At 65.2% G+C, this 55,446-nt stretch carries 55 protein-coding genes (2 of these 55 running past the window's edge); 13 read left to right on the plus strand and 42 right to left on the minus strand.

What is annotated here, in order from left to right; all coding sequences use genetic code 11:
- The 6 genes in view from mads7 to mads1 are tightly spaced (at most 28 nt apart) and all read right to left on the minus strand, a layout consistent with a single transcriptional unit that may run on beyond the window.
- Nucleotides 1–721 carry the start of a methylation-associated defense system protein MAD7 gene (gene mads7, locus Z164_RS0104820; RefSeq protein ID WP_201769569.1) on the minus strand. Its footprint begins 968 nt before the window's first position, so the window shows 721 of its 1,689 coding nt (coding positions 1–721); its start codon is at nt 719–721; its stop codon lies off the left edge, out of view.
- Nucleotides 660–4,817 carry a methylation-associated defense system protein kinase MAD6 gene (mads6, locus tag Z164_RS0104825; protein ID WP_024889605.1) on the minus strand — a complete coding sequence of 1,386 codons (4,158 nt, stop codon included), beginning with the start codon at nt 4,815–4,817 and terminating at the stop codon, nt 660–662. Before mads6 ends, mads7 begins: the two co-directional genes overlap by 62 nt.
- A complete protein-coding gene (gene mads5, locus Z164_RS21750) occupies nt 4,817–6,211 on the minus strand; it encodes a methylation-associated defense system restriction endonuclease subunit S MAD5 (protein WP_081770069.1) in 1,395 nt (464 codons plus the stop codon). The genes mads6 and mads5 overlap by 1 nt, the downstream gene beginning before the upstream one ends.
- Nucleotides 6,208–8,226, minus strand: a complete 2,019-nt coding sequence (gene mads2, locus Z164_RS0104835; protein ID WP_024889606.1) for a methylation-associated defense system DNA methyltransferase MAD2 — start codon at nt 8,224–8,226, stop codon at nt 6,208–6,210. The genes mads5 and mads2 (Z164_RS0104835) overlap by 4 nt, the downstream gene beginning before the upstream one ends.
- Nucleotides 8,223–10,226 (minus strand): methylation-associated defense system DNA methyltransferase MAD2, encoded by a 2,004-nt coding sequence (gene mads2 / locus Z164_RS0104840; protein WP_024889607.1) that lies wholly within the window; start codon nt 10,224–10,226, stop codon nt 8,223–8,225. The genes mads2 (Z164_RS0104835) and mads2 (Z164_RS0104840) overlap by 4 nt, the downstream gene beginning before the upstream one ends.
- 28 nt (nt 10,227–10,254) lie before the next feature.
- Nucleotides 10,255–10,506 (minus strand): methylation-associated defense system helix-turn-helix domain-containing protein MAD1, encoded by a 252-nt coding sequence (mads1, locus tag Z164_RS0104845; protein WP_223819789.1) that lies wholly within the window; start codon nt 10,504–10,506, stop codon nt 10,255–10,257.
- Between the two features lie 111 nt (nt 10,507–10,617).
- Here mads1 and Z164_RS0104850 point away from each other — a divergent pair, with 111 nt between their 5' ends.
- From Z164_RS0104850 to Z164_RS0104860, 3 genes are all read left to right on the plus strand, one after another.
- On the plus strand, nt 10,618–10,968 hold the full coding sequence (locus Z164_RS0104850; protein WP_024889609.1) for a helix-turn-helix domain-containing protein: 351 nt from the start codon (nt 10,618–10,620) through the stop codon (nt 10,966–10,968).
- A 93-nt stretch (nt 10,969–11,061) separates the two neighbouring features.
- Nucleotides 11,062–12,795 carry an ATP-dependent nuclease gene (locus Z164_RS0104855; RefSeq protein WP_024889610.1) on the plus strand — a complete coding sequence of 578 codons (1,734 nt, stop codon included), beginning with the start codon at nt 11,062–11,064 and terminating at the stop codon, nt 12,793–12,795.
- Complete coding sequence (locus Z164_RS0104860; RefSeq protein ID WP_024889611.1) at nt 12,782–14,200, plus strand: UvrD-helicase domain-containing protein; 1,419 nt, start codon at nt 12,782–12,784, stop codon at nt 14,198–14,200. Before Z164_RS0104855 ends, Z164_RS0104860 begins: the two co-directional genes overlap by 14 nt.
- Here Z164_RS0104860 and Z164_RS0104865 read toward each other — a convergent pair.
- From Z164_RS0104865 to Z164_RS0104900, 8 genes are all read right to left on the minus strand, one after another.
- Complete coding sequence (locus tag Z164_RS0104865; protein WP_024889612.1) at nt 14,197–14,946, minus strand: TIGR03747 family integrating conjugative element membrane protein; 750 nt, start codon at nt 14,944–14,946, stop codon at nt 14,197–14,199. The genes Z164_RS0104860 and Z164_RS0104865 overlap by 4 nt on opposite strands.
- Complete coding sequence (gene traD / locus Z164_RS0104870; protein WP_024889613.1) at nt 14,943–17,099, minus strand: type IV conjugative transfer system coupling protein TraD; 2,157 nt, start codon at nt 17,097–17,099, stop codon at nt 14,943–14,945. The genes Z164_RS0104865 and traD overlap by 4 nt, the downstream gene beginning before the upstream one ends.
- A 10-nt stretch (nt 17,100–17,109) precedes the next feature.
- A complete protein-coding gene (locus Z164_RS0104875; protein ID WP_024889614.1) occupies nt 17,110–17,661 on the minus strand; it encodes an integrating conjugative element protein in 552 nt (183 codons plus the stop codon).
- Nucleotides 17,658–18,236 (minus strand): lysozyme family protein, encoded by a 579-nt coding sequence (locus tag Z164_RS0104880; protein WP_024889615.1) that lies wholly within the window; start codon nt 18,234–18,236, stop codon nt 17,658–17,660. Before Z164_RS0104880 ends, Z164_RS0104875 begins: the two co-directional genes overlap by 4 nt.
- Complete coding sequence (locus tag Z164_RS0104885; protein WP_024889616.1) at nt 18,221–18,967, minus strand: TIGR03759 family integrating conjugative element protein; 747 nt, start codon at nt 18,965–18,967, stop codon at nt 18,221–18,223. Before Z164_RS0104885 ends, Z164_RS0104880 begins: the two co-directional genes overlap by 16 nt.
- 14 nt (nt 18,968–18,981) lie before the next feature.
- Nucleotides 18,982–19,629: a hypothetical protein gene (locus Z164_RS0104890; RefSeq protein ID WP_024889617.1), complete on the minus strand. Its 648-nt coding sequence runs from the start codon at nt 19,627–19,629 to the stop codon at nt 18,982–18,984.
- Nucleotides 19,626–20,210 carry a PFGI-1 class ICE element type IV pilus protein PilL2 gene (gene pilL2 / locus Z164_RS20005; RefSeq protein WP_024889618.1) on the minus strand — a complete coding sequence of 195 codons (585 nt, stop codon included), beginning with the start codon at nt 20,208–20,210 and terminating at the stop codon, nt 19,626–19,628. The genes Z164_RS0104890 and pilL2 overlap by 4 nt, the downstream gene beginning before the upstream one ends.
- Nucleotides 20,211–20,389: 179 nt before the next feature.
- Nucleotides 20,390–20,986, minus strand: a complete 597-nt coding sequence (locus tag Z164_RS0104900; RefSeq protein WP_024889619.1) for a helix-turn-helix domain-containing protein — start codon at nt 20,984–20,986, stop codon at nt 20,390–20,392.
- Nucleotides 20,987–21,097: 111 nt separating this feature from the next.
- Between Z164_RS0104900 and panE the strand changes: the two genes are divergently transcribed.
- Complete coding sequence (gene panE / locus Z164_RS0104905; RefSeq protein WP_024889620.1) at nt 21,098–22,024, plus strand: 2-dehydropantoate 2-reductase; 927 nt, start codon at nt 21,098–21,100, stop codon at nt 22,022–22,024.
- Nucleotides 22,025–22,117: 93 nt separating this feature from the next.
- Here the strand turns inward: panE and Z164_RS0104910 are convergent, their stop codons facing one another.
- From Z164_RS0104910 to Z164_RS0105020, 24 genes are all read right to left on the minus strand, one after another.
- Nucleotides 22,118–24,388: a helicase-related protein gene (locus Z164_RS0104910; protein ID WP_024889621.1), complete on the minus strand. Its 2,271-nt coding sequence runs from the start codon at nt 24,386–24,388 to the stop codon at nt 22,118–22,120.
- Nucleotides 24,389–24,487: 99 nt separating this feature from the next.
- On the minus strand, nt 24,488–24,793 hold the full coding sequence (locus Z164_RS0104915; protein WP_024889622.1) for a hypothetical protein: 306 nt from the start codon (nt 24,791–24,793) through the stop codon (nt 24,488–24,490).
- A 101-nt stretch (nt 24,794–24,894) separates the two neighbouring features.
- Nucleotides 24,895–26,004 (minus strand): DUF6094 domain-containing protein, encoded by a 1,110-nt coding sequence (locus tag Z164_RS0104920; RefSeq protein ID WP_024889623.1) that lies wholly within the window; start codon nt 26,002–26,004, stop codon nt 24,895–24,897.
- Nucleotides 26,005–26,069: 65 nt separating this feature from the next.
- Complete coding sequence (locus Z164_RS0104925) at nt 26,070–26,720, minus strand: hypothetical protein (RefSeq protein ID WP_024889624.1); 651 nt, start codon at nt 26,718–26,720, stop codon at nt 26,070–26,072.
- A gap of 84 nt (nt 26,721–26,804) precedes the next feature.
- The gene (locus Z164_RS0104930; RefSeq protein WP_013982123.1) at nt 26,805–27,170 is read right to left on the minus strand and encodes a hypothetical protein; all 366 of its coding nucleotides are present in this window, start codon (nt 27,168–27,170) and stop codon (nt 26,805–26,807) included.
- Between the two features lie 89 nt (nt 27,171–27,259).
- On the minus strand, nt 27,260–27,871 hold the full coding sequence (locus tag Z164_RS0104935) for a DUF3275 family protein (protein ID WP_003141033.1): 612 nt from the start codon (nt 27,869–27,871) through the stop codon (nt 27,260–27,262).
- 55 nt (nt 27,872–27,926) lie between these two features.
- Nucleotides 27,927–28,478: an STY4534 family ICE replication protein gene (locus Z164_RS0104940; RefSeq protein ID WP_003141036.1), complete on the minus strand. Its 552-nt coding sequence runs from the start codon at nt 28,476–28,478 to the stop codon at nt 27,927–27,929.
- A 344-nt stretch (nt 28,479–28,822) separates the two neighbouring features.
- Nucleotides 28,823–29,188, minus strand: a complete 366-nt coding sequence (locus Z164_RS0104945; RefSeq protein ID WP_024889625.1) for a DUF3085 domain-containing protein — start codon at nt 29,186–29,188, stop codon at nt 28,823–28,825.
- A gap of 66 nt (nt 29,189–29,254) precedes the next feature.
- Complete coding sequence (locus tag Z164_RS0104950) at nt 29,255–30,052, minus strand: hypothetical protein (protein ID WP_024889626.1); 798 nt, start codon at nt 30,050–30,052, stop codon at nt 29,255–29,257.
- Between the two features lie 290 nt (nt 30,053–30,342).
- Nucleotides 30,343–31,113, minus strand: a complete 771-nt coding sequence (locus Z164_RS0104955; RefSeq protein WP_024889627.1) for a DUF5983 family protein — start codon at nt 31,111–31,113, stop codon at nt 30,343–30,345.
- A 250-nt stretch (nt 31,114–31,363) separates the two neighbouring features.
- Nucleotides 31,364–31,756, minus strand: a complete 393-nt coding sequence (locus Z164_RS0104960) for a hypothetical protein (protein WP_003141051.1) — start codon at nt 31,754–31,756, stop codon at nt 31,364–31,366.
- 25 nt (nt 31,757–31,781) lie between these two features.
- A complete protein-coding gene (locus Z164_RS21755) occupies nt 31,782–32,018 on the minus strand; it encodes a hypothetical protein (RefSeq protein ID WP_010792170.1) in 237 nt (78 codons plus the stop codon).
- A gap of 781 nt (nt 32,019–32,799) precedes the next feature.
- Nucleotides 32,800–34,815 carry a DNA topoisomerase III gene (locus Z164_RS0104965; protein ID WP_024889628.1) on the minus strand — a complete coding sequence of 672 codons (2,016 nt, stop codon included), beginning with the start codon at nt 34,813–34,815 and terminating at the stop codon, nt 32,800–32,802.
- Between the two features lie 294 nt (nt 34,816–35,109).
- On the minus strand, nt 35,110–35,493 hold the full coding sequence (locus tag Z164_RS0104970; protein WP_003141056.1) for a single-stranded DNA-binding protein: 384 nt from the start codon (nt 35,491–35,493) through the stop codon (nt 35,110–35,112).
- Nucleotides 35,490–36,038: a DUF3158 family protein gene (locus Z164_RS0104975; protein WP_024889629.1), complete on the minus strand. Its 549-nt coding sequence runs from the start codon at nt 36,036–36,038 to the stop codon at nt 35,490–35,492. The genes Z164_RS0104970 and Z164_RS0104975 overlap by 4 nt, the downstream gene beginning before the upstream one ends.
- The gene (locus Z164_RS0104980) at nt 36,035–36,823 is read right to left on the minus strand and encodes a PFL_4669 family integrating conjugative element protein (RefSeq protein ID WP_024889630.1); all 789 of its coding nucleotides are present in this window, start codon (nt 36,821–36,823) and stop codon (nt 36,035–36,037) included. Before Z164_RS0104980 ends, Z164_RS0104975 begins: the two co-directional genes overlap by 4 nt.
- 188 nt (nt 36,824–37,011) lie before the next feature.
- On the minus strand, nt 37,012–37,764 hold the full coding sequence (locus Z164_RS0104985; protein WP_024889631.1) for an OST-HTH/LOTUS domain-containing protein: 753 nt from the start codon (nt 37,762–37,764) through the stop codon (nt 37,012–37,014).
- Nucleotides 37,765–37,996: 232 nt separating this feature from the next.
- A complete protein-coding gene (locus tag Z164_RS0104990; RefSeq protein WP_024889632.1) occupies nt 37,997–39,196 on the minus strand; it encodes an STY4528 family pathogenicity island replication protein in 1,200 nt (399 codons plus the stop codon).
- Nucleotides 39,197–39,199: 3 nt separating this feature from the next.
- Entirely contained in the window at nt 39,200–39,760 is a 561-nt protein-coding gene (locus tag Z164_RS0104995) for a DUF2857 domain-containing protein (RefSeq protein WP_010792177.1), read from the minus strand.
- A 17-nt stretch (nt 39,761–39,777) separates the two neighbouring features.
- Nucleotides 39,778–41,421: a ParB family protein gene (locus tag Z164_RS0105000; RefSeq protein WP_024889633.1), complete on the minus strand. Its 1,644-nt coding sequence runs from the start codon at nt 41,419–41,421 to the stop codon at nt 39,778–39,780.
- Entirely contained in the window at nt 41,414–41,662 is a 249-nt protein-coding gene (locus Z164_RS0105005) for a hypothetical protein (protein ID WP_024889634.1), read from the minus strand. Before Z164_RS0105005 ends, Z164_RS0105000 begins: the two co-directional genes overlap by 8 nt.
- Nucleotides 41,646–42,512: a ParA family protein gene (locus Z164_RS0105010; protein ID WP_024889635.1), complete on the minus strand. Its 867-nt coding sequence runs from the start codon at nt 42,510–42,512 to the stop codon at nt 41,646–41,648. Before Z164_RS0105010 ends, Z164_RS0105005 begins: the two co-directional genes overlap by 17 nt.
- A 40-nt stretch (nt 42,513–42,552) precedes the next feature.
- Nucleotides 42,553–42,771, minus strand: a complete 219-nt coding sequence (locus Z164_RS0105015) for an AlpA family transcriptional regulator (RefSeq protein WP_024889636.1) — start codon at nt 42,769–42,771, stop codon at nt 42,553–42,555.
- Nucleotides 42,772–42,881: 110 nt separating this feature from the next.
- Nucleotides 42,882–43,643: a hypothetical protein gene (locus Z164_RS0105020; protein ID WP_024889637.1), complete on the minus strand. Its 762-nt coding sequence runs from the start codon at nt 43,641–43,643 to the stop codon at nt 42,882–42,884.
- Nucleotides 43,644–44,158: 515 nt separating this feature from the next.
- On the opposite strand from Z164_RS0105020, the gene Z164_RS0105025 reads away from it, so the two are divergent.
- From Z164_RS0105025 to Z164_RS0105035, 3 genes are all read left to right on the plus strand, one after another.
- Complete coding sequence (locus tag Z164_RS0105025; RefSeq protein ID WP_024889638.1) at nt 44,159–44,815, plus strand: hypothetical protein; 657 nt, start codon at nt 44,159–44,161, stop codon at nt 44,813–44,815.
- Entirely contained in the window at nt 44,812–45,516 is a 705-nt protein-coding gene (locus Z164_RS21760) for a hypothetical protein (protein ID WP_081770071.1), read from the plus strand. The genes Z164_RS0105025 and Z164_RS21760 overlap by 4 nt, the downstream gene beginning before the upstream one ends.
- Nucleotides 45,517–45,935: 419 nt before the next feature.
- Complete coding sequence (locus Z164_RS0105035) at nt 45,936–46,616, plus strand: MT-A70 family methyltransferase (RefSeq protein ID WP_024889640.1); 681 nt, start codon at nt 45,936–45,938, stop codon at nt 46,614–46,616.
- Here Z164_RS0105035 and Z164_RS0105040 read toward each other — a convergent pair.
- The 3 genes from Z164_RS0105040 to Z164_RS0105050 form a co-directional block, all read right to left on the minus strand.
- The gene (locus Z164_RS0105040) at nt 46,588–47,175 is read right to left on the minus strand and encodes a BglII/BstYI family type II restriction endonuclease (RefSeq protein ID WP_024889641.1); all 588 of its coding nucleotides are present in this window, start codon (nt 47,173–47,175) and stop codon (nt 46,588–46,590) included. The genes Z164_RS0105035 and Z164_RS0105040 overlap by 29 nt on opposite strands.
- A 471-nt stretch (nt 47,176–47,646) precedes the next feature.
- Complete coding sequence (locus Z164_RS21300; protein WP_152540857.1) at nt 47,647–48,270, minus strand: hypothetical protein; 624 nt, start codon at nt 48,268–48,270, stop codon at nt 47,647–47,649.
- 45 nt (nt 48,271–48,315) lie between these two features.
- Complete coding sequence (locus Z164_RS0105050; RefSeq protein ID WP_024889643.1) at nt 48,316–48,612, minus strand: hypothetical protein; 297 nt, start codon at nt 48,610–48,612, stop codon at nt 48,316–48,318.
- Between the two features lie 212 nt (nt 48,613–48,824).
- On the opposite strand from Z164_RS0105050, the gene Z164_RS0105055 reads away from it, so the two are divergent.
- Both Z164_RS0105055 and Z164_RS0105060 read left to right on the plus strand, forming a co-directional pair.
- Entirely contained in the window at nt 48,825–49,619 is a 795-nt protein-coding gene (locus Z164_RS0105055) for a transglutaminase domain-containing protein (protein ID WP_024889644.1), read from the plus strand.
- A gap of 15 nt (nt 49,620–49,634) precedes the next feature.
- Nucleotides 49,635–50,705: a zinc-binding metallopeptidase family protein gene (locus tag Z164_RS0105060; protein ID WP_024889645.1), complete on the plus strand. Its 1,071-nt coding sequence runs from the start codon at nt 49,635–49,637 to the stop codon at nt 50,703–50,705.
- A gap of 58 nt (nt 50,706–50,763) precedes the next feature.
- Here the strand turns inward: Z164_RS0105060 and Z164_RS0105065 are convergent, their stop codons facing one another.
- A complete protein-coding gene (locus Z164_RS0105065; RefSeq protein ID WP_024889646.1) occupies nt 50,764–51,117 on the minus strand; it encodes a hypothetical protein in 354 nt (117 codons plus the stop codon).
- Nucleotides 51,118–51,348: 231 nt separating this feature from the next.
- Here Z164_RS0105065 and Z164_RS0105070 point away from each other — a divergent pair, with 231 nt between their 5' ends.
- The 4 genes in view from Z164_RS0105070 to Z164_RS0105085 are tightly spaced (at most 33 nt apart) and all read left to right on the plus strand, a layout consistent with a single transcriptional unit that may run on beyond the window.
- On the plus strand, nt 51,349–52,980 hold the full coding sequence (locus tag Z164_RS0105070) for a ShlB/FhaC/HecB family hemolysin secretion/activation protein (RefSeq protein ID WP_043689312.1): 1,632 nt from the start codon (nt 51,349–51,351) through the stop codon (nt 52,978–52,980).
- A gap of 33 nt (nt 52,981–53,013) precedes the next feature.
- Complete coding sequence (locus Z164_RS0105075) at nt 53,014–54,849, plus strand: DUF2341 domain-containing protein (protein ID WP_024889648.1); 1,836 nt, start codon at nt 53,014–53,016, stop codon at nt 54,847–54,849.
- A gap of 11 nt (nt 54,850–54,860) precedes the next feature.
- Nucleotides 54,861–55,271: an ExbD/TolR family protein gene (locus Z164_RS0105080; protein ID WP_024889649.1), complete on the plus strand. Its 411-nt coding sequence runs from the start codon at nt 54,861–54,863 to the stop codon at nt 55,269–55,271.
- A 6-nt stretch (nt 55,272–55,277) separates the two neighbouring features.
- On the plus strand, nt 55,278–55,446 hold the 5' portion of the coding sequence (locus Z164_RS0105085; RefSeq protein WP_024889650.1) for a TonB family protein. 551 nt of this gene lie beyond the right edge of the window; only the first 169 of its 720 coding nucleotides appear in the window; the start codon lies at nt 55,278–55,280; its stop codon lies beyond the right edge, outside the window.

A 55,446-nucleotide genomic window follows, 5' to 3' on the forward strand; every position in this document is an offset into this window, starting at 1 on the left:
CCGAGCGAGGAATATAGGGCTCATAGGCCAGTAGCCGCAGAATGTCGTCGGCCATGATGTCGGCCTGATCGATCAGAAGTGGTGGAAAGCGCTCTGGCTCCTTGGAGTCCTGTGTGTCCTGAGTAACTTGGGAGTCGAAGCGAAGTAGCGCTTGGGTTTCTACATCGACGACCGTGCCGGATTCATGCCTGCCGGTTACATGGTCAATCCCAGGGAAAAAGAAGCGTTTTAGCGTGTCTCGGGCGGCCTGGCCCTTGCCTTTGCGGGCATAGTAGAGCATCCAATAAATCTGCTCGGCTGCCCCATAGTCACGGCAGTGCTTTGCATTTCGAAACTTATAGGTCTCTCCATGAAGCGGGCGCGGAGAGGCGACAGCCTGATTCGACTTGCCCCGATTTACCACATCAAGAAGTTCGGTCTCTACCCACTTGTGGACAATGGATGGATGTTCGTCAAAGCCCTCAAAATACTGCTTAACCTCTTCGGACAGCATCATTTCATCTGCAAATTCTTCTGGCTGCAAAATATTTGCGCGTGGCGGCTTGCGACTGCCATAGCCATTGAATTTGAGGCGAGGAAATAGCATGGTCAGCACACGATCCATTTCCGTGTGCTGCCAATGCAAATAACTGACCTTAGGTGTTCTGAATTCCTTGTCTCTACCCTTGATTGACATGATATTCAGCCCCCTTTTCAGAAACACCCAATGCCAATACGCCATCCTCTTTTCTGTTTATCTGGTAGAACCGGAGCCCATTTTCCGTCAGCAGAACTTCTTGATAGAGTGCAGCAGATAACAGGTTTTTAAATACCGCCAGACTTAACAGGAAACCTTCCTGTTCCTCGATGCTGGGACGGTAGCCGTTGTTGAGCCGCATCAGCATTTCATAGATATCAAGATTGATGCGCAGGCTGGCCTTGTGCCCGTCGCCGGAGTCGTAAAGCAGCACCAGCGCCTGAGACAGGCATTCAAGGAAAGGATGAGCCGCTGTTTCCTGCTCGGTGCGGAGCGTGAAATGGTCGCCGTCAAAGAGACGGTAACTGCGGATGGTGCCCTTATCCACCTGGCGAACACGCAGCGCCAACTGGTTGCCCAAACGCGCCGGATCGCTCAGACCTTCGCCCCGGTTGATGGCTCGAAGAATGGCCGTAACCTCATCTGCGCTTTTCGCTCCCGGCTGCTCAATGGCATCCAGGAAGGGATCGATGCTTCCATATGGCAGCATCTCCTTCCAGCCGGTGTCGCGTCGCTCAAAGAAATGGCGACGGCGCATATGCGATAGATAATTGCGGTGCTTGGCGATCAGTCGATCACGGTTCTTCGACGAGTAATCGCGAGGCAGATTGCGGAACAGCGTTGCCACAAGTTCATCGTCATACCCAGCCCGCTCCGCGAACGAGAAGCGGCTCATGGCCTTGGTCTTGGGATTGAGGAAGCCAAGCTCGCGGTCCAGATCGGGATTGCTGACTTCGGCAACGTCAATTTCGCGCAGCAAGGCAATCAGCCGGTCATTGGATCCTTCCGCCCCGCCAAGCCACGAGTTGAAATAGAAACCGTCAAGGATGCGATTCTGGGTTTCTTCTCCGCCGTTCTGATAGAGGTGGTGAATGCCGTCGCAATCCTGGGTGCCTACCAGCATGAAGGCCAGCGCCGAACGAAGGTCGCGCATGGTGATGTGCAGTCGGCCGCGCAGGTGCGTAATGGTGTAGAGCATCTTCAGGCGCTCGATCACCTTGGGACCGGCAACCGGGTCCTGGAAGGTCCGGGCGTTGTGATAGGCGTAGCATTTGCCCTTGAGATCGCACTTGTCGCATGCCTGCCAGTATTCCTGCTGCGTCATGCGGGCGATCAGTCGCTCCAGAATCGAAGGCTGACCTTCCTCGGGTTCGGCGACCACCGAGCGCAGGTTGAGGTTGATAACTGCGATACCACCTTCCGGAGCAGCTCCGGCCAAGCCCTGCTGGATCTGCTTGGCAAGCAACGGGAACTCTTCTTCATGCTCAAGGAAGAAGTCGACCAGCCGTCCCTCGTTGATGGCGATTAGGCGGGTCTGATTCTCGGGCCAGCCGGAGGCATCCTTGCCCGCGAAGGGAGCGAAGAACTTCTGAAGCACGGCATCGTTGCGCTCGTCGCCTTCATCCTGGCTGCCGTCGTAGTTGCTTTGGTAGGTATGCCCCTTGAGCTGGAACACAGCCCCGTTCGCGCCGCGCTGTATCTGTGCGCCCTTGCTCTCGGCAAAGGCCTCGAACTGCTGGATGAAGGCCGTCTTGCCGTCGCCGGCGTTACCGCTGATGATGACCAAACGGAACTCGCCCTTGAGCAGCGCGGGCTTGAGCTTTTCGTCCAGATAAGTCGACACGTAGGTGGCCTTGCCAACTTCGTCGAGGCCACGGGTGCCTGCGTTGGACACCTGGCTCTGGCTATAGAGCGTCAGCAGGTGGGTTACAAAGGGGTTGGTGTTGGGCTTGGTCGGCTCGAAACCCAGCTTGGACACCACCTTGGGTCCGGCACCAATCTCGCCGGTCGTCAGCACCGAGCGCAGGCGCTTGACCTCGGCCAGGGCAATCAAGAACTCCTCCGCCGACGCAAAACGATCCTTGCGCTCCGGCGCGATCATCTTCGCCAGCACATTGACCAGCGACGAGCTGAGGTCGGCGCAGCCTTTGAACTGCTTGGGGTCCCTGGGCTGAGTCTTGATCGGCGGCGTGGGATCGTCGAATGGATACTTGCCGGTCAGGCACTCATAGAAGGAGATGCCCAAGGCATAGAGGTCACGATCCATTCGATCCGAAGCATCCGGCTCGGAGGAGTAGTCGTAATCCGGCGGCAGGTAACGGCGCGTGCCGCCACCACCTTGAACCTCATCGTTCTCGGAGACCGCGACGTTGAAATCGATGATGCGGACGCCTTTGTCCGTCCAAAGCAGATTGGAGGGCTTGACGTCCTGATGGTAAACGCCGTGCTTGTGGAGATGGGCCAGCCCCTCGGCGGCCTCGCGCACGATGCGTACGGCATCATCCAGCGACAACGCCTCGGCATCGATCAGATCGGAAACATCCAAACCTTCCACATACTCAAAGACAATGTAAGGCGTCTGCTTGGCATCGGCCATGCGATCCGCCCAGATCACCTTCACCACATGCGGATGTTCGGGGAGATTGGTCAGGGTCTTGTACTCGCGGCGCAGCCGTTCGTACACGCTGCGGCGGTCCTTGGTCACCAGTTTGATGACGCGCACCACATCGCCCAGGGAATCGAACACCTTGTAGGCGACGCCGAAGCCGCCGCTGCCCAGCTTCTTCTGAATGCGGAAGCGATCCGCCAGGATGAAATCCTGCGGCAAGTTCATCAGGTTATCTGGGAGCTGTGGCACAACCACGGCCGGGCCGCTCACATCCGGGCCTGAGTCGTTCTTGGCCTCAGGCAGAATCAGATCATCCAGGGCCTTGCGAGCGATGGCTGCGCTCGTGTGCCGTTCCTCCGGGTCAAACTCGCAGAACTTCTGCAACCACTCGTCGATCCCCTTGGGCAGGTCCGGCTTGTGCTCCGAGGGCTTGATGGGGAACTTGCCGTCGGCCTCCATCATCTGGTCGACGCTTTCAAAGGGCAGCTCGCCGGTCAGCAGTTCAAAAAAGATCAGCCCGGCGGCATAGAGGTCGGAGGCAATGCTGGCCTGGGTCGGGTCCTTAAAGCACTCTGGAGCCTGGTAGGTAGCATCCAGATCATCCACCACCTGATCGGCGATGGTAGAGGTGCGGTTCTTGCCCACCCTGGCGAAATCGAAATCGGTTACCCGGGCCTGGCCGCCCTTGGTCAGCAGAATGGCGTCCGGGGTCAGGTTGCGGTGGATCACCTCATGCCGGTGCGCATGGTCCAGGGCCGACAGCACGTCGCGCATCACTTGGAGCTTCTGATCGAAGGTCAGCGCCATCGAGACCTTGTTGATGTGCAGGCGCAGGGCCTGGCCAGGCAGATCCTCAGTGACCAGCACCACCTTGTCTTCATCGTCGGAGACGAACAGATCCTTCACCGCCAGCACATTGGCGTGGGTCGGCATGTGTGCCACGGCGCGATAGGCGTTGCTGATCTTCTTGAACTCTTCCTTGCGGGCGGCCTCGTCCTGGTACGGGTCAGCCTGGTAGACCCGCAGGCGGGCCATGCCGCCGCTCTTGCCCAACAGGTTGTGTTTGGCGCGGTACTCGGTGTAGCGGTCGGTGCCGCCCAGCTTCTCTTCCACCTGCCAGTCGCGGAACACCAGCGCCGCGCTCTTGGGCTTGGCGTTGCCGGTGATCGCCTTGGCGATCTGGGAGTGGAAGCGGGTGATGTTATCCAGCCGGTTGTCAGGAATGCGGCTCGCGTCGCGGAAGTATTTCAGGCAGTGCTTGAAGTCGGTCACGTCCGGGCTGTCGATGCCCGCCTGATCGAACACGGTGGCGTCATCGGCAGTAAGCAACACGGCGGCATGGACATGAGCCTTGCGCAGCTCGATCTGTCCGGGATTGCTATCGCGGATGAAGCTGGCCATCACCTTCGCGTGGTGACGAAGCTTCGCGAGGGGCGAGTGAAACGGTTGCCGCCCCTGCGGATACCACTTGGAGCCATACACATCGATGTTGCCCCGCGTCCCTTTGACATCCACCAGATACACCGCGTGAGGCGCGAGGATGGCGATGTCGATCTCGAATACCTCCTGGCCTTGGCGCATCTCGAAGTTGTGGAAGATCAACCAACCATCGGGCAGATGATCCCGAAGGAAGCCGATGGCCTGGCGTTCAGATTCGTTCGCGGGCTGCCCGATGGGTATGACTTTTGCCATTAGCGAGCCCCCTCCTCAATGGTGCGCTCGACGAGGGAACGGGCTTCGTCTTCGAACCTTATGGCCTCATCGCGGGCCTCATAAGCCTCCATGACCAAGTCATGGCACTTCTTGCGGACCGCCTGTTCTGGGTAAGGGATCGGTAAAGACGGCAAAACTGCATAGTGAAAATCTTGGAGTTTGCTTCCTGTCGAGGCGGAGCGAAGCATACGGAATGCCGTTTCTGAACGCATAAATGCAAACAGCGCCCCCCGTTCGATCTGCGACTCGTCGGCAATGACTCGTAGGAAGTGCTCCGAATAGGCCCTCTCCAGCGTACTTCCAGTTATAAACTCGGCACGGCAGAATAGCTCTCCCTCACCAAGCGTTCCTTGAGCGGCCACCAGAATCGTTCCATCGGAAACGAGAACTTCCTCGCGAACGGATGCTTTAGAAATCCAGCGACCTTCTGGTCGCAGCCAAAAAATTTGTTTCTGGCCAACCAGTTGATACGAGTGTTCTGGAGCTGCATCAATTCGCTTGAATATATTGCCCCGGCGCAATGTTCCTTCAAGGCATAATTCGCCAAGCAACTTATGCTGTCCTTCTTTAATTTGCGAGCAAAGCCGCTCGAATCGAGGATTAAAGTTTAAAGCCCGCAAAGACTTCGAACTTACAGGGGTGGCAAATCCAAGATCGCTACCCCACGAGTGCCACTCCGTTGGATTAATATCTGAAAGCCCAACAGAATCAAAATAGAGTTCCGTAGCTTCGTTAAGCTTTGCTTGACTGTTACTAAGAAGGCTTCCAGAGCGCTGGATTAACCGGTCTGCAACAGACTCTACTTCTCCTAATCGTGGCACAGGCAAGTTGCTAACATGGTGTGGTTCTATACTTTGAATTATCGAGCCGTAAGTGCCAGAGACAACAAGAGGAATTCCAAAGCGAGATGACAGATAAGCAAAGATGTAGCCTTCTGGCACTTTATTCGCGTCGGGAACTATCCGCATTACGTGCTCAGAGCAGGCCATGCCATCCATGCTCTCGCGAGCAAACGCCATCCTCCCTGTCGTACCTGAACGAGTAATCAGCGTCCAGCCTTTCCGTATGGTGAACTGTGGGTTTCTGTTTACCTGCTTCTTGGAAAGCAGGGGTTGGTACGTGAGGTCGAAAGCCAAAATATCTGTGCTTCCCATAAAGGGAACACCATGCTGAGCATCCAGAACATACTGTCTGCCCTCTCTGCCTGCATGAAATATGTCTTTTGTAAGGCTCTCAAGTGGTTCTACGCTGAACTGCCTCATTAGTTCGGCAGCTTCTATAGCGCCAGACATATAAGGCCCGCAGTCCAAGCGACGGCCATTGTGCTCCAGCCAAGAACTTGGCACAGCTTTTACCTGGAATTTTCTGCTCATAACGTCACCTCGCCGGTTGCGCGGAATTCCTTGTATTTCTCTGCCACCAGCGGCAGCTCGTCATGAACGCGGCGGTTGCGACGTGTGGTCCGGCGGATTTCTACTTCACCACCTTCTCGAACCCGCTCGATCACTTCCTCATCGAAAACCAGTTCCTCTCCATCGGGGGCTCGCTGGAACAGGAGATTGCCCCGGGCGTCGACACCAGCCCGGTCCACCACGGCCATGAAGACCTTGTATTCCGGGTGTTCGGTATTGATGAGCTCTTCCTGGCTGCGGCGGCGCAGTACCAGGAGACTGGGCAAGGCGGGCGTCAGGCCATATTCCTTCACCGTGACCTTGAACGGCTCCACCGGCAGGTCAACCGAGGCCAGGACCTCGCAGTGGCGCAGAATCCACCAGCGCACGTGCTCATCGCCCGGATTGCCCAGCAAACCATCGGGCAACAGGATGCCCACGCGGCCGGTGCCAGGCTTCACCCATTGCAGGGCGCGTTCGATAAATAGCACCTCGGGCGGCACACCGCCGATGTTTAGATTGCCGGTGTTGCGGAATCCACCTTCTTCGTCGCGCTCCCAGTTGTTGCCCAGGTCGTAGCGCTCCAGGATGGAGGTGTCGCTGACCGTGTCTTGTGTCGAGAACCAGGGGTTGAGCAGAACCATATCCATGCTGCCTAGCGGCATGGCCGGGCGAGCGGCCTCAATGCCATCCAGATCGCCGTCCGGGAAGGTGCGAGCATCGATGCGGAACACACGACCGGGATTGCCGGTGGTGAACAGCAGGTTCATGCGGCTGGCCACGGCCAGGAAGGGATCAATGTCGCAGCCGAGGGCATTGCTGGCCGCCCAGGCGGCGGTTTCGTTTTGCGCCTGGCGGATCTGTTCGTTGGTGGCCTCTTCAGGCGTCGTGCCCACGGCCGCCAGCTTTTTCCTGAAGATGTGCGCAGCGGTCATGGCCAGGAAGGTGCCGGTGCCGCTGGAGCAGTCCATGATGCGTTCGCCGGGTTGCGGGTCGAGCATCTCCACCGCCATTTCGGCCACGTTGAGCGGCGTAGGGTAGCGGCCCTCGCGGCCGTCCATCACGCTGCGGGCAACCGCACGGAAGGCCTCGGTACGGTAACGTGGCTGGGTTTCGCTCAGTGAGTAACGGGCCAGCTCCATGACCACGCGGGCGGTCTCGTGGGGTTCCAGCGTCAGATCCCAGCCACGGGTCAGCAGGTTCGGTTGCCAGGCCTTGGCGGCGGCAATGGATTCGGTGATGCGCTGGGCAATGGCCTGTTGGCCCGCCTCGGTGAAAGGCTCGTCACCCCTGATCCAGAACTTGCGCCCACCGGTGGGCAGGGTCTCGTCATGGATCTTGGCCAGCATCAGCACGGCCAACTGCTTGAAGGAATCCTTGTGATCGAGACCAAGATTCCGGTTCAGATATTGACGGCAGCGCATCAGGGCGTCTTCCAGATCTTCCGCTTCGGCGCTGACCTGAATGACACCGCCGGTGCGATCGAGATCGGAGGTGCGTTCGCCCGGAACCGGCCAGACACCCAGCGGTTTGGGCCGGACTTCAAAACGGGTGCGCTCGACCTGGAACAGGAACTCTTCTTGACCGTTGGTCCACATGCCCAGCGTCGCGCCCGGGATCAGTTCCAGCAGCTCCTTGAGCTCGCGCAGGTCGGCGTCGGCCTCGGCAATGGAGCGGAGCTTGTCTCGCTTTTTCTGATTTTTGCAGACGATGATCCGCTGCAGGTTGTCGTTATTGTGCTCGGCATCGGGGCGGAAAATCGCGATGTCGATGCGCTTGCGCCCCTGGCCGGGGATCTGCGGGTTGTAGTTGACCTCCAGATCGTTTCGGTCAAAGCCATAGCTCTCGATGAGCTGGCGCAGAACTTTCTGCACCAGCAGCTTCTTGGCCGAGGCGCTTTCCTTGTTGCCGGTCAGGATGTCGATGAAAAAGTTATCCGGGCCGCTCTCTTCGGCAGCATCCTGCGGGGTCTCGATGATGTCGTCTTGATCGCTCACCCGTTCTGCTCCTTGAGAAATTCGCGGTACTTCTCAGCGATGACCGGCAGATCGTTGTCCTCGATCTTTTCACTGCGGGTCAGGGTCCGTTCCACGAAGCGCCCGCCGATACGGATGCGCTCGATATGCTGCTTGGGCTCGACAATCTCTTCGCCGTCCGGGGTGCGCTTGTAGAGTTTGTTACCACGGCGGTCGAAGCCAACCTTGTCGGCAACGGCCATGAAGACTGGGTATTCCTCGGCACGACCTAGGGCCTCGCGATGCTTCTCCTGGTCGTCCTTGCGGCGCAGGAACAGCAAGCTGGTGAGGATGTTGACGTTGGCTTCGGCAATGAAGGCTTCTACCGGCAGGTCGACGGAAGCAAGCACCTGCGTTTCGCGCATGATCCACCAGCGGATGTATTCCGCGGCCGGATTGCCAAGAACTCCGTCGGGAAGAACGATGCCCATGCGGCCGGTTCCCGGCTTGAGCCACTTGATGCAGCGCTCGATAAAGAGAATTTCGGGGGCAACGCTGCCCTTGAGGACGCCGGTGTTGCGGAACCCGCCTTCGCCGTCCGGCTCCCAGCCATGAGCCAGCTCGTACTGCTCCAGAATGTGCTTGTCCGTAATCGGGATGTCGGAGCCGAAGGGAGGGTTGGTGGCGATGATATCCACCGACGCCAGCGGGATCTCCTTCTTGACGCTGGGCAGGTCGGCTAGATGCCCCAGCGGAAACTCCAATGAGTTGATGTTGTAGATATGTCCACGGCCATCGCCCGCCAGCACCATGTTCATCTGAGCGGCGCGGATCAGGAACGGGTCGAAGTCGGTGCCGAAGACATTGGCGGCGGCATACTCTTTCAGCCGTTCGTGGATGTTCAGGAACTCGGTGGTGTTCTCGTTTCCGGCCTGGATGTTTTGCTCTTCGCGGAACTTCTTCAGCATGTGCCCCAGGGTCGCGACCAAGAAGCCGCCGGTGCCACAGGCCGGGTCCAGCAGAGTCTCGGTCTCTTTGGGGTCGAGCATCTCAATGACCAGCTTCACGACGCCTCTAGGAGTGAAATACTGGCCCCGGTCGCCACGCAGGTTAACGCCAACTAGCTCCTGGTAGGCCACGCCCTTGGCATCGACGTCAGTTCGGGTGAAGTCGTACTTGGCCAGTTCCGAAACGATAAAGGCCAGCGCCCGGTCGGAGAGAGTGATCTCCTCGTTGCCTCGGAAAATATTCTTGTACTGCTTCTTGACCTCGGTGAAGAGCTCCTCGATCCGGACGCGGATGGCTTTGCGCCCTTGTGGCTCGAACTGCTCCTTGGGTCCAGCCCAGAAACGGCGCTGCCAGGCCTGCCGCTGCTTGGCACGCAGGTTCTCGTCGTGCATCTTGCAGAATATTAGGTACAGGAATTGCCAGAAGGCGGCGTCCTTGGGCATGCCCTCGTTGCCATGAATGAAGTTGTGGCAACGCCGGAAGGTGATCTTCAGCATCTCGTTGTCGGCGACACGGGTATGGGCATCGGAGATGACCTCCTTAGTGCCGACCGACTCTTCGGCCATCGGCCAGTCGCCGATGGGGTTGCACTTGGTTTCGAAGCGCTTTTGCTCTTTCTCGACAAAGAAGAACTCCAGGCCGTTGGTCCACAAGCCGTACTGAACGGCATCGACCTCGCGCATGATGGTTTCGATCTCTTCGAGGTCTTTGGCGGCCTGCTCGTAATCGCGGATGCGCATGGCATTTTTGCCGACGTTCGGTTCTTGGCGGCAAATCACTGCGCGGCTGAGATTCTCAATTGTGTGGTCCTTGCCGTGGTGGAAGATGGCCACATCCACCTTCTTGCGCCCGCCAATGGAGAAATCCAACTCCATGTCTTCCGGAGAGAATCCGTATTCATGGATCAGGGCACGAACTACCCGCTGCCGAACGAGCTCTTTCTTCGTTTCCTTGATCTGTCTGCCGGAAACGTAGTCGAGCGTGTATCCAGCTGGGATGGTGTTCTCGGCCTGCTTGTTCTTCTTTCTGCTCATATAAAAACTCCGCTCACCGAGGCTGGGGTCATTTCTGGTCTTCCTCGCCGAAATCATGGGTTGTGTGTTTCTGCTGCTCTATCCATGTATCGATGTCCTTTCGGGCGAATCGCCACTGACCTCGCACCTTGAACGCAGGTAGTTCTCCAGCCTGGGCCATGGAGTAGACCGTCTTCTCGCCGACCTTTAAGAGCGTGGCGACCTCTTTAACCGTGAACACTTCTTCCCCAAGCATCTGTTCGCTCCTGAAAAGTGACGACGTGGGCAGATTGGCCGGCATGGTCCTGGCCCAAGATCGGCAGGAAAGAGCAAACTTTACCAAACAATGGAGTAGTCTACTAAGCGTGTTAAGTGTTGCACAACACTAAACACCTGAGGTAGGATGCGCGGTATGAGTAGCTTTGGAGAGACGATTCGCGACCTTCGGGTGGCACAGAGCCTTGGCTTACGCGAGGCGGCAGGCTTAGTCGGCATTTCGCCGGCCTACTTGAGCCGTATCGAGCGTGGTAAGGAGTCTCCGCCTAGGCCTGAGGTCATCAAAGCTCTAGCGAAGGTGCTGGCGGCAGATCCCGACGTGTTGTTCCGCCTATCGCCTTCGACTGACCCTGAAGTCGTCGACTACTTGCACACGCAGCCTGAAGCGATGGCTTTAGTGCGATACCTCAAGGAGGCGTCATTGCCCGCAGAGGACGTCGCAAAGTTGTTGGAGCTTGCCGAGTCGCTGTCTCGCCCTACCAAGTAGAGAACTGGGCAGGAGGCCTGCAGCAGGCGGCCCGAGTGGATAGTGAGGTGTTGCGATTTCAGTGGGAGCGGCTTCAATGCGCGGGGGATACGCATGGCACGAATCAGAAAAATCCAGATCGCCAACTTCCGCGGCATCCAGCTGCTGACCTGGTGCCCGACGCCTGGCATCAACTGCCTGATCGGTCCGGGCGACAGCGGCAAGTCCACGGTGCTGGACGCGATCGACCTATGTCTGGGGGCCAGACGCAATGTCCAGTTCTCGGATGCGGACTTCTTCGGCCTGGACATCACAACCCCAATCAGCATCACGCTGACGCTCGGCGACCTCGATGACAGCATGAGGACGCTGGAGGGCTTTGGTGCATTCCTGCGCGGATACCACGCCAACACTGGCGTCGTCGAAGACGAGCCCTCTGCCGGCGCGGAGGTTGTGCTCTGCCTGAACCTGACGGTCGCCAGTGACCTGGAGCCCTCGTGGACCCTCGTCTCCGACCGCGCCGCACAGCAAGGCATCGTCAAGACGCTCGCATGGAAGGATCGCGTCGCCCTGGCGCCCACTCGCATCGGCGCGCTGACGGACTTCAACCTGGGATGGCAGCGCGGCTCGGTACTGAACCGCATCTCGGAAGAGCGAGCCGACGCTTCGGCCGCCCTCGTCAAGGCCGCCAGAGATGCGCGGAGTGGCTTCGGAGACCAGGCCGAACAACAGTTGGGAGAAGCGCTGGGGATCGTCACCACCACTGCTCAGGAGCTGGGCGTCAACATCGGCGCCAAGGCCAAGGCGCTGCTGGATTCGCATTCGGTGTCGTTCGGTGGCGGCACCATCTCCCTGCACAACGAAAGCGGCATCCCGCTTCGCAGCCTGGGCGTCGGGTCCACGCGTCTGCTTGTCGCTGGCCTACAGCGCAAGGCGGCCGGTCAGGCGTCAATCGTGCTCTCGGACGAACTGGAGTACGGGCTGGAGCCGCACCGCATCGCGAGGTTCTTGGGCTCCCTCGGAGCCAAGGAGGCCGCTGCTCCGCTGCAGGTGTTCCTCACCACCCACTCACCCGTGGCGCTGAGAGAACTGTCGGGCGACCAGCTCTTCGTATTGCGCCGCGGCCCCCTCGGCCATGAGGCTCGCCTGGTCGGCGCCGACAATGACATCCAGAGCACGATCCGCCTCTATCCCGAGGCCTTTCTGGCTGGCTCCGTGGTCGTGTGCGAGGGAGCCAGCGAGATAGGCCTGCTGCGCGGGCTGGACTTATACAGGCTTGACCAGAGGAATGCGTCACTGGCTGCATTGGGCGTGGCGCTCGTCGACTGCGGTGGCGGGGAGCCGGATCGACCGTATGCGCGCGCCTCCGCATTCCAGTCTCTGGGCTACCGGGTGATGGTGCTGCGCGACGACGACAAGAAGCCCACACCTGCGGTCGAGCAGGCTTTTGTCGAGAACGGTGGCACCGTCGTCGCCTACCGCGCGGGCCGTGCGCTGGAGGACGAGCTGTTCGGAAGTCTCACGCCGGTTGCCTGCCAGAGGCTGATCGGCTACGCCAACGAATTGCATGGCGACCTGATCGTCGAACACCTGCGCACTGTCTCGAACAACACGCTCACCTTCCAGCAGATCTGGGACGAGATCCAGAACACCGGCCTCCTGTCGGCCGAACGCAGGGCCATTCTTGGTCAGGCGGCGCGCATCCGAAAAGCTGGCTGGTTCAAGCAAATCTCGTGGATGGAGGACGTGGCGAGGACCATCGTTGCACCGGACCTGCATCTTTGCGATCAGGGATTCCGCGCTCTGATGGACCAGGTATTCGGGTGGGCCACTGATGGACCACGTTGAAATCGACCTTCGTGCAATCCAACGCGGAACCGTCACCGCACCGGCCGGCTGCGGCAAGACACAGCTGATTGCCCACGCGCTTGCCGGTCATCGGGGCAACAAGCCCATTCTCGTGCTGACACACACGAATGCCGGGGTCGCGGCCTTGCGTGGCCGGCTGGACCGCGCCGGTGTGCCAGCCAGCGCCTATCGATTGAGCACGATCGATGGCTGGGCTATCCGGCTCATCTCGACCTTTCCGGGCCGCAGCGCCCACGATCCAGAGATTCTGCGGCTGGCTGCACCTGCGCGGGACTACCCGGCTATCCGCGACGCCGCCTGGAAGCTCCTGCAGGCCGGGCACGTCAGTGAGGTGCTGAAAGCCTCGTATGCGCATCTGATCGTGGATGAGTACCAGGATTGTTCGGTGCCTCAGCACTACATCGTCTATTTCCTCTCGTTGATCCTGCCGACCTGCGTGCTGGGCGACCCCATGCAGGCGATCTTCGGGTTCCGGGGCAATACGCTGGCCGACTGGAACCAGCACGTGTGCGCGCATTTTCCTGTCGTCGGGGAACTGGCAACGCCCTGGCGATGGCGCAACGCCGGCGCGGAAGCGCTGGGACAATGGTTGTTGGAGGCCCGCCGGTTGTTGGCGGCAGGGCAGTCGGTGGATCTGCGTAGTGGGCCACCGGAGCATGTGACCTGGATGCAGGCCGTACCACCCAACGACCATGCCCAGCGCCTAGCCGCTGCGAGGACGGCATCGCCAACCGCTGACGGGCGCGTGCTCATCATCGCCGATAGCCGCAACCGAGCAGCACAGCAGAACTTTGCGAGCCAGACGCCGGGCGCTTCGACGGTCGAGGCCGTCGATCTGCAAGACCTCATCGCCTTCGCTAGCAACTTTGATGCGGGGGCACCGAATGCTCTCGCGCAGTTACTGGCGCTGGCGCAGAGCGTTATGACCAATGTGGGCGTGGCGGAGTTGACGCGGCGCCTGGAGTCGTTGGCAAAGGGAACTGCAAGGAATCCTCCGAACGAGGCAGAAAGCCGCGCACTGGCGTTCGGGCGCGCGCCCTCTCTCGCTGCGGCCGCCGCGCTGTTGTCGGAACTGCGGGCACTGCCGAACGTACGTGTGCATCGGCCGGTCATCCTCTACGGGATGCTTAAGGCGCTCCGGGAAGCCTCGTCGGGGGCCGTCCCTCTGGCAGAAGCGGCCCGGCGCGTGCGGGAAGAGAACCGGCTGTTGGGGCGCCCGCTACCAAAACGCGCCGTCGGCAGCACGCTGTTGCTCAAGGGGCTGGAAGCCGAAGTCGCGGTGCTGCTAAATATCGAGGGTATGAGCGCACAGAACCTTTACGTCGCCATGACCCGTGGGTCGATGAAGGTCGTAGTGTGTAGTCCTGGTCCAACAATCGGCTAAATGTACTTCTTGAAGCTCGCCGCCACGATGTTCACCGCCAGTCCCAGCAGAAACGCCGCAGGCAGCAGAATCATCAAAGGGTGCAATGACACCGGTAACGCCAGGTAGGTCACCCACGGCAACACCGCCAGCGGCATCAAGGCCGCCTTCGCCCGGTGGTAGACGAAGCCCGATTCCCGCCCCGCGCCGAACTTGCGGATGTCGCGGCGAACCAGTCCATCGACCAGGCCGACGAAGGCCGCGAGCAGGAACAGCGGCAGCGTGAGCACCAAGACCAGCAGGCGGACGATGAATGTCAGGACGGTGAAGCCGGCGGCAATCAGATAGCGCTCGGTCCAGACATAGACCTGGGCGAGGTAATAGCGGAAGTCCCGGTGCACGCCTCGGCTAGGTGCGCTAGCCTGCGCCGAGGCGTCGCGCATCCAGTCCAACAAGCCCGTCTTCACGAAAACCCACTCGTAGGTGCTCTCCACCAGCCAGCGCGCGGTGCGTCCCGGCTCCTGCACAACGGCGCTCCGGGTGAAATGGGTGGAGAGCTGGTTCAGTTCGTAGTCGAGCATGCCCTGCGCGTGGCGCCAGCCCTGGTCGGGCCAGAACAGGTGCATGCCGACGCATTCGATGACGATGGACAGCAGCAGCGAGGCGACCAACACGCCGAACAGGCGCCATGGCAGCGTGACCACGCTGGCGACCAGGCCGCGCTGGCGTGCCTGCTGTCGCTCGGCGGTCGCGGCGGGCTCTTTCACGATGGCGCCTCTTCATCCGGCGTGCCTTCTTGCACTTCCTCGGCCAGATCCGCTGGCAACGCGTCGTCGTGCGACCGGGGCAGCCCGTTGCCCTCCCACCATTCCCCCGCCTCGGCGTAGTGCTGGCGCATGTAGCCGGCCAGTTGTTGCAGGTCCCGGGGCATGGCTTCGTCCGGATCGGGCGCAGGCAACGGCATGCGGACCTTCCACAGGTTACCGCCTTCGATGAGGGCGAAACACTGCCCCTTGGGCAGGCCGACCACGTGCGCAGGCTCGATGAGTGGCACGCTCGACGTGCTGATGCGGTCCTGCGCGTTGCTGGTGAAGTCGGTCGGACCGTGGATGTCGGAACTGTCGGTGGCGCCGCTGACCAGCGTGGTGGTGTAGACCTCCACCTTCGGCAGTTGTCGTGTCAGCAGTTCGGCGGTGGCGGTCTCGCGCACCCGCAGCATAAACAGGTTGTTGAAGTTGCCGATGACCTGGCCGGCCTTGGCGCGATTGCCGATGCGCGCCTCGATGTCCGAGAGCGTCTGCGTATAGGCCGTGACCTGCATGCCTGCACCGCCACCCTTGTTGATGAGCGGGATGAACTCATCGCCCATCAGTTCGTTGAACTCGTCCGCATGGACATTGATGGCGACCTTGGCATTGGCCGATGCTCCAGGCAAGCCATCGTCGATGCCGTGCTTGTAGATGTGCCCCGCTACCGACACCAGGTCGCTGAACATGCTGTTGCCGACGGCCGCCGCCACTTCGGCGTCGGACAGCGCATCCAGTCCCACATAGACCACGGCCCGCTTCCTGATGATCTGCATCCAGTCGAAGATCGGGCGCGGGTCGGACAGGTCGGAATAGTTCGGCGCGAGCAGTTGCGCGATCTTGCCGGTGGTGAGCTTCTCCAGCAGCGGCAACAGCGAGGCGACGATCTTGTCGAAGTAGGTGCGGTCGTAGCGCACCGCGGAGCGCAGGCCGTCGAGCACCGCGTCATAGGTTCGCGTCTGCGACAGGTACTGCTCCAGTGCCACCACCCGCTTTTCTCGCCCGACCATGTGGCGCGGGATGGTCTTGTCGTTGAGGCGTCCTTCGAGCTGGACGATCACCTCCCAGGCCTTGGGCTCGGTTCGGGCGAAGAAGTGCTGGGCGTACTCGATGAACAGCGCGTCGATGTTGACGACATGGCGCTGGATCAGCAGGTAGTCTGGCCGCTGCCCCAGTTCCACTAGGGCGCGCGCGATGATGTTGACGAAGCGCCAGGCGAACTCGCGGAACGCGGCGCTGTTGCCCTCGCCGGAAAGCTGCCCCGCAACGCGCGTGGCGACCTCCGAGATGCGCCCGAACCGGCCCACGGCGTTGTAGCGTGCCGAGATGTCGGGCCAGCCCAGGTGGAACACGTACATTTCGCCCTCGCGTCCGGCTCGCCTGGCCTCGACATACATGCGCTTGAGCAGATCGGCATCGCCCTTGGGATCGAAGACGATCACCACCTCGTGCTCGCCATGGACCTTGCGGCGGATGTCCTGCGTGATGAACAGTTCGGCCAGGCGCGTCTTGCCCACGCGCGTGGTACCGAGCACCAGGGTGTGGCCCACACGCTCGCCCAGCGGCAGGGTGACGTCGGTCTCGTGCGGCTCGATGCCATGCAGGCGCGGCATGCCACCCACTGGCGGCAAAGGCCGGACCGGGTTGAGCGGGTTGTCCCAGGCCAGTGCCCGCGCCAGCCTAGGCAGCGGCGGCGGCGCGAACTCCAGCCGCTCCTCCAGGCGGCGCGCCAGGCGGTAGAACGTCGTCGGTTCGGCGTAGCGCCGGAACTCGGGCTTGTAGGTCTGCGTCAGCCGATGGGTGTGTCGTTGCTCCCAGCGGAAGCCACGCCCAACGAACAGACGGTACTGGCTCACTGGCACGTCACGGCTCGTCATCACGTAGCGAGGCAGACGACGGATGTGGCGGCGGTACCGCAGGATGGCCCAGGCGTCGCGCAGGCGAATCGCGCCGAAGGCCAGGAAGGCCAGCGCGCTGCCGAGGCCGAGTACCGGATTCAACGCGAGCGACCACGGTGCCACCACGCACACCACCGCGGCGCCTGCGCATACGGCAACGGTGTATAGCTCCACCGCTGGCCGCAGCAGGACTTCGACGGCGTGCGGCTGGGCCATCGGGCAGTTCTCACTGTTCGATGCCGGTGGCGGTCACCAGCACCGGGTAGTGGCGCAGCCCCAGGCGCTCGGCCAGTTCGTCCCCGGACGCCGGTGCCAGCATCAGCCCGGGCGCCAGGGCACGCAGTGACGCCAGTGCCTGCGGTGACTCGACCTGGACCACCAACCCCACGGCCCCGAGCTCGCGCAGCGCCGGGGCACGCTGGCGCAGCCAGGCATGGGAGCGCTGGTCATCACCAACCAGGAACATCGGCGTGAGCCCCGGCGCCTGGATCGCCCGGGGAGCCACATCGCCAGGGGCCAAATGGGCAGAACGCACCGGCAGCATGGCCGCCTCGCCAGAAGGCCCTTCGGGCAGGCGTGGCATCTCGATCCTGGGAGATGGCCTGCTTCCGGTGCGCGGTTGCAGGTCCAGGGCTTGGTAGTAAGGCAGCGCGGAGGCACCGCCGTGATCCTCGACGACGATCAAGGGCGGCGATTGTGCGAAAGCGGCTGGCACGGACACGAGCGGCAGCAAGCCGAGCAGCCACCGCGTAGCCGGACGGAAGATTCGAGGCTTCATGGCAGGGTTCTCCGGGTATCCGCGCCCCGCGCTGGCTCGCCCAGTACGCGGGCCAAGTGGCGGCCAACACTCTGTCGGTAGCGCGCAGCGGGTGCGCCACCAGCGGGACGGTGGTAGCGGCCGATCGTGATCAGCCAGTCCTGGCCCGGCGCGTGCTGCTCGCGCAGGATCTGCGCGGCCAGCGCTAGGTTCCGATAGGGATCGAGCAGTTCGCAGGGGTGGTCGTAGCGGTGACGCTGGTAGCCCAGGTTGATCTGGCCCAGGCCGGCGTCGATGCGGGTGCGCGGCACGTCGCGCAATGCCTGGTGCAGGCCGGCGCAGGCCTCGGTACGGGTGGCGAATCGACGCGATGCCCCAGCCACGTTGAGCGTCCAGGGCCAGGGCACGAGGCGGTCGTGGTACCGGGTGCCACTCTCCTGCAAGGCCACCGCGTACAACACCGCCGCCGGAATGCCCGCACGCTGTGCCGCGAACTGGTAGGCCGGCGGCGGAACCTCCCCGGCCTTCGCCTGGCCGAGTGGCCAGCAAGCCAGCAGCAGGAGCGCGAGACGCGCGAGGCCTACTGCCGCTGCCATTGACCGCCGACCTGGCGCACGACGGCGGGCAGTTCGCCCTGCAGGCCGAGGGACAGCCAGCGGCCACCGTCGTGGTTGAGGGTGATGTGCCGTGCGCGCACTTTCGCCGGGTCAATACGGGCCCGGCGTGCCCATTCACGAATGCGCGCGTCGTCGGTGCGACTGCCGACGACATAGACATCGAACTCGACGCCCGACGCTTGCAGCCGCTGCACGGCCTGGTCGCAGGCGGTACAGCCGTCCTTCACGAAGACGGCGGTTCGGTCGGTGCCTGATGCGATGGTGGTGCCCGCGCCGGTCGGCTTGGCACCGGGTAGGTTGACCCTCGCCATGCCCGGCGCGATCCGTTGCCAGGCGGCGTCGTAGGCACGCTGGTAGGCCAGCGTCTTCTCGACCCGCCGGGCTTCAGCCCGAACCTGCAATTCCGCGTAGCGGCGGCGCTCCTCGTCGGAACGTGCTTCGATACCGAGGGCCGTGAGCGGGTCGAGGCTGGGCGAGTAGACGCCCAGCGGCCCCTGCATCAACTCGCGATAGCGCGTCCATTCATCCGTGCGCAGCCCCCAGTCCTGCGCCCGCTGTTCGTCGCTGCGAGCGATGGCCGCAGGCGCTTCACGGCTCGGCGCCGTCCTGGCCGCGGTGGTTGCGCCGGTGGGCTGCGCGAGCGCCGCCTGCATGGCGGAGGCGGCCAGCAATGCAACCAGCAACGGCGGGGTCAAGTGGCGCGGGACCATCGGTGTGGGCCTCCTTATCGGGGCGGGATGGGCAGCCTGCGGATCTCGTCTCCCTGCCGGAAGACGGCGCCATCGCGCTCGATCCCGTCCAGTCGCCAGCCACCCTCCGACTCTCCGGCGCGCAGCAGGCGGACATCGGCCAGCCCGGTGCCATCGGCAGGCATCACCGACACGAAGTGTTCTCCCGCACGCAGTTCCACTCCGATCAGGCGGAATGAAGGCTCAACAGGCTTGGGTTGGGCCGCCACAGGTTGGGATGGCCGTGGTGCGGGCAGCTTGGGCTGGCGCGAGACCAGGCGGGCTTCCAGTCGCGTGACGCGGGTTTCCAATGCGTGCAGCGCATCGGTGGCGGCGTATTGGGCCTGCGCCAGCTCGATCGCCGCCAGCCGCTGGTCCAACGCCGCGGTGTCCTGCTCGTAGCGCGCCTGCGGCAAGGCGGCGGGCTGAGTATGGCGTTGTTCGATCCGATGCGAGAGGCCGTCCAGTCGGGATTCGAGCAGGGACACCTGCGCGGTGGGCGCGAAGGCCTGGGTCTGTTCCGCCAGCCCGGACAAGGCCATGTGATCCACCAGCACCACCGCGCTGACGAGCAACAACCAGGTTGCGGCCGCGACCCGCAGCAGCGTCGTGCGCTGGCCCGTCGCCGAGTCCCGGATGGTCATGGCGAAACCTCCCGGATCAGCGGAGGGGGCTCCGCCGAACGGTTGATTTCCGGTGGCTTGGGCTCGTGTGGCGTATGAGCCTCCCTGAGGCTGCGGATGAAGCACACCTTCCGCTCACCGTCGTCGACCTGCAGATCCCAGACGGGGCCGGCCAGTGTCAAGAGCGCATCGCGCAGCAGGAGCGGGCCGAGCCGGTAGTGAGCCGCCGGCAGCGGCAAGGCCAACAGATCGGTGGACTGCTCATCGCACAGCCGGTAGCCGGAACGCAGAACGAGGTGCCGGAGGGCATCCCCGACGGTGGCGCCCAGCGTGCCGGGGATCTCCACATCCACCACCTGCAGCAACAGGTCGTGCTGGGCCGCTGTGGGCGCGAGTTCGACCAGGGTGTAGCGGCCATACCGCGTCACCGGCACGAACTCCATCACGGCTTCGGGCGCGATGTCGGTGACTTTGGATACGGGCGTCGGTGGCACGGCGTTCGTCATCGCGCAGCCGCTGGCCATGGCGGCCAGGAGCAAGCCGGGCAAACGGATCGGATGGCTGCGTCCGGCAATACGGAAGGGCTGGCGGGATGGGCGCATGGATCGGTGTCCTGAAACAACGAGCCATCACCATCGCCGCGCCGGCCCTTTGTCACAGCAAACAAAGCGAATCCGTCGGCTCCCGATTTGCCGAAAGCAATGCCGGCAACCGCGCGGTCGCCAGGACGCATGTCGGGATCATGCCGCGGCGAATGGTCGTGCCGGGGGGATCTCGCCGCCTAACGCCGCGTCCGATCGTTGATCACGATATAGAAGACAGCCGGCTCGCCGCCTTCATTGCGGAACTCATGCACGCAATCCGAAGGAAAGAACAACGTATCTCCGGCAGCGACGTCGAAGCGCCTTCCGTCGATGACCACGGTAAGCGCCCCCTCATGCACGACGAGAAACTCCTCCACGCCCGCATGGTGCGGGGGGAACTCGACGGACTTGCCCGGAGGCAACACGTTGAAGGCCAGATCGACCGCGCCATCCTCGAACAGCGGCGAAAGAGAACGGCGTTCAAAGCCGGAAGCGGGGTCGTGATAGACCGCCTGGCGCTCCCTGCCATGCAGCCTGGGCTGGCGCGCATGGAATCCCCCCAGGAGTTGAGACAGACTGACCTGCAGTGCGGCGGCAAGCTTGCCCAGCACCGTGGCAGTGGGAACCGACGCGCCACGTTCGATCTTGGAGATCATCGCGCGGCTCACACCCGACAACGCCCCGAGCCGATCGAGGGTGAGCTGCGCCTCCAGGCGCAGACGCCGAAGATTGCTCGGGAGCGCTTCGGCGCGCTCGCCTTTCGGCGTGGTCTGAGGAGCGGAGGAATTCGGCATGGGCCGCAATCAAGTCAGGATGGATGCGTGGGGTATCAATGGCGCTGAAATCGATCGCGCCACGAATTTCTACTATAGTAGAAATTCTCAAATTCAAACAGGAGCATGGCCATGCGTCTTCTGGTGCTGGGTGCAGGTGGGATCGGGGGCTATTTCGGCGGGCGTCTGGCCGCGGCCGGCGTGGACGTGCGTTTCCTGGTCCGGCCGAGACGCGCCGCACAACTCGCCGAGACCGGGCTCGTCATCAAGAGCCCTTTGGGTGACCTGACCCTTCCCGTGAAAACAGTCGTCGAGGCACCGCCGTCCGTGGATGCCGTGCTGCTGGCCTGCAAGGCCTACGATCTTGAGGGCGCGATGACTGCCATCGCGCCCGCCATCGGCCCCTCGACATGCATCGTTCCGCTGCTCAATGGGGTGCGGCATCTGGATCACCTGGATGCGCGCTTCGGCGCCGAGCGCGTTCTGGGCGGCCTGTGCCACATCGGTGTGGCGCTCGGCCCGGCCGGTGAAATCCAGCATCTCAACACGCTGCAGCGCCTCGCCCTCGGCGCACGCACCCACAGCCAGCAGGACGCGGCGCAGGCGTTGCATGGATTGATGGAGCGCGGCGGTTTCGCACCGGTGTTGAGCCAGGACATCCTGCAGGAGATGTGGGAGAAGTTCGTATTCCTCACGACCTATGCCGGCATGACCACGCTGATGCGCGCGCCAGTTGGCGCAATCGTGCAGGCACAAGATGGCGAAGCGCTGGTGCGCCAGATGCTCGGCGAATGCGTGGCGACCGCCGCCGCCTCAGGGTACATCCCATCGCAGGACGCCTATGCCCGCATGTTCACGACGTTGTCCGAGCGCGGGTCCACCGGCACCGCATCGATGCTGCGCGATCTGCAACGTGGTGGCCCCACCGAGCATGAGCACATCATTGGGGACATGCTGCGACGCGCGCATGAAGCTCGACTGGATGCGCCGCTGCTGAGGGTGAGCCTTGCACACATGCAGGCCTACGAGGCGACCCGCATGGCCCATGGCGGTGGATGAGGCCCTGTCTTCCGCTTCCCGGATCAAGGTCACCGTCTGGATGACCAAAAAAGTACGGCTCCCGGAGGAGCCGTTGAAGTGAAGCAGTGAAGTTCAGCACACCAACTGCCGTGCCAGCGCGACTTCCACCGAGTCTCCGTCCTGATTCAGGACATCAAGCCCGGACTCCGGCACGTCGCCCGACGTGCTTTGCGACACCATGATCTTCCGGGCCATCAACCCCAGGCAGGTCATCTGCGAGGAGTTGGCGTAGCCCAGGTAGATCACGCGCACCGGCTGCTTCTGGCCGATGCGCCATGAGCGCCGGGCGGCCTGCTGCAGCGAATACACGTTGTAGCCGGACTGGAGGAATACGATGGTCGGGAACTCCAGCAGGTCCAGGCCGGTTTTCACCAGCTCGGGATTGGTGATGAGCACGTCGATGCCACGGTCCAACTGCTCGGCGATCCAGTCCTCGCGGCGGGAAGCATCCACGCTCGCGCGCAGCACCGCCACCTTGAAGCCTTCCTGCTCCAGCAGCACCTTCAAACGCGACGTGGTGTCGCGCGTGCCGGTGTAGACCGAATAGACCAGGGTCTTGCGACCTTCTGCCTTCTCCTGCTTGCAGATCTCGATCAGCTCGCGTTCCTTGGGCATCACCTCCAGCTCGTTGAACTGAGCGGGGACGAACGCCAAAGTATTGCGCGTGCGCGGATGCACCACCGTTTCCGACCGGAAGCAGCAGTCTGGCCAGGCCAGCAGCACGTTGAGCACCACACCGAGCAGCGTCGTGTCCCGCTTCGCCAGGGCCTGCCTCAGCTCTGCGGTCAACCGACCCGCCAGATCGCGGTAGGCCGCGGCTTGCGCCGTGTCCATCGCGACTTCGCGGAACTCCTCGTCGTAGGGCGGCAGCACATTGCCGCCGATGTCCTTCAACTTGAGGAAGACCGTGAACGGCAGAACGCAACGCAGCACGCCCTTCGGGCCGAAGCCCGGCGCCTTGACCGTGCGCACCGATACCTTGGTGCCCTTGGCCGTCTTGTGCGCCGTGCCGGTGCTCTCGGAATAGATGTCCTTGAGCACACCGTGATCGCGCATGAACGCCATCGCGGCCGAGGTCATGCTGCCGCTCTTCGTCGGGCGGTACCCGTCTTCGATCATTCGCCCCGGAAGGGCTCGGAACAGCAGGTGGAACAGGTCGTCGCCGTAGCCGCCCATCAGTGTGCCGGTGAGCAGCAACGTCTTGCGCGCCTTGGCCGCCAACACCCCCATGGCCTGGCCCTGGGCGGAGCCGCCGTTCTTGTACTCGTGCGCCTCATCGGCGATGAGCAGGTCGAACGTGCCTTGGGGAAGCTGCCTCTTGATGAACTCGGACGGCTGGTAGCCGCCTTCGCCGAAGCCGAACTCCATGTTGGCCATCGCGCGTTCCATCCGGTGGGCTTGCCGGTCCGAGAAGACCAGCTCGCCGTTGCCATCCATCAGGTTGATGAACTCGTGGATGTTGTCCCCGAGCATCGACGCGAGGAAGGCGTCACCGAACTTCTGCATCAGCTTCTGCGCGGTGACTTCCCCGATGGTCGGGATGCGCTTCAGGGCCTTGAGCACGGTCGAGGACTGGTCGCTGGCGGACAGGCCTCTGGGACGGATCAACGACCACAGCGGTGCACGGCAGTGGCTGCACTTGCGGCGGGACTCCTCGGCTTCGAGTTCGACCGGGTTGATCGGCTCGCCGTCGAGGTCGGTGATGACATGCCCGCAATCCGGGCAGGCCCCCACGTCGCCGTGAGGCGTGCGCCGCCGAACGAAGACAGGTTTCCAGTGGAACCCCATCCGCATCCGCACGCGGCCCAGGACGAAGAACTCCTGGCCCTGGGCCGGCACGCCTAACTGCTCGCGCAGTTTTAGCAGCTTGACCAGCGTGTCCGGGCCATTGAGCACCCAGACCTTGGCACCGGCCACCGTCTCCTGGATTTCGCGCCGCCACTTGTAGACCAGGTGGGGTGGCGAGAGCACCAGGGTGCGGCGGTAGCCTTCGGCGTTGAGCACGGCGGCGGTGGCAATACCCACCGTCGTCTTGCCGCAGCCCATCTCGCCATTGACGATCGCGGCGCGTTCGCCGCGATCGACCAACAGCTCGGTGACGGCGTGGACCACATCGGCTTGCGCCGGGAACAGCTTGCGCTTGAGCGCGGCGAGGATCAGTTGCCGATGCACCCGCACCTGGCCGGTGTAGACCGGAGGATTGGCGCGGTTGAGCGAATCGAGCAGCTCGTCGCCGAACTCCGATACGAAGTCCTGCAGGCTGAGCGTGAGGGGTGAAGCTGCCGCTTCGAGCAGGTCGCCCTGCACAGCGGTTTCGGGAACGGTTTCGAGATCGAGGGACATGGTGATGCTCCAAAGCAATGGGGCATGCACCTCCCCCACGGGGCGGTGACATGCCCCTGGGTGGGAAGAAAGAAGCGGCGCGAGACCGCTGGATGCGGATCAGTATTCGCTGGGCAGCAGCAGTGTGGTGACGCTGCGATCCCATTCGGTGATGATCCAGAGCTTCAGGTCGCGCGTGACCTGGTAGGACGAGAACAGACGATCCTCGCCGGACTTCAGCGCGGCATCGTTCTGCCGTCGATCGCTGTCGTCCAGGTCGCCCCAATCGCCATGAAGATGGCGGCGCAGGTACGGCGTGGGGTTGAGCCGGCCCTGTCGGACCAGCTCGTCGACGCCGGCGGTCATGACCACCTGCCCGGGCGAAAAGCGTGCTTGTGACGCGAGGTTGAGGACTGCGAGTGCCATGGTGATTTCTCCTTCTGGAAGAAGGGGCCACGGCACCCCATCGGGGCGACGTGACCCCGGTGGGTGGATGAAAGCGACGGCGAACCGTCAGGGAACAGCGATCAGCGGATGATCAGCACTTCGCCCCACGTGGGCGAGCCCAGCGTCAAGTCCCATGCACGAATGACCGGCACGAACTTGTCGGTGAGGATGCGCGTCTCGGCCACGGAGCCGTCGTCGCGTTCGGTGTATTCCGTCTGGAGGGTCTTCTCCTTGTGGGTATCACCTTTGACGACGAGCACGCGCCCGCTCTTGGACTTCACTACGCCGGAGATCGCGCCTGCGGCCAAGGCCAGGGCGAGATGCCAGTGCGACAAGGCCCGCGCGGGCGGACGCAGCGACTGCTGCGCGGCGCCCAGGTGGGTATCGAGCGCCGGCCAGAGTCCTTGCAGCCGGCCGACTTCATCGGCGAACTGCTCGGGCTCCATCGTGACGCGATAGAAGTGCTCCGGCTCGGCCGGGCTGGCGGGGACGGTGTACGGCAGGAACGGCCATTCGAGCGGCAGCTCCTCGGCTTCGGCATCGCCTTGTCCGATCTGCAGCAGCAGACCACGCAGGGCCTTGGCCGACTCCGACGCCTGGTCGCGCTGGCGAACCCGGCGGCCAAAGATCACCACCTGCTTGAACTGCGTCTCCACCGCACGGTAGATGCGCAGTTCGGCAAAGTGGCGCGTCAGCCATCCGACCAGCTCGGCGTCGAGCACGTAGGACGGCACGATGAAGATCAGCACGCCACCGTACTGCAGCAGCGGCAGCGCGCGCTGATAGAACAGCTTTTCCAGCCGCGCACGGCCCTGGCCTTGATAGCCGATGTTGCCGTTCACGTCCTTGCTCAGATCGCCATACGGCGGGTTCAGCCACAGCAGCCCGAATGACTGGCGCGAGATCAGCGTGTCCATCAGGTCACCGTGGATGCAGCGATCGACCAGTTGCCGTGCGTGGCGGGCACGCTCGGCGTCGTATTCGACGGCGAAGGCCTGGACCTGCTCGCGCCCGAGGGCGTGGGCGGCTTCGGCAATCGCCACGCCTTCGCCGGCGCAGGGATCGAGGATGGACATCGAGCCGGGAGACGGCGCCAGTGCGGACAAGGCCCGCTCCAGCGTCGGCTCGTCGGTGGGGAAGTAGCCGTTACGAATGAAGTTGCGCGCCAGGCGCGGAAACATGAGAGCCATGGATTTCTCCTGATGATGGATGAGGGAAGGCGGGCACGCGCGGCGCGCATGCCCGTGGGGATGGCTCACGCCACACGCCGAAGCGGTGCGTTCGCGGCCAGTTCGTACTGCGTGGCGCCGAGGGTGCCGTTGCGGATCAGCTCGCCCAACGCCTTCGTCAGCGCCGGGACATTGAGGGCCAGCCGATGGCCTTCCAGCGGCCCGAGGGCCAAGGGAAGACCGGTCAGCATCCGCCGTGACTGCAACAGCTCCAGCACGGTGTCGCGCCAGTGGTCGAGCAGTGGCAGCGGGCAGGTGTCCTGCACCAGCGTCCACAGCCGGTCGAGCCGGTGAGCGGAATCCCTGGGCAGAAGCGCCAGCGCGCTGGCGTTGGCCTTGTCTGGCTTCACGCAGCGACGATCGAACAGCCACACGTTCGTCAGCGAACCGAACAGCGTTCGCCGATAGGCGCGGGTGATGCGCTTTTCCAGGTTCTCGACGTTGCCGACGAAGACGGGGATGGATGCGCCCTGCTCGGTGATGACGTGGAACTGATCGAGTCCCTGTTCGTCCCGGCCGAGGGTCAGGCGGGCGAGGAACTCCTGAACGGCGGTGTCGCGCGCCCAGATCGAGAGAAAGACGAGATTGCCCTGCTCGTCACCGACGCAACCGTCGGCCATGAGGTCGGGGCATTCGTCGATGCGGTACAGCGGTTTCGCGGAAGAAGGTGCAGGCATGGTGATGTCCTCTTGAAAATGAAGGAGCAACCACAGCCCGCGGGGCCATGCTCGCCCCGGTTGGGTGAAGGAAGATGCGTGCCGCTAGACAGCGCGTCCCGCGTGGAAGCGGTGAACCCGCTCGCGCCACTCGGAGCTTTGCACCGGCGCCATGTCGAGATAGCGCAGCGGGCACGAGTAGTAGTACGGATGCACGGACTCATCGAGGGACTTGTAGCCCCAATCGCCGCCCGAGCTTTCCAGCAGATGGCAGCCGATGTAGCAGACGGACTCACCGGCCGCGAGGCCCATGACGCCCGCCTGCCTGGCGGTGACGCGAACCACGGTCCACAGAACGTCGCCGTCCAGTGTGTGGTCGATGACTTCGCAGCAAGCGCGTTCGGACGCCTGCGGAGCGAGCAGCTCGCGGATCAACTGATCGCGCGTCTGACGAACGAAGGTCCAGCCCATGAGGGTCTCCTTGAAGAAAAGGCCGGAGCCCTCCCCGTCGGGGAAGAACCCCGGCGGGTGGCGGAATGCCGCGCAAGGCGGCAGATGGATCAGGCAGCTTTGAGGTGCCAGTCCTGGGACAACGGGGCGAACTCGTAGCCGAGCTTGTCGAGACGGTCGCGCTGCTGACGCAGCACACGACGATCCACGGTCGCATCGAGCTTCACGGTCTCACCCAGGGGCCACAAGGCACCGAACAGCGCCGCGTCGTCTGCCTCGGCCGAGGCCGCAGCGGACACACGAGCCGGTTCGCTGCCGAACGGCGTGGTATCGACCAGGGGATCGCGCGGACTGCGCGGCTTCGCCTTCGGCTTGGCCGGGGGCGTTGCCGGCACGGGGGCCTGCGCCTCCTCGTCGATCGGATCAACTTCCTGCGGACTCAGCCGGCGGGCTTCGTCGCGGCTCAGGGCGTCGATGTTGGACAGTGTCATCCCGCCCAGATGGGCGCGGATCTCGATGACCATGCGGCCGTTGGCGTTGTACGTGGAGGGACGAATCTCGACGATGACGAAATCACCGTCGTACTTGCCCTCGCGGTACTGATCGAGTTCGGCGTTCTTCACGACGAACTCGCCGATCGAGGTCGCCAGGCGGCCGACGTTGAAGTCGCCGTTCCTGCCGTGGATGGTCTTGATGGCCAGTTGGCCGGGGATGGTGATCATGAAGGTCTCCTGCTGACGAAGAGAAGACAAGGCCCCGGGGATGGGGCCTTGCGGATCAGAACGACTCGGCAACGGCCAATGCGGGGGCATCGGCAGCGTCGTCGGCAGCATCGGCGACGGGCTTGGAAGGCTCCGGTGCCGAGGCTTGCTGCGCGGCGGGCGCGTCGGACGTCACAGGGACTTCCGGGTCGCGCTCGTCGGTCTCGGTCGGCTTGGGTTCGGCCTTGTAGACGAGCTTGCCGTCGACCTTGATCCAACTGACGAACAGCAGGCGGGCCTTGAGGCTCACACCCTGCTCGCCGGCACGCTTCCCCTTGGAGTAGGTGAAGGTGTCGGTCCACAGGTCGCCCAGGCGGAAGCCGATCATCACCTTCTTCTCGGCGTCGACCGCCTGAATGCAGCGGCGCACCAGGTGCTGCGCTTCCGATCCCGATACGCGCGTGTCGAAACGCACATACGAGACGTCATCGCTGGGACCGTTCAGGGCTGCGATGTCGCAGGCCAGGAACGCATCGCCTTTCTTGGGCTTCACTTCGCGGATGCGATTGAGATACCCGAGGCCGGTGATGTGCAGATCGAAGTAGGACTTTTCGGTGGAAGTGGTCATGGTGAATCTCCTGGGAACAATGAGGCGGAGACACACCCGACCCAAGGCGGGGAAGGTGTGGAACCCCCGCGTGGGTTGATGGAACAGCTTGGTGGCATCGCCATCGAGAACCGATGGCCGTTCGCGCATGGATGCCGGTGCGAACTGGAGTGATCAACGCGGTCGGAACCGCATCGCAGCCTTGAAGATCGTGGCTGCCTGGGCATGTCGCTGACGGACGTCAGCGGAACATGGCCGGAAGCGTGGCGCCGGGACGGCGCGCAGGCGAGCGGCAATCGGCACTCGCGGCTGTCCGCATTGCCGGGAAGAAAGAGGCCCCCGGAGCGGGGGCCAGGGATGGGCGGTCAGTTACCGCTGGGCGTGGGAGGAACCGCCTGCAGCGACAGGTGTGTCGCGGTGGCGGACACGTCGAGGTCGTCCTCGCTGCGCAGGATGCGCGCAAACACGCCCTCCTGCGGATCGAAGAACTCGCCGAAGTCGTCGCCACCGAACTCGGCACGCGCCAGTTCCCACCATTCGTCGAAGGCATCGACATCCGGGTTGCAACCGGCGGCATAGGCGATGGTCTTCTGGCGACCATCGGGTCGGCGCTCGCCGCACTCGGCCAGGAAGTACACGCCCTGATCCTTGACCAGGATGACGCGGCATTGATTCGCCACCGCTTCGGCGAGCACGGGCCGCAGCTCCGTGCCTTTGAATCGAACAGTCATGGGTGTGATCTCCAGGGGGGCAGGAAGAGAGGCTTCCCGCCGCGAGGGCGGGAAGCTGCTGGGAGCTCAGTGCCGGACAGCCTTGCGACCCGACAGGCACTGCACGCGGATGCGTCTCCAGCTCCCGTCGTCGATCAGCCGTTCCAGCGTCTCGCCGAGGGTGTCGAAGAACACCTCATCGACCCGTTCGACCAGCTCGCCGTCGCGGTGCAGCTCCACCGCGTAGAGGTCGAGGCCACGCTCATAAAGCACGGTGACGCGACCCTGGAACTTCATCGTGGCGACGGTGAAGCCGATGGCCGGTGGCGTGCGGATGATGTCGGCGGGCAGCGGATCGACCCAGGTGATGTCCCGCGCACCGGCATCCACCAGCATGTGGGTGATGCGCCGGAAACCGTCGGGAGCGGGCAACTGCTCCAGTTGGACGATCAGTTCCTGCAGCTCGGGGCAGCGCGGCTCGGGGATCGGCAGCTTCGCCGGTGCGGACCCGAGCACGAACCGCTTCACCGTGTAGGGCTGGCCGTCGGCGGTGAACTCGGTCTGCTCCTCGGGCGTGTCCGCCCGCTGACCGTCGAAGCGGCGTCTGACATAGGGTTCGACCTGCACCTTGGCGCCCTCGTCGGGCACTTCGGTCACGAGCGTGCGATCGAGCACCGCGAACTCGGCTCGTCCCGTCTTGACGACGATGGCCTCGTCGGTGGTGGCGATGACCTTGCCCTCGAAAGGCTTCGGGTCGATGTGAAAGCCCAGCGTCGAAACCTTGGGCTGGCCGTCGAAGATGTTGAATTTGAACGAACGGACGTTGGAAGGCACATGACCGACAACGAGCGTCGGCATCTGTGCGCGGATGGCTTGGGTATCCATGGGGAGACTCCTTGTGGCAACCAAGGGACTCCCGCCCGCAAGGGAGGTCTGTCCCTTGAGGGTGAGGTGGATGGACGCGGGTGCGCCCGGAGAACGAAGCAACCAGCACGGCGAACCGCGCCGCAGTCTTGAAGGTCTCGACTGCCTGGGCATGCTGCCGGCAACGCCAGCGAACATGCGGCCAGCGTGCGGCACATGGCGGCGACCGTCCGTTGGGAATCGGCAATGCGCCGGCACCGCGTTCCGCGAAAAAGAAGAGCCCCGACGTGGGGGCTCGAATGGGTTGCGGGTTACTCGTCGTCGTAGAGCGTCAGCCCGTCCAGCACGGGCGCGCCGGCATCGAACACCAACATGCGAACGTCGGCGAGCGCAGCCAGGTGCAACACTTCCACGAGGGACTCCGGCACGCCCTTGGCCCGGTGCTCCTGCCGCAGCTCTTCGGCGGTGATGCCCTCGACATGCTGCAGGTTCGCATCCGTCCAGGGGGTGGCGATCAGCTTCACGCCGACCGCCGGGCTGTAGGGAATGCGGAAGGCCACAAACAAAAAACCGCTCGGCGTGGCGATGTCCGCCAGTTCGGCGAGGAAGCGGCCGGCCTCCTCGGTGATATGCGCCGAACTGATTTCCCAAGCACGGCTGTAGAACCCGGTCTCGAAGCGCAGGCGGCGTACCACCTCGCGCGCGGCTTCCTCGGAGTAGGTATCGCCGACGTGCAGCGGCTGGCCGGCTTCTTCGGCCATGACGGCGTAGACGAGGTTTCGGGCGATACCGTGGCTGGGGCACTGCGCGTCCAGCTCGGGCGGCACGTTCTGGCCCTCGGTGATCAGCGCGAAGTCGTCGCAGAAGACGCAGGCATGGCGCTCGACCTGGCTGTCCGGCAGGTGCGACTGCGAGACGTGCAGCGGCAGGTGCGACTGCGAGACGTGCAGCGGCAGGTGCGACTGCGAGACGTGCAGCGGCAGATAGCTCAGCGGGCAGTCGTCGTCGTAAGAAATCGCCAGCAGCCGCTGCACGGACAGGCCATCGTAGCCGCGGACGAAGGGGTTTTTGGAATGAGACATGGGATTCCTCCAGCAGAGGATGGCCGAGGCAATCCCCTGCCGGGGATTGAACCCCAGCGAGTGGATGAAGTGGCAACCGGTCAGCCGGCCGCGGCGTCGGGCCGCCCTGGTGGCGGGCGGTGCAGGTCAGTGGAAGATGGTGATTCGGGACATGGCCGCTCCTGCGACAAGAAGGAGGGACATGGCCCCGAACGGGGATGCATGTCCCTCGTGGGGTGGGATGAAAGGACGGTGGGTTGCCAGGCGCGGCTCACCAGCCGTTGTAGTGCAGCGTGAGGTCGGCGATGACCTGGCGCCGTTCCAGATCGAGGCCGCCGAAGTCGGACAGCCCCTCGAAGCCGCAACGCTTGAGCATCGCGCCGCCCTCGCGGGAGTTGTAGAAGCTCACCATCGCGGACAGGAACATGCGTTGACCGCTGCTCAGCACGCCCAGGGCGTCGTTGAGCATCAGCATGTTGGGCCGCAGGTCCCACTTGGTGGTGGCACGCTGCAGACCTTCGCGTGTGCCGTCGCCGAACCACTCGTGGCCGGCGATCTGCGCGCCGCGCTTCCAGGCCTCGAAGAAGGCCTGCGGTGCAGCGTCGAAGTGCGCCTGTTCCAGCGCCATCTGATCGAGCACGTCTTCGGGTAAAGACAGATTCATGAGAGAACTCCTTGAAGGGTGGGAATCAGGGGTGAGCGCGCTGTGTCCAGGCATGGGTATCCAGGGCGCGCTGTGCTGCGAGGTGGGTCGGGAAATACTCGACGGACTCCCGCGATACCGGGCCTTCGTCGTCTTGCGTGCCGATGTAGTGGCCGGCCGCGCTGCGCAGCACCTGTAGCGGCAAACGCTTGCCGGTCCAGGCCAGCGCCAGCGCACCACTGCGCACTGCGGTTGCAGAGGAAGATGCAGAAGGTTCAGACATGCCGTGCTCCTTGGTGGGTCGAGGAGCACGCATCCCGTAGAGGATGGAGTTCCCCTCGGGTGGTTGAGAAAAGTGCATCGTCGCCAGGCCGGCGAGCGTCCGCGGTGGGCGATGCGAAGCGGACTGGATCGGTCGACGCGGCGAACCGCGTTGCAGTCTTGAAGACCGGGACTGCCGGGGCATGCCGCTGACGACTGTCAGCAACGCATGGCGTGAGGATGGGCGCGAAGCATGGCTGCCGTCGCAGGGAAAACCGAATCGCGGACGGCCCGCTTTAGGGCAGGCCCGCGTCACGTGACAAGGCAAGGACCAGGGCGCCGAAGGCCACGCGGGCCTTCGGCTGGAGAGGAAGGAAAACCACCTGTGGGCTGCGTCAGCGCGGGCCGTCGTCAAAGCCGTTCGCTGCGTCAGCAATCGCACCCGGCCCGTTTCGTGGCTGGGGCCGGAAACCTCTGGCGTGCATCCACACACAAAGGGAGCCCGTTGTTCCGCCGGCGGGCACCGGCACGGAATACCCTCGGCCCAAGGGGCCTCCTCACGGCTCGCGCGGCGGCAAGGCGTCAGGAAGCCCCTCGTGACCGAGGCAAGGCACACCGATCAAGGGAATGGCGGCGGGCGCGATTCGTGGGAGCAATGACCTTCTCGCCCCGTCGCCCGATGGCGGGCATACGGGGCGCGCACACCGTTGCAGAAGGAGACGCGCGCTTTGGAGTCCCGCGCGGTGCGGGACGTTTGCCTCGCCGCCAGTGAAGTGGCCGGCGCGGCAGGGGGAAAGCGAGGATCAGGACGCCTTGGAGGCAGCGCGCCGCTTGCGCGGTGCGCTGCGCCGGCCCGTCGGGGACTCGATCGGCAACGTACCCTTGCAGTCCGGGTAGCGCGAGCAGGACCAGAACGCGCCGCTCTTGCCCGTGCGCTGCTGCATCGGTGCGCCGCACTGCGGGCAGGCCGGCGCCGGCGGCAGCTTGAGCGAGAGCGTTGCGCCGCGGTACTGCTGCACGAGCTGGCCGACCCACACGGACTGCTTCTCGATGAAGGTGTCCAGCGCCATCTGGCCGGCCTCGATCATGTCGAGCGCCTGCTCCCACACCGCCGTGGTGCCGGGGTCGGCGATGGCCGAGGGCACCGCGTCGATGAGCGTGAATGCCGCGTCGGAAGCGCGGACGGCGCGGCCTTTCTTGACCAGGTAGCCTCGACCGATCAGACCGTTGATGATGTTGGCGCGTGTCGCCTCGGTGCCGATGCCGGTGGTATCGCGCAGCTTCTGTTTCAGGCGCGGGTCGGTCACGAACTTGGCGACGGTCTTCATGGCCTTGATCAGCTCGCCCTGCGTGTAGGGTTTGGGCGGCAGCGTCTTCAGCGCCTTGAGATCCACCTTTCCGACCGGGCAGGACAGGCCCGCATGCAGGGCGGGCAGCACCTGGCTGCGCTGCGCATCCTCGCCACCGGCATCGTCCGGCCCCGGCGTCGCCAGCACCTCACGCCAGCCGATGACGGCGATCTGCTTGCCCACGGCCACCAGCGACTGACTGCCGCACGAGAACTGCGCCACCGTCCGGTCGAACTCATGGTGCGGGAGGAACTGCGCGAGGTAATGGGCGCGGATCAGCCGGTAGACGGCCAGCTCCTTCTCGTTCATGGCCGACAGGTTGGCGGGCTCCAGCGTCGGGATGATGCCGTGGTGAGCCGACACCTTGCCGTCGTTCCATGCACGCGAGCGCTGTTGGCGATCCAGGCGCTCGATCAGCGGCCGCAGGCTGGGGTCGGTCTTGACCAGACTGTCGAGTACGGTCGGCACCTCGGCCAGCATGCTCTCGGGTAGGTAGCCCGAATCCGAGCGCGGATACGTTGTCGCCTTGTGCGTCTCGTACAGCGCCTGGGCAATGTCCAGCGTCTCCTGCACGTCGAGGCCCAACTGCTTGGAGCACACCTCCTGCAGCGTGCCCAGGTCGAACGGCAGCGGCGGTGCCTCGCGCACGCGCTCGGTGTCCACTGACACGACCTGCGCATCGCGTGCGGCGCGAATGCAATCCGCAGCCTGCTGCGCCACCGGCTGCTGAAGGCAGCGACCCGCTGCATCCGTGCTGCCTTCGGGCGGTATCCAGCTCGCGGTGAAGGACCGGCCGGCATGGGATAGCAGCACGTCCACGGCCCAATACGGCACAGAGACGAAGCGCGCGATCTCGCGATCACGATCCACCACCAACTTCAGCGTCGGCGTCTGCACGCGCCCCACCGACAGCACGCCCGTATAGCCGGCCTGACGCCCCAGCAGTGTGAACAAGCGGCTCAAGTTCATCCCGATCAGCCAGTCGGCGCGCGATCGGGCGAGTGCGGAGAAATACAGCGGCAGCGTCTCGGCGGACGGCTTGAGCGCACCCAGCGCTTTGCGGATCGACGCATCGTTGAGCGCCGACAGCCACAGGCGCTGAATCGGCCCGCGGTAGCCGCACAGGTCGATGATCTCGCGGGCGATCATCTCGCCCTCGCGGTCGGCGTCGGTCGCTATCACCAGCTCGCCCGCCTTGGCGACGAGCTGCTGCACGACCTTGAATTGCGCTGCGGTCGCCGCCTTGGGCTCGACACGCCAACGCTCGGGAAGAATGGGCAGTTGCTCGATGGCCCAGCGCTTGTATTGCTCGCCGTAGCCTTCGGGCGGAACCGCCTCCACCAGATGACCGATGCACCAGGTCACGACGACACCCGCGCCGCTGTAGCAGCCGTTGCCGCGTTGAACGGCACCCAGCACACGGGCGATGTCCTTGCCCTGGGAGGGCTTCTCGCACAGGAACACGCGCATGAAGCCTCCTTGGAAATGTGCGGTTCATCGGATGGGCGTCAGCTTGGCGGGGCCAGGAGATGCCGGCAGCAAGGAAGCCGATTGATGCAGACACCGCTTTGTGATCGGCAGGCGGCCCGTTCCCGCAGCGGTGTGCATAGACCGCAGGAGCTGGCACAGCAAGAGCGTCGTTTCGGGAGGGCGGCTGGAACTCCGTGGACGACCTTGGAGCTATCCCCTGGGGATAGCTCGCTGGTGCATCGCGGGCGTATGACGGTTGCTACAGCCGCCCTCGGGGGAACGGCGATGGGCGAATTACTGTCCGCCGGCCGGCTTGGTGCTGAGCGCCACCGACTCGATGCGGTACGGCAGGATGCCCACGCGCCGCGCCTCGACCTTGAACGTCACGCGCTCGTTCTCGTCGGCGTCCTCCCATTCGTCGCGCACGGTGCGGCCCTCGACCAGCACCCGCATACCTTTCTGGTACAGCGTCTTCCAGTGCTCGGCGTCGCGGTGCCACAGCTCCACGGGCGCCCAGAAGCCGCCGCGATCTTCGTACTCGCCGTCCTTCTTCGGGATCGGGTTGTCGAAGTAGACGTTCAGGCGAAGCAGCCGGCGCGGCTCGTCGTTGCCGTTCGGAAATTCGCGGTAGTCCGGCGCAGAACCGATGTTGCCCTCGCCGACGAAGTGCGTGCTCATGGTGACTCCTTGGTGGTGGGTGGAACGGCCGCGGTATGCCCGTGGACACGCCGCAGGTAAGCCGCTTCGGCCTGGGCGGCCTTGCTGGCGCATTCCAGGGCTTGGCGAGCGATGCTGTGGGTCAGGCTGATCTGCATGTTCAGCACGATGCGCTGCAGTTCGATCGCGTACAGCTCGTCGATCAGCGAGGCCGGCGTCGCGGGGTTGGCCAGCAGGGCCTCCCACAACGCCACGCCCATGGAGGAACGGTCGAGGTTGCGCCAGCGCAGGAAGGTCGTCCCTGCGCCAGTGGCCTGCTGGGCCAGTTGCACGTCGAGCAGGCTGAAGGGGTAGGCGCGTGCCTGGGGCAGCACACGCCGCTGCGCCAGGCCAATCACGTCGTCGCGCAGCGCTGCGCACTGGCTGGCCCAGGTCACCAGACTCCCCTTACCCTTAAAAGGCTGTAAAAGGCCTTTTAGGTAGCCTGCGTGTTCCAACCGCTGGAAGTCCGCCTGTTCCAGCGCCACGAAGCGCGTGGAGTGACCGATGGGGGGCGATGCCGTCATGCGTCAGCACCCTCATTACCCGTCGCTGGATTGGCTGCGCCATCCGTGTGAGCCGGCGCATCGGGCACGATGGCGGGCGCAGCAGGCGGCGTGCCGGGCTTGGTCGTCCGCCGCGCGATCGGTGGCGCGAAGCGCGAGCGGCGCGTGCCTTCCAGCACGTCTTGCGGCAGCTCGCCGAACTTCTCCAGCGCCGCTCGCGCCGCGGCGTTCTTCGCCGCGAAGTCGTCGCGCGTCGTGCCCGAGTAGCGGTACTGCTGGGCGAGCGAGAACAGGCTGCGCAGCGCGTGCGCACCATCATTGAGCCAGCGCTCCAAGGTGCTGCGGTCGATCAGCGCCGTGTGGTGCGCCAGGATGAGTTTGCGCGCCAGGTCGTCGTAGTCAGCCAGCAGGTACACCGCCATGAAGCCGAGCTGGGCGTTCACGAACAGCGGCAGCTTAACCGGCTGCATGTTCATGTTCTCGCCCAGGGACAGCGCCGCTGGCACGTCGGCCAAGGCCTGATCCACCTGTTCGCGCAGGGTCTGCAGACGGGTCTTGGTGTCGGCGAGCTTGTCCTCGATCCGCAACATCCACCAATCCGAGTACGGGTCGTCCTGCTCGGCGCCGCGCTTCATCTTGTTCATGGCGCCGATGAAGCCGTTGAGACCGATGATGCCGGGGCGCCCCTCGGTCGGCGCGCGGCCGTGCCAGATGCGCGAAGCGTGGTGCGTGTGCAGCGTCAGCGACATCGCGCTGCGCAGCGATCCGAGATTCAGTTGCAGGGGTTCTGTGCGTTCGTTGGCCATGGGAGCGACTCGCGGTGAAGGGGCGAGTCGCCAGCATCGGCATCGGCCGGAAGGCTGTCAGTCAACAAACCGCAGCCCATGCGCGCCCGGTTTGTTCCGCACGGAAGGCTGTGTGTGCCGGCTATCCCCTGGGGATAGCTCGGCGGAGTTGTTCGCGGCTCGCGCGGAGGTGAGACCGCGTTGCGGGGCTATGCCTCGCGAGGTCTGTACCAGGCGGCCCGTTGCCCCTCCACCTCACGGTAGCGAAGCTCGAACAGGCGGCACTCGTGCACCACCTGCCGCCAACTGCTGCAGCCGTACTTGGCTGGAAGCTGCTCGGGATGCTGGTCCGCGATCCAGCGGCCAGCGGCGGCAATGGGTGTCCAGCCCTCGACGGCCAACTGCGCGGCGGCCTCGCGCAGCGCGCGAACGATGCCGGCGGCCGGCCAGTCCACCGTGCCGTCCGGCGCGATGCCATTGACCACCAGGTCGTGGAACACATCCGACTGGACGAACTCCGCTGCCAGGCGCCGCGCCTGATCCATGTGCTCGGCCCAGCCGCGCAGCTGCTCAAAGTGTTGATCGATGCGCGTGTAGGCGGAACCGAGTTCGTCCTGTGCAGCGCGACACCCGTCCACGGTCCATAGATCGTGCTGGTCGATGAAGTGGTGCACCAGGGTGTTGCGCAGCGATACCAGGTCTTTGAGGTCGGCCTGGGTTTTGGCGTAGTCCTGCGCAGACAGGCTCAGTTGCACGCGCGTGCGAAAGGAAATCACGTCGCCAGGAAGATCGTCGTCGCGTTCCTCGCCGCCATTTCCATCGGTGACGACATACGAACCAAACAGTTGTCCGATCAACGTGCCCAGGGTCTTGGTCGCGGCATCTTCAATCCGCGCTGCGCGAATGGCCTCCAGCGAATGCGCCGGGCCTGAAATCTCGTGGTGGGCCACGATGGCTTTCATGAGGCGCTCGTATTGTTGAAGGCGCAACAGGCATCTGCCCAGCAAGCGCTGAACGTCTCGCTGTAGTGGTTGCAGTGCGTTTGTGACGGGGAAAGTCGTCATATCCATCGTTGGCCGGGCTCGTGCGTGGCTGTCCTCGTTTGATTCACAGGCGACAGTTTCGCCTGTCGTTCGGCGGGCAGCAATCGAGCACGGCGGAAGGGTGTTTGTTCCAGCTATCCCCTGGGGATAGTCAACATCGGCGATCACGCAAGGCTTCTCGGAGCTGAGCCAGGTAGGCACGTGCCACCTCGGGGTCAGCCGCACGGGATGCTGGCGGTGACGAGGGCGCAGGTGACGGGGGCGCTGGCGGCGTCGATGCAGTTTCTCCGGCCCAGGCCTTGAACTCCCCGCGGATCGCCTTCTGGATGATGCCAAACAGGTAGCCGGCCGGGTTGCGTACCGCGCTGTTGTGGCAGCGTGCCGCCCACTCGTCGAGAACGGCCTGCCTCTGCGCCTCGTCCACCTGCTGCAGCGCCACCAGCGCGCCGGCCTGCTGCTCGTCCTTCAAGCGCAGGAAACGCTCGGGCAGTCGCAGGTTCTGCAAGGCCCTCGCGCGCGGTACTGTACGTACTTCATTTATACGATCATTACGTACTGTACGGTCCTCCTTCGGAATCCGAAGAGAGCTGTCCGGCGCGGGTTTCGGCCCTGCTTCGGATTCCGAAGACGGGCGCGCAGCATTCCGAAGAAGGGCTTCCTGGCCTTCTTCGGATTCGTGGTCCGCACCCTCCTGTGGATAACCTGGCGTCGTCCAGCCATGCCGCGCCATGCGCTGCGCCAGCACTTGCAGACGGGTCGGCAGTGTGCGCCCGCTGAGCAGCGGGTCTTCGGCGATCTCCCGCAGCGTGTTCATGCCCACGACCTGCACCGCCTTCGCCGCGTGCGTGAGCGCCTGGCTCACCAGGCCCAGGTAGTCCGGGTCGAGCTGCATCGCCTCGAAGGGTGACAGCGGTTCGTCGTGCAGCACGTAGAGGTTGCCTTGGATACGGCCGGTCTTGGGATCGCGCCGCCGCCGCACCAGGCTGAGCCAGCGCGTCAGCCGCAGCAGCGTCAAGGCGCGCGCCACGGTCTCGTGCGAGGCTTGCGCCGCACAGGGCATGGACGCCAGATATGGGCGGAGCTGGTCGTAGGTGGGAAAGGCGGTCACGCCGTCGTCGTTGAGCTGCAGGCGGAACACCTGCCAGGCATTGCGCTCCAGCGGCGTCAGGCGCCGGTCGAGGAACAACGCGCGCGGCACGCTCTCGTGCCGGTTGCCGCTGTAGAGAAAGCCGTCCTGGCTCGGCGCCGTGCCCTGCGCCGGTTCCTTCGGCTCAAGGTGCCGCAGCGCCTCGTCGAACAACGCCGACAGCGCAACCGGGCCATCACGCCGTGGAGCGTCGCCCGTCGTCATGACCTACACCAGCCCCTGGTCGACCCAGTTCCGTATCGCCGACCAGATCACCGACATGGGCAGGGTCATGGCCTCGGCCAGGTCCATGGTCAGCGCCAGCATCGCCATGTCGTCGTTCAGTGCGATGTGCCGCTCCGTGATGCCGGCCTTCCAGCGTTCCCACAGGGCCACGTCCTGCGCCTCGTCGAGCACCGGATGCCGACCCTTACGCTTGGGCAGCCCGAGGATGTCGCGGCGCAGCGCCACTTCCTGATGCGTGAGGCCGTAGAACTTGCTGACCATCTCCGTGCTCGCCCCCAGGCGCAGCATGCGGTCCACCGTGGCGATCTCCCGCTCCACGTCGTGCACCTGGCTCAGCAGCCGCTTCAACACTTCCCGGTTCACCGACACCGAACACCACGACACCGTGGCATTCACCAGCATGCTCACGAGTTCTGGGTGCTTCAGCGCATCCAGCTCCTCCTCACCGAAGCCCATGGCCTTGCAGCGGCGCAACTGGCCGTTGCGCAGGTCATGCAGGGCCTGGGCGATCACGGCCTGGTTGAGCGGGTGCGGTGCCGACATACGGGAGCCTCCTGCGCTCAGGAATCCTGGCTCGCTACGCCGGCTTCCAGATCCAGCAGCCGACGCGCCAGGCGCAGCAGACGGAACAGCTTTACCAGCCCGGCATCGCTCAGGCGCGTGACCAAGCCGCCGTGACCATGCAGCAGCGGCCCAAGGTCATCGGCCAGCCGCGCGCTGTCCAGCCCGGTCGCGGGTGCCGGCGCGGTGCTCAGCGCGTGCAGCAGGGTCAGCATCGCACGCGCGAACGCCGGGAGCGCCTTCGCCTGGCCCACGGCCGGCGTCACGCAGACGAAGCCGATGCCGCCATCGCTGGCTTCGATGTGGTCGCCCACCGCCGCTTCCCCCGCGATCTCGCGAGCGAACTGCGCGATATGCACGCGCAGGCGATCCGGCACGTCCAGGCCCGGCTCGATGTACCAGACATCCGAGATGGGAAAGAGCCCGCCAACCTGCACCGGGATCGCACGCAGCGCATCTGCCTCGAAGTCGGGTAGCTTGTCGCCGAGCTGATCCGCGACCATCCGCTGGATGGACTGCAGGCGCTCGGTGGTTGGGGCCGGCGTCACGATGTGCCCCTGCAGGCGCTCGTCGCGCTGCCCGTCCCGGGCGTTTGGTGCAGCGGCAGGTGGTGCCGAGGGTGTCTCTGCCGGTGGCGCGACGGGCGAGGTGTCCCGTGGCGTTGGCGCCGCGGGCGACAGTTGCGGCGTGATGGCTGGCGCCGCAGGTGCGACAGGCGTTGCCGGGTTCGGCGCGGCCGGCTCGCTGGTCAATACTCGCTGACGGCTTTCGCTGTCATCGACCTCCAATGCCAGCGTGTCGTAGTCCGCTTCCAGCAGCTCGGCCATCTGACCCACCAGTTCGTCCTGCACGCGCTGGGGCGAGAAGCCCTCCGGCTGCGTGTCGAACTGCGACAGCACATCCTGAAACAGCGAAGCGAAGTCCACGGTCAGCGGCCGGCCCAGCGCACGCCGCTCCCAGGTGCGCTCGCACGCCTTGCGCAGCACTGCGAGCCGGTCCACCTGATGCCGGCCCAATCCGCCGTACAACAGCGTCGGGATCGCCGGCAGCAGATAGCGCACCGCATCGTTCATGCGGCTGATGTGTGACTGCGGCACCGGATAGCCGTCGGCCGCCAGTCGCCGCGCGAGTTCGCTTTGCGACAGCGCCTGGCCGCTTTCCTGCTCGTAGAACTCGCGCGCCTTCTCGATGCCCAAGGCCCGCTCGATGAAGGTCAGGCCGCCGCGCAGCTCGTTCTCGGCCAGATGCCCGGTCAGCGCCACGATTTCGCCGCGCGCCGGCCACGGGCGGAACAGGCACGCAATGCGGAAGAAGCGTTCCTCCTTGGTCTCGCTCCACAACTCGCGCAGGATCGCCAGCCGCGTGTTGCCGCCGTTGCGAATAATGTAGTGCGCCTCGCCCGGCCTGCGCGTGATCGCGGGGGGCGCGTCCAGCCCACGTTCGCGGATGGACGCCTTGATCTCCGCATAGGCCGGGTTGCGCGTCACGCGTGGGTCATGTTCATAGGGGCGCAGCTCGTCCAGCGTCACCACCATCGGTGTGTCGGCGATGGGGTCGGTCAACGCCGCGGCCGAAGGACCGTTGCGTTCGAAGCCCTTGGCCAGCAGCTTGGTGGCCATGTCCTGCGGCGTCGGATCAGCCATCGCTGCTCTCCCGAGATGCCGTCAGTGCCTGTCGATCGGCGCGGCGAAGCTGCGCGCGTGCGTTGCGGCTGGCGCGGTGATCGCTCGCAGTCGAGCTGGTATAGATCGCGGCGCAGCCGGGCTTGGTGAACATCAGGTGCCCGCCGCGCGTGCGTTTCACGTGCCAACCTTCGCCCAGCGCGAACTCGATCAGCGCGCGTAGCCGCGCATGGCCGCGGGCCAGTTCATGCGCGATCGCCATGACTGGCTCCTCCTGCGCGGCCTCTGCCGGTAACGCATGCAAAGCGCTCCCGCCATGCCGGGAACAGCTCGCCAGCCAGCGCACGCATCGTCTCCAACGCCGCAGGCGCAGTACGGCCCACTGGTTGCCGGTATTCGACGCGATGCACTGGCAGCCCCCGTGTTGCGGCACGTGGGTAGGCTTCAATGGCCGGGACGTCGGTGCTCAGGACCTGTATGCCAGCGTGCGCCTGGAACACTTGTCGCAGGGCCTGCTGGATCAGTCGGGCGTTCGACGAAACCGGATGCACACGGTTGATGAGCAAGCGCAGCGGTGGCGGCTCGATGCCGAGGTGCCGATACGGAGCGATGTCCTCGATCAGTTGCAGCGTGCCGCGCCTCAGCTCACGCGCCGCCAGGATTTCCGGCGTCACCGGTGACAGCGCCAGACTGGAGGCCAGTACCGCCATTTCCAGCAGCACACTGCGCGCTCCCTGGGTATCGATCAGCAGCAGGTCGTAGTGCGACGCCAGCGCGGGGAGCAGGTGACGCAGGCGCAGCCGACCGTCGGGTGCGTGCAGCAGCAGTGTGTTCAGTTCGCCGCGATGGTCGTTCGACACCACCAGGTCGAGACCCGCCACAGCGGTCTGCGAAGCCAATTGCTCGATACGCTGCTCATTGAAGGCCAGCATCTCATAGATGCCGGCAGGCGCATGCGTGCCGAGCGTGAAGTAGCTCGACAAGGTGGGCTGTACGTCCAGGTCCAGCAGCAGCACGCGCAGTCCCGCATCGGCGATGAAGCCGCCCAGGTTCGCTGCGGTGGTCGTCTTGCCGACGCCACCCTTGGTCGAAATGATGGATACCACCTGCATGGTGCGACTCCTCGTGGAAGGGATTCCGGGGGGCGCGGGCTCACGCCCGCTCACTGAGTCGATCGGTGATCCACTGATCGATCTCCACCGAATCCCATCCGATGGCGCGTACCCCGAGGCGCAGGGGCTTAGGAAACTTGCCCTCCTTGATCAGGTTGTAGATGTGGGCGCGTTTGAAGCCGGTCTTGGCCTCGACTTCCGCGCGGCGCAGGATGCGGTGTTCGTTCGGCGTCGCGGTGGCGATGGTCTGGGCAGTCACGAGGGACACTCCTTGGCGCTGTGTAGCGGCGATGATGGAAGTGCCCCGTATTCAATAGCGCGGTTCCCGCGCGGTCACCGCAAGTGCAGACACGCCGTCTGCACTTGCAGTCAGCGGTCCTGGGTAGCGAGATGACGCTTGGCTGCCGAAAACTTCGCCCACAGCGTTCGCTCGCTGATTCCGGATTTGTCGCCGTAATGGGCAACCAGCGCATTGATGACCGATTCCAGCGTCTCGAAAGACGAATAGGGAACGCCATTGGGTGACTTGCCCAACAGCAGGGTCAGAAGACCGCCAACGATGTTCAGGTAGGTGGATTCACTGCGGGCGCCCGGCATCCCGGATCGCTTCTCGCGCTCCGTGCGCGCCTGGTGCTCCTGGCTGAGCGTCTGGAACTGCTCATAGAGCGCGTCCCAGGCCTGCACCTTGTCGGCAAGCTGGAGCTTCAACGCCTCGCGATCCATGACCAGTGCCTGCACGGCATCGACACTGACGGCCGGATGCAGGTGACGCTCGAAGGCATCGAACAGGAATGCCGGTCGCTGGTCGGGATAGAAACGGATCATCCAAGCCTTCAGATCGACGTGGCGGATCGTGAGGCCAGGATCATCGAGCAAGGCGGGATCGTTGCTCGTGAGGCCATCCTTGCCGTAGGGAAGGTCGAGATGCACCAGTGCGTCGTAGATCCGTTCCGCGTTCAGGCGAAGCTGTGGCCAGCGCGCCAGCGCAGCGTGCTCCGGCAGCCGGTTCATCCCTTCGGCAATATCAAGGATACGGCGCTCGAAGCGTGACAGTCCCGCCCACTGGATGGCCGCCTCGATCGGACGATAGAAGACCTTGGCTTGGGCGCCGGAAGAAGATGACTTTCTCATGGGCTACTCCCTGGTGAACGGGTTCAGGACATCGGCTTTTCTCGTGGTCTGGTCGACGCCATCCACACCTTCGCGGCGCGGAGCGGTGGCGACTTGGCTTGTGGAAAGGTTGTAGTGACGGCGAATGGCTGCAATGCTCACCCCAGCAACCAGTCGATGTGGCACCTTGTCCACCAACACCGAGCCTCTGCGTGGCGGTATGCTTCAAGATGTTTCTCGCCCGAGGCGGGGAGGCTTGGTGGTGAGGTTTTGCTACAGATGCCATCGCGGCGAAAGACGCATTCGGTCTACGTGCTTTCAAGTCTGGGCATCACCCGCATGTCAGACGCCGAGGGTCTTTCAGCAGACGCGGTTCGGGTGGCACCAGGCGCGGCGACGCCGTCTCGACGGGCAACGATGAGGCTTCGAGCCAGACGGCACGGGTCTTCGTTCAGATCAAGAAAGAATGACAGGCGAATGCCATCGATTCACCGACAAGTCTCAGAACATCAACAGTTCTATTGCGGGCAACCGACATGACAGAAAAGCCGATCACGGTCTTCCAGCATCTTCACCTCAGGGGCAAGACAGCAACCGCAATGCGCAGTGGCATCCTCGCGCAGGTTGGTGGCTCTTGGCGTCACGACGCTGAGCGGGAAGAAGACCTCAAGCAACACTTGGGCGACGACGATGTGATCGTGCTTGTACGATCTGCATTCGACGACGTCGATGAATCGGCTCTGGTGCTGTGGCAAGAGCCTGATGGCTACAAGGTTTCCAATATCGTGCCGCGAAACGTCGGTGAGCTTTGTATTGACAAGTACAACGCGATTCTTCGCGACTTCGTCGCCCAAGTCGCGGAACCGGCGTCCCGGGCCGGCGGTTTCGGCGTCGAACTGACCTCTCCCAACCAGACTCTTGAGGATTGGCTGGATGCCGAACCGGCAGCAGCCCTGCGGCGCTTCTCGCGGCTCGCCAATAAATCCACAGGTGCGGCCCATCCCATGGACAGGGAGCGCTGGTACGCGTTCCTGATTGCCGCGCACCGTGCATCGAAACGACTGGATAGTGACCAATTGGCACGGTGGCTTGTCGAGGTGGAGGCCTGGTCCGCAGGGCGGGCGCAGGACTTGGCCATCGACTATGAATTCGCACTCGGACTGCTTGAACAGTATGACCAGTCGCATACATGAGCCTGAATACTTCAGTCATTGACGACTTGGCTGCTTTAAACGCGCCTGTGTTGTGCGTGGATACATGCACCGTCCTTGACGTCATCCGTGACATCACGCGCGAAACAGCGGTAGCACACGATGCCAACGCCGGGCTTGCCTTGCTTGCGGCAGCCGAGGCCGGCTCCGATCTGATTGTTCTGATGGCAGAACAGGTGACCATCGAACTTGCTGCTCATGTCGCTGGCGTCGAGGTAGAGGCTCGAAACGCTTTGGCAAGGTTCCGGGCACAAGCTCAACGTATCCATGAAGTGGCCTTGGCCTACGGTGCCCAGGGAATGCTGCCGCTGGACCACCTTGAGGGACACGTCGCGCGGGCCAGGACAGTGCTGAACAGGTGGCGGGACGTTGCCAGCGTGGTGCCGCACAACGATGGGGTCGCCAGCCGTGCGTTCAAGCGAGTCAACGAACCTCGTGCTCCCGCCCGACTGGGTAAAGAATCAATGAAGGATTGCGTGATCGTCGAAGCCTATATCGAGGCGGCTGGCCAGCTTCGCTCCGCAGGGCTGGTGGCGCCGATCGTGTTCGCCTCGTCGAATACGAAGGAGTATTTCGCGCCGAACACCCGACGTCTTCAAGATGAAATCGCTGCCGATCTAGAGGACGTTGGTGTGGAGTACGCCCCAAACTTCGGCGCAGCGAAACACAGTCTCGGCCTATAGGCGCATCTGGACAGGACCCTGGTGGCTGTGCATGGACGTTGCTGGGCGATGGCAGACGATCCCGGGTTGCCGGGCAGGTGGGGCTGGTACATAATCTGGTCTAATTCCGTGGCGCTCACGGAAGAAACCCGTTATCAATCAACGGGTTGAGTGCGGCGTGATGTTCCCTTCACCCGCTCCATCTCGCGAAAATTCACCCCAAAGAGTCGTCTTCGCGCCGCCGCTTGCCGACATGCTTGACAAGCTCAACGCGGCACTGATGCCACGCCGCGGGTGTCGGCGAAGATTTTCCGCCTCGCAGGCGAGCGTAAGTCTGATGACTACCCACGGCGTATACCCACGCGACGGCGGTCAACAGTCGCAACCCGCGAGACAGGGGAACCGGTAGGATGGTGGCAGTCTTCAAGAAGTCGCCATCTGTGTCCCCAAAACTCTCCACGCCCGCCAGCGAGTTGCGGGCCCTCGCCGCTTCCGAGCCGTTCCGCACTGTGCTGGCGGACCCGCCTTGGCAATTCCAGAACCGCACAGGCAAGGTGGCGCCTGAGCACAAGCGCTTGAACCGCTACGGCACCATGACCTTGGCGGACATCTGCGCCTTGCCCGTGTCGGACATCGTCGCGGACACGGCGCACTTGTATCTATGGGTGCCCAATGCGCTGCTGCCCGATGGCCTGCGCGTCATGGAGGCCTGGGGATTTACCTACAAGTCCAATCTGGTCTGGCACAAAGTGCGCAAGGACGGCGGGCCTGATGGGCGCGGTGTGGGCTTCTACTTTCGCAATGTCACTGAGCTGATTTTGTTCGGAGTGCGCGGCAAAAACGCCCGCACACTAGAAGCCGGCCGCCGGCAGGTCAATTTCCTGGCCACACAAAAGCGCGAACACTCACGCAAGCCTGACGAGCAATACCCATTGATCGAAGCCTGCAGTCCGGGTCCGTTCCTGGAGATGTTCGCCCGAGGCCCGCGCAAGGGCTGGGCGGTGTGGGGCAATCAGTCCGAGGACTACACTCCTACTTGGGACACTTACGCCAACCACTCCCAGGCGCACCGGGTCCTGGAGCCTGTTGCGATCAGTCCTCGACGTAGAGCGCAGGCGTAATCCCGAATACCAGCAATGGGCATCCGCCACCGCTGCCGCCTTCAATGCGCGGCAGCAGTTTGGCCATGTGTGTGGTGCTGTTGCCATAGGACGCGCCGCGACCTAGGTTGGCAAAAATGCTTTGGAGTTCGCTGCAGCGGGTGATGATGACGCCCACACTGATGGCACGCAGGTCGAAAAGCAGGCGGAAGTTGTTCAAGTCCCGGTCGTAGAACGGATCCTTGTTGTTCCATTCGATTTCAAGGGCGACCCCGTTTTTGAAGCAATCCACCTTGTGGGTGGGGGCGTCCATGGTGCGCTCGTCCACCTTGATTTGCGTGGTGAACTTCTTCTCTCGCCAGCCCCTGGCTTCCAGTTGTCCATCCAGCCAGCCGGCAATGTCGGACTTGCGTCCGCCAGGCGTGATGATTTGGCTGCGATTGAGGCGAAAGCCTTCCAGCGTAGCCTGTATGTCGGCCCATTCGTTGGGGAAGTCAGCAGCAAGAATGGCGCTGGCGTGCCGCCATTCGTGAATTTCATAGTGGTCGCGGATGAAGGGTGACAAGTTGCGGATAGACACGAAGATCCCCTGATATGCACGGGGATCCAAGCACAGACCGCTATGTTGCACAATCCATCTAGGTCATCGCTTCTTAGTGTTGGCGCTGGCTGGTGGGTATGTGCGCAAGCCCGCCGGGCTGCTGTACGGTCTGTCCCACCGTCGCTCGAAATGAGGGGTATCGCACGAGGAACCGAGGTTTCCGTGCTGGCGGAGCAGGTTTCTGGCCGGACGCGCCGCCTGGCTGACCGGTTGCGACTGGGCCGGTCTGGCGCGGCAGATCGAATGGGGGCGTTCTCGTTCGACGTTCGCCGAGGCGCCCATGATGTATCCGAATCGTGTGTCGATCCACTGGCTCGGCGGCGCGTACGTTAGAGGGGCGGCGTGGGGGGCGCCGACTTCGACCATGAACCGCCGTTCGCGTGATGCGAGGGCCGCGCTCGGCCACATCCGGTCAGCGTGCGTGGCTCGGGGCGCAATCCCTCAGGGGCCTCAAGGCCCGCACTCCCAGCGCCCTTCGAAGACGCGGCTGGCGCCGTCGGCGCGGTGGTAGGTCAGCGTCGCGGGGCGCGAGGGCGATTCGCCGCCGCCCTCGGCAGGGCCGGTCAGGGCGATCAGGATGGTCTTGCCGCGGCCGCTGAGCGTGGGGTTGTCGAGCAGGCCGTCGAAGCCGCCGGGTGCGCCTACGCGCTCCACATAGCCGGAGCCCTTGACGATGCCCTGCGCTCCGACGTCGGAGTCGACGTCGCCGGCGGCGTAGAGGATCGGTCCCTCGTCTCCGACCGAGAAACTACAGGCGAGTTCGCCCGGCAGATCGGCTTCCTTCAGGTCGCTTTCCGTCAGTGGGTCCAGCCGGATTTCCGAGCCGTCGCCGCCGACGGTTTCGCCTCGGGACGCGGTGGGCGCCGTGGGCGTCGGGGCAGGCGCCGGCGTGGGGTCGGAAGGTGGCGCGGGCGCCTGCGCCGGTGCGGTGTCCTCGGCGGGGGGCGCGGGGGCGAGATGGGGTGGCTGGGGCGACGGCGAGCAGCCGGCCACGAGCGAGCCGGCGATCAGCGCGGCCGCGGCGGTTCGTGCGACGTGCGCACGAACGGAATGCCAGGATGGGATTGGGGGCATGTCAGGGTCTCTGCGATGCGCGTTGTGGGTTGCCGATCGCCCGCATCATTCCTTCAGGGCGCCGTCGCGCGGATCGGTGGCGGCGTAGGTCGAAGCGCGGATCTCGTCGTCGTGCGGGTGGCGCATGGCGTCGCGTACTGCTTGCGGCAGGCGGTCCACGCGCAGGATCACCTTGCCGAAGTGGACATCGGCAACGGCATCCATCGGCAGTACGAAGTCGCCGCCGTTCTGGATGTGGACGACGAACTCGGAGGAGCCCGGGCGCACTTCGCGCACCGCGCCGATGCCGAGTTCGCCATCGGCCACGAATACCATCTGGCCTGCTTCCAATCGTCCGGACATCGCGCCTGCCTTCTTCGTGGAGAGGTCCCGCCGCGGCTGCCTCATCGCCGTGCGGAAGCGCAGGTTGCGGCGCCACGGGTCGAGGAGGGGTGAATGCGGGCAGAGGCGGCTGCCGCGGCCGCGAGCGGTGCGCCGCCGAGGCGCCTGCGCGGTCTCACGGCGACTGCACGCGGCGGTGCCTACGCTCGCCTGCCCCTCATGGAAGCGACCCGATGCACGTGCGCGCAGGCTGCGAACTGGCGATCGAGACCGACGCCGCCTGCCCCGTGGTCGCCATGCTGCGGCCGCGCGCGGGGCGTGCGCGCTGGCGGGTGAACGGTCGCGCCGGTTTCGCGCCGGCGCACGGCTTCGGCGAGTACGTCGACGGCTTCGGCAACCGTTGCCAGCGCTTCACGCTGCCCGAGGGGCTCACCCGCATCCGCGTGGATGCGCATGCGCGCGCCGAACCGGAATTGGCGGTGGCCCCCGAGGCGCCGGCCGTGGACCCGGCCGCGCTGCCGGCGCAGACCCTGCAGTTCCTGCTGCCCAGCCGGTATTGCCCGTCCGATCGCGGCGCGATGCTGGAACGGGCGCAGGCGATCGCGGGCGACACCGCGCCCGGCTACGCGCAGGTGGAGGCGATCCGCCGCTGGATCGGCACCCATCTGGCGTACCGTCACGGCGTCAGCGATGCGAGCACCGACGCGCAGGACACGCTGGTCCACGGCGCCGGCGTCTGCCGCGATTTTGCCCACGTCGGGATCGCGCTGTGCCGCGCGCTGGACATCCCGGCGCGGATGGTCGCGGGCTGGCTGCACGCGCTCAAGCCGATGGACATGCACGCCTGGTTCGAGGCCTACGTCGGCGGCGCGTGGCACACCTTCGACGCGACCCAGGATCGGCCGCGCGGGGGCCGCGTGGTGATCGCGCGCGGCCGCGATGCGGCCGACGTCGCCTTTCTCACCAGCTACCGCCCGCTGCGCGCGGTCTCGGTCCAGGTCTGGACCGAGCTCGACGGCGACGGCTGATCCGGGGGCGCCGCGATGCAACTGTTCAAGTGCGGGCGCTGCGACCAGGTGCTCTACTTCGAGAACACCGAGTGCGTGCGCTGCGGCGCCAAGCTCGGCTTCCTGCCCGAGCGCATGGCGTTGAGCGCGCTGGAGCCGGACGGCGCGGCCTGGGTGGCGCACGCGCGGCCCGGCGTGCGCTACCGCTTCTGCCGCAACTGGGAACACTCGGCCTGCAACTGGATGCTGCCGGCCGACGATCCCGGTTCCTACTGCCGCGCCTGCCGGCACAACCGCACCATCCCGCACCTGGGCGACGAGGGCAGGCTGCAGGCGTGGCGGCGGATCGAGGTGGCCAAGCGTCGGCTGTTCTACAGCCTGCTGCGGCTGCGCCTGCCCACGCCCACCGTGGACAGCGGCGATCCGCAGCCGCTGACGTTCGACTTCCTCGCCGATCCCGAGCACGGACCGCCGGTGACGACCGGGCACGACAGCGGCCACATCACCATCGCGCTGTCGGAGGCCGACGACCCCACGCGCGAGGCGGCGCGGGTCGCGATGGGCGAGCTGTACCGCACCCTGCTCGGCCACTTCCGTCACGAGATCGGCCACTACTACTGGGACCGGCTGGTGCGCGACGGCGGCGACGAGGAACTCGCGCGCTTCCGCGCGCTGTTCGGCGACGAGCGCGACGACTACGGCGAGGCGTTGCGGCGCTACTACGCCGACGGCGCACCGGGCGACTGGCTCCACACCCACGTCAGCCGCTACGCGACGATGCACCCCTGGGAGGACTGGGCCGAGACCTGGGCGCACTACCTGCACATCGTCGATACCCTGGAAATAGCCGCGGCCTTCGGCATCCGCATCGCGCCGGACATCGTCGACGATCCGGCGATGGAGGCCGACATCTCGTTCGATCCGCACCGCGTCGCCGGCATCGATCGCCTGATCGAGGCGTGGCTGCCGCTGACCTACGCCGTCAACAGCCTCAACCGCGCCATGGGCCAGCCCGATCTGTACCCGTTCGCGATCGCGCCGCCGGTGACGGAGAAGATGGCCTACATCCACGCGCTGATCCGCCGCGCGGGCCGGTTGCCGGGCTGAGGGCGCAGAAAACGCGGTCGCGCGCCGGTATCGAAGCCGCGCGCGGCCGACGCCGCGCTCAGGGGTTGCGCCGCAGCGCGGGCGGCAGCGCGGGCGCGGGCGGCGGCGGGCGCTGCGGCCGCACGCCGTGGCCGAAAGCGTTGCCCAGGCGCTGCCGGGTCGCTTCCGAATGCGCCAGTCCGAGCGTCGTCGGCGCGCGCCGGGCCATCGCCTCGGCGGCGGTCGGCGCCGTAGGGCCGCCCGCAGCCGCGGTGGCGGGCGCCATCAGCCGGCCCAGGCAGGCGTAGTCGCGTACGCGCTGGCCGTCGACGACGACCTCGATGCAGCCGCCGTCGGCCGGCGGCACGGGCGGCGTTTGCGCGAGCGTCGCTGCCGGCGACAGCAGGCAGAGCAGGGCGGCGATGAGGCGCACGGGCGGCTCCGGCTGCGGCGGGTTGCGGCGATCCTCGCCCAGCCGCGCGCCCGCTTCAAGCGCGGCTGTCGCGAAACCGTCATGTGGAACCGGCGGGGGCGATGCCTCGCGCGGGGTGCGGCCGGATCGGTTTGCGGGGCTGCGCCGCGGCGAACGTCCTAGCCAAGAGCGGTCGGCCGGGGAGCGGTGCCGAACCGGCCGCGGACGTTCTTCGTTTCGGGTGGATGACAGATGTTCGGACAAGATGCGGCGCCCGCGATCGCGGCGCTGGCGACGGCTGCGGCGCTGGCGCTGGCGACGCCCGCGTTCGCGCAGGACGCGGGCGAACCGGAGGCCGGCGCGATTGCGCCCGCCGCCGAGGCGCCGGCGCCGAGCGCGCAGCGGGTCAACCTCAACGAGTACGTCGTGCGCGGCAACACCGTGCTCGATGCGCGCGCGATCGAGCGCGCGGTCACTCCGTTCCTGGGGCCGGGACGGAGCATGGACGACATCGAGGCCGCCCGCGCCGCGCTGCAGGCGGCATACCAGGCGCGGGGCTACCAGTCCGTGTACGTGGACCTGCCGGAGCAGCAGGTAAGCGGCGGCGTGGTGTATCTGCAGGTGACCGAGACGCGGGTGGGCGAGGTCGAGGTGGCCGGCGCGCGGTACAACGACCCCGAGCGCCTGCGCGCGCGGGTGCCGTCGCTGCGCGCCGGAGAGGTGCCCGATTTCGATCGCGCGCAGGCCGATCTGGCGGCGCTCAACCGCGGGGCCAAGCGCCAGGTGGTGCCGCTGGTGCGGCAGGGCGCGCGCGAGGGCACGATGGACGTCGAGCTCAAGGTCGAGGACCGCTCGCCCTGGCGCTTCGGCGCCACCGTCAACAACGACCACAGCGCCGACACCACCGCGCTGCGCTCGATCCTGACCCTCGGCCACGACAACCTCTGGCAGCGCGAGCACGCGGCCTCGTTGACCTTCTTCGCCGCGCCCGAGGACCTGGAAGAGGCGCAGGTGTTCTCCGCGTCCTACACGCTGCCGCTGCGCAACCCCGACTGGACGCTGGAGTTTTCCGGCTACGTGTCCGACAGCGACGTGGTCGCCTCCGGCGCCACCAACGTCACCGGCAAGGGACACGCGGTCGGCGCCCGGCTCGCGCGCACGCTGGCGACCGATGGCGCGTGGTGGCACCAGTTGTCGGCCGGCGTCGATTTCAAGGACATGGACGAGACGCTGGCGTTCGGCGACGACGTCGCCACCTATCCGCTGCGCTACGCGCCGATCACGCTCGCCTACAGCGGCTTCCGCCAGGGCGGCGGGCATCAGCTGAGCCTGGGCCTGCAGACGGTGTTCGGCGTGCGCAGCCTGCTCGGCTACGGCAGCGGCGCGGACGCGTTCGACGACCGCCGCTACGCGGCCGATCCGAGTTTCTTCGCGGTCAAGGCCGACGTCAGCGACACCTATACCGCGCAGAGCGGCGCGCAGTGGTTCGGGCGGCTGTCGGCGCAGCTCACCGACGCGCCGCTGGTGTCCGGCGAACAGTTCGCCGCCGGCGGCATGTACACGGTGCGCGGCTACCGCTCGGCCGAGGCGATCGGCGACTACGGCGCGCTGGGCACGATCGAATGGCGCACCCGGCCGCTCGGGCTGTGGAACCTGCTCGACTGGCGCCTGTACGCCTATCTCGACGGCGCCTGGCTGCGGCTGCGGCGTCCGCTGCCCGATCAGGAACACGACTTCGTGCTCGGCTCGGTCGGCGTGGGCAGCAGCTTCCGCCTCACCGACCACCTGCTGTTCCGCTTCGACTACGGCTACCCGCTCGACGACGGGCCGACCACCACCCAGGGCGCGCACCGGCTGCATTTCAGCATCGGTGCCAGCTACTGACGATTCCCGCTTCCACGTTCCGGAGATGTCCCGATGCAACGCTACCTGATCCCGCTGCTGCTGCTCCTGGGCGCGCTCCTGCCCGCCGCGGCATCCGCCCAGTCCGAGACGGCCTGGTGGCAGGCGGAATGGCAGTACCGCAAGCCGATCACCCTCGACGCCGGCGGCGCCGGGATCGCTGGCAGCATCGGCCGCGCGCCGGTGCTGGTGCGCCTGCACGCCGGCAACTTCGCCTTCGACGGCGTGAACGCGGACGGCAGCGACCTGCGCTTCGTCGGCGCCGACGGACGCACCGTGCTCAACCACCAGATCGAGCGGTTCGACCCCGAACTGGGACTGGCGCTGATCTGGGTGGACGTGCCGCAGTTGGGCGCGGCCGCGCAGACGCTGTGGATGTACTACGGCAACGCGACCGCGCCGGCCTCCGGCAACGGCCAGTTGGCCTTCGATCCCGACTACGTGCTGGTCTACCACTTCGCCGAGGACGGCGCGCCGCGCGACACCACCGCCTACGGCAACCATACGCGCGATGCCGGCGAGCGCGACGAGGGCGCGGCGATCGGCCGCGGACTGCGGTTGCAGGGCCAGGGCGTGGCGGTTCCGGCCTCGCCGTCGCTGGCGGCGGCCGCGGGCGGCGCGCTGACCGTCTCGGCCTGGGTGCGTCCGGAGGCGGCGGGGCCGCAACAGACGGTGTTCGCGCGCCGCGGCGGCGAGGGCGTCTTCGTCCTCGGGCTCGACGCCGGCGCGCCGTTCGTGCAGGTGGGCGAGTCGCGCGCGGTGGCGCCGCGCACGATCGCCGCGGGCGCCTGGTCGCACCTGGCGGCGGTGGCCGGCGACGGCCAGGTCGTGCTGTACGTGGACGGCGCCGAGGCGGCCCGGCTGGAGGCGGCGCTGCCCGCGCTCGACGGCGACGCCTGGATCGGCGCCGACGCGCCGCCCGCGACCGTCGAGGGGGCCGACGACGACGCGGCGGCGGTCGCCGCCGCCGTGCGCGGCAATCCGTTCGTGGGCGCGATCGACGAACTGCGGGTGTCGAAGGTCGCGCGGCCGGCCGTGTCGATCCAGGCCGACGTGGCCTCGCAGGGGCCGGAATCGCGGCTGGTGGCGTTCGGCGAGGACGAGCAGTCGGCCGGGGTCAGCCACTTCGGCTTCATCCTGCAGGCGATGCCGGTGGATGCCTGGGTCGTGGTGGCGGTGCTGGCGCTGATGCTGCTGGCCTCGTGGGCGATCATGATCGCCAAGAGCCGCTACTTCGGCGCCATCGCCAAGGCCAACGCGGTGTTCGCCCGGCATTACCACGAGGCCGCGGGCGCGCCGCTGGCCACGCTCGGCGAACTGGCCGAGCAGGGCCGCATCGACCGCGAGGTGCAGGAGACCTCCACCCTGTGGCGGCTGTACCGCATCGCGCTCGACGAGGTGCGCGGCCGGCAGTCGCGCGATGGCGCCGGCACGCGCCTGGGCGCGGCCTCGATCGCCGCGATCCGGGCCTCGATGGATGCCGAGGTGGTGCGCGAGTCCGAGCGCATGTCGCGGCGCATGAACTGGCTCTCGACCACCATCGAGGGCGCGCCCTACATCGGCCTGCTGGGCACCGTCATCGGCATCATGCTGGTGTTCGCGGTGGCGGCGATGGCCGGCGCGGTGGACATCAACTCGGTGGCGCCCGGCATGGCCGCCGCGCTGCTGTGCACGGCCGCGGGTCTCGGCGTCGCGATCCCGGCGCTGTTCGGCTACAACTGGCTGGTCGCGCGCTCGGAGGCGATCGCCGCCGACATGGCGGTGTTCGTGGACGAGTTCACCGCGCGCCTGGCCGAGGAGTACGACGAAGCCCCCGCACCGTTCGCGCCCGCCGCCGCGGCGCACCTCTAGGAGGCGCGGCGATGGCGAGCAGGCGGTTCGGCGCCAAGAAGCGCGACAAGGGCATCAACGTCACCCCGTTCGTGGACGTGCTGCTGGTGGTGCTGGTGATCTTCATCCTCACCAGCAACGCCACCATCCCCGGCATCGAGGTCGACCTGCCCAAGGCCAGCGCCACGGTCGCGCTGGAGCGGCCGCAGACCAAGGCGGTCACGGTGGACGCGAGCGGGCAGATCTTCCTCGACGCCTACCCGGTCACCCTGCAGGAGCTGGAAGCGCGGTTGCGCCAGGAGAAGGCGCTCAACCCCGACTTCCCGGTGATCGTGCGCGGCGATGCGCAGGTGCAGTACGCGCGCGTGGTGGAAGTGCTCGACCTGCTGCGGCGGATCGAGCTGAACCAGGTCGGCCTGGTCACGGGCCGGGTGCAGGGCTGAGCGCGCGTGGACGCCAGGAATCGCCCGCGACGCTCCGATCCGCAGCCCCGGCCGCCGCAGCGATGGCCGCGCTGGGCCGCGCCCGCCGCAGGGCTGCTGCTGCTCGCCGCCGCGCTGGGCGCGCTGTTCTGGTGGCTGCTCGTGCGCGACACCGCCAGCACGCGCCGCCCGGTGC

The sequence above is a fragment of the Luteimonas huabeiensis HB2 genome (assembly GCF_000559025.1).
In the GTDB taxonomy this organism is placed as follows: Bacteria; Pseudomonadota; Gammaproteobacteria; order Xanthomonadales; family Xanthomonadaceae; genus Luteimonas; species Luteimonas huabeiensis.

Excerpts from the sequence above, each read along its gene's own strand:
- mads6 (WP_024889605.1), bottom strand. The coding sequence starts at position 4,817 with ATGGCAAAAGTCATACCCATCGGGCAGCCCGCGAACGAATCTGAACGC.
- mads5 (WP_081770069.1), bottom strand. The coding sequence starts at position 6,211 with ATGAGCAGAAAATTCCAGGTAAAAGCTGTGCCAAGTTCTTGGCTGGAG.
- mads2 (WP_024889607.1), bottom strand. The coding sequence starts at position 10,226 with ATGAGCAGAAAGAAGAACAAGCAGGCCGAGAACACCATCCCAGCTGGA.
- mads1 (WP_223819789.1), bottom strand. The coding sequence starts at position 10,506 with ATGCCGGCCAATCTGCCCACGTCGTCACTTTTCAGGAGCGAACAGATG.
- Z164_RS0104850 (WP_024889609.1), top strand. The coding sequence starts at position 10,618 with ATGAGTAGCTTTGGAGAGACGATTCGCGACCTTCGGGTGGCACAGAGC.
- Z164_RS0104855 (WP_024889610.1), top strand. The coding sequence starts at position 11,062 with ATGGCACGAATCAGAAAAATCCAGATCGCCAACTTCCGCGGCATCCAG.
- Z164_RS0104860 (WP_024889611.1), top strand. The coding sequence starts at position 12,782 with ATGGACCACGTTGAAATCGACCTTCGTGCAATCCAACGCGGAACCGTC.
- traD (WP_024889613.1), bottom strand. The coding sequence starts at position 17,099 with ATGGCCCAGCCGCACGCCGTCGAAGTCCTGCTGCGGCCAGCGGTGGAG.
- Z164_RS0104875 (WP_024889614.1), bottom strand. The coding sequence starts at position 17,661 with ATGAAGCCTCGAATCTTCCGTCCGGCTACGCGGTGGCTGCTCGGCTTG.
- Z164_RS0104880 (WP_024889615.1), bottom strand. The coding sequence starts at position 18,236 with ATGGCAGCGGCAGTAGGCCTCGCGCGTCTCGCGCTCCTGCTGCTGGCT.
- Z164_RS0104885 (WP_024889616.1), bottom strand. The coding sequence starts at position 18,967 with ATGGTCCCGCGCCACTTGACCCCGCCGTTGCTGGTTGCATTGCTGGCC.
- Z164_RS0104890 (WP_024889617.1), bottom strand. The coding sequence starts at position 19,629 with ATGACCATCCGGGACTCGGCGACGGGCCAGCGCACGACGCTGCTGCGG.
- pilL2 (WP_024889618.1), bottom strand. The coding sequence starts at position 20,210 with ATGCGCCCATCCCGCCAGCCCTTCCGTATTGCCGGACGCAGCCATCCG.
- Z164_RS0104900 (WP_024889619.1), bottom strand. The coding sequence starts at position 20,986 with ATGCCGAATTCCTCCGCTCCTCAGACCACGCCGAAAGGCGAGCGCGCC.
- panE (WP_024889620.1), top strand. The coding sequence starts at position 21,098 with ATGCGTCTTCTGGTGCTGGGTGCAGGTGGGATCGGGGGCTATTTCGGC.
- Z164_RS0104910 (WP_024889621.1), bottom strand. The coding sequence starts at position 24,388 with ATGTCCCTCGATCTCGAAACCGTTCCCGAAACCGCTGTGCAGGGCGAC.
- Z164_RS0104915 (WP_024889622.1), bottom strand. The coding sequence starts at position 24,793 with ATGGCACTCGCAGTCCTCAACCTCGCGTCACAAGCACGCTTTTCGCCC.
- Z164_RS0104920 (WP_024889623.1), bottom strand. The coding sequence starts at position 26,004 with ATGGCTCTCATGTTTCCGCGCCTGGCGCGCAACTTCATTCGTAACGGC.
- Z164_RS0104925 (WP_024889624.1), bottom strand. The coding sequence starts at position 26,720 with ATGCCTGCACCTTCTTCCGCGAAACCGCTGTACCGCATCGACGAATGC.
- Z164_RS0104930 (WP_013982123.1), bottom strand. The coding sequence starts at position 27,170 with ATGGGCTGGACCTTCGTTCGTCAGACGCGCGATCAGTTGATCCGCGAG.
- Z164_RS0104935 (WP_003141033.1), bottom strand. The coding sequence starts at position 27,871 with ATGATCACCATCCCCGGCCAACTGGCCATCAAGACCATCCACGGCAGG.
- Z164_RS0104940 (WP_003141036.1), bottom strand. The coding sequence starts at position 28,478 with ATGACCACTTCCACCGAAAAGTCCTACTTCGATCTGCACATCACCGGC.
- Z164_RS0104945 (WP_024889625.1), bottom strand. The coding sequence starts at position 29,188 with ATGACTGTTCGATTCAAAGGCACGGAGCTGCGGCCCGTGCTCGCCGAA.
- Z164_RS0104950 (WP_024889626.1), bottom strand. The coding sequence starts at position 30,052 with ATGGATACCCAAGCCATCCGCGCACAGATGCCGACGCTCGTTGTCGGT.
- Z164_RS0104955 (WP_024889627.1), bottom strand. The coding sequence starts at position 31,113 with ATGTCTCATTCCAAAAACCCCTTCGTCCGCGGCTACGATGGCCTGTCC.
- Z164_RS0104960 (WP_003141051.1), bottom strand. The coding sequence starts at position 31,756 with ATGAATCTGTCTTTACCCGAAGACGTGCTCGATCAGATGGCGCTGGAA.
- Z164_RS21755 (WP_010792170.1), bottom strand. The coding sequence starts at position 32,018 with ATGTCTGAACCTTCTGCATCTTCCTCTGCAACCGCAGTGCGCAGTGGT.
- Z164_RS0104965 (WP_024889628.1), bottom strand. The coding sequence starts at position 34,815 with ATGCGCGTGTTCCTGTGCGAGAAGCCCTCCCAGGGCAAGGACATCGCC.
- Z164_RS0104970 (WP_003141056.1), bottom strand. The coding sequence starts at position 35,493 with ATGAGCACGCACTTCGTCGGCGAGGGCAACATCGGTTCTGCGCCGGAC.
- Z164_RS0104975 (WP_024889629.1), bottom strand. The coding sequence starts at position 36,038 with ATGACGGCATCGCCCCCCATCGGTCACTCCACGCGCTTCGTGGCGCTG.
- Z164_RS0104980 (WP_024889630.1), bottom strand. The coding sequence starts at position 36,823 with ATGGCCAACGAACGCACAGAACCCCTGCAACTGAATCTCGGATCGCTG.
- Z164_RS0104985 (WP_024889631.1), bottom strand. The coding sequence starts at position 37,764 with ATGAAAGCCATCGTGGCCCACCACGAGATTTCAGGCCCGGCGCATTCG.
- Z164_RS0104990 (WP_024889632.1), bottom strand. The coding sequence starts at position 39,196 with ATGACGACGGGCGACGCTCCACGGCGTGATGGCCCGGTTGCGCTGTCG.
- Z164_RS0104995 (WP_010792177.1), bottom strand. The coding sequence starts at position 39,760 with ATGTCGGCACCGCACCCGCTCAACCAGGCCGTGATCGCCCAGGCCCTG.
- Z164_RS0105000 (WP_024889633.1), bottom strand. The coding sequence starts at position 41,421 with ATGGCTGATCCGACGCCGCAGGACATGGCCACCAAGCTGCTGGCCAAG.
- Z164_RS0105005 (WP_024889634.1), bottom strand. The coding sequence starts at position 41,662 with ATGGCGATCGCGCATGAACTGGCCCGCGGCCATGCGCGGCTACGCGCG.
- Z164_RS0105010 (WP_024889635.1), bottom strand. The coding sequence starts at position 42,512 with ATGCAGGTGGTATCCATCATTTCGACCAAGGGTGGCGTCGGCAAGACG.
- Z164_RS0105020 (WP_024889637.1), bottom strand. The coding sequence starts at position 43,643 with ATGAGAAAGTCATCTTCTTCCGGCGCCCAAGCCAAGGTCTTCTATCGT.
- Z164_RS0105025 (WP_024889638.1), top strand. The coding sequence starts at position 44,159 with ATGACAGAAAAGCCGATCACGGTCTTCCAGCATCTTCACCTCAGGGGC.
- Z164_RS21760 (WP_081770071.1), top strand. The coding sequence starts at position 44,812 with ATGAGCCTGAATACTTCAGTCATTGACGACTTGGCTGCTTTAAACGCG.
- Z164_RS21300 (WP_152540857.1), bottom strand. The coding sequence starts at position 48,270 with ATGCCCCCAATCCCATCCTGGCATTCCGTTCGTGCGCACGTCGCACGA.
- Z164_RS0105050 (WP_024889643.1), bottom strand. The coding sequence starts at position 48,612 with ATGTCCGGACGATTGGAAGCAGGCCAGATGGTATTCGTGGCCGATGGC.
- Z164_RS0105055 (WP_024889644.1), top strand. The coding sequence starts at position 48,825 with ATGCACGTGCGCGCAGGCTGCGAACTGGCGATCGAGACCGACGCCGCC.
- Z164_RS0105060 (WP_024889645.1), top strand. The coding sequence starts at position 49,635 with ATGCAACTGTTCAAGTGCGGGCGCTGCGACCAGGTGCTCTACTTCGAG.
- Z164_RS0105070 (WP_043689312.1), top strand. The coding sequence starts at position 51,349 with ATGTTCGGACAAGATGCGGCGCCCGCGATCGCGGCGCTGGCGACGGCT.
- Z164_RS0105075 (WP_024889648.1), top strand. The coding sequence starts at position 53,014 with ATGCAACGCTACCTGATCCCGCTGCTGCTGCTCCTGGGCGCGCTCCTG.
- Z164_RS0105080 (WP_024889649.1), top strand. The coding sequence starts at position 54,861 with ATGGCGAGCAGGCGGTTCGGCGCCAAGAAGCGCGACAAGGGCATCAAC.